48 protein-coding genes (2 of these 48 cut by a window edge) are annotated in these 57,671 nt (G+C 45.5%); 34 read left to right on the top strand and 14 right to left on the bottom strand.

What is annotated here, in order from left to right:
• From tssF to AACT18_RS15805, 18 genes are all read left to right on the top strand, one after another.
• On the top strand, window positions 1–1,263 hold the 3' portion of the coding sequence (gene tssF / locus AACT18_RS15890; protein ID WP_094125345.1) for a type VI secretion system baseplate subunit TssF. 507 nt of this gene lie to the left of the window's left edge; only the last 1,263 of its 1,770 coding nucleotides appear in the window; its start codon lies beyond the left edge, outside the window; its stop codon occupies window positions 1,261–1,263.
• A complete protein-coding gene (gene tssG / locus AACT18_RS15885; protein ID WP_026028436.1) occupies window positions 1,227–2,249 on the top strand; it encodes a type VI secretion system baseplate subunit TssG in 1,023 nt (340 codons plus the stop codon). The genes tssF and tssG overlap by 37 nt, the downstream gene beginning before the upstream one ends.
• A 4-nt stretch (window positions 2,250–2,253) precedes the next feature.
• Window positions 2,254–3,726, top strand: coding sequence for a type VI secretion system-associated FHA domain protein TagH (gene tagH / locus AACT18_RS15880; RefSeq protein ID WP_094125344.1), 1,473 nt, complete (start codon window positions 2,254–2,256; stop codon window positions 3,724–3,726).
• A gap of 2 nt (window positions 3,727–3,728) precedes the next feature.
• The gene (tssJ, locus tag AACT18_RS15875; RefSeq protein ID WP_013868298.1) at window positions 3,729–4,208 is read left to right on the top strand and encodes a type VI secretion system lipoprotein TssJ; all 480 of its coding nucleotides are present in this window, start codon (window positions 3,729–3,731) and stop codon (window positions 4,206–4,208) included.
• 4 nt (window positions 4,209–4,212) lie between these two features.
• Entirely contained in the window at window positions 4,213–5,547 is a 1,335-nt protein-coding gene (tssK, locus tag AACT18_RS15870) for a type VI secretion system baseplate subunit TssK (protein WP_017044997.1), read from the top strand.
• A 2-nt stretch (window positions 5,548–5,549) separates the two neighbouring features.
• The gene (icmH, locus tag AACT18_RS15865; RefSeq protein WP_026027751.1) at window positions 5,550–6,323 is read left to right on the top strand and encodes a type IVB secretion system protein IcmH/DotU; all 774 of its coding nucleotides are present in this window, start codon (window positions 5,550–5,552) and stop codon (window positions 6,321–6,323) included.
• A 23-nt stretch (window positions 6,324–6,346) separates the two neighbouring features.
• Window positions 6,347–8,965, top strand: coding sequence for a type VI secretion system ATPase TssH (tssH, locus tag AACT18_RS15860; RefSeq protein WP_094125343.1), 2,619 nt, complete (start codon window positions 6,347–6,349; stop codon window positions 8,963–8,965).
• A gap of 2 nt (window positions 8,966–8,967) precedes the next feature.
• Window positions 8,968–10,530 carry a sigma-54 interaction domain-containing protein gene (locus AACT18_RS15855; protein WP_174223856.1) on the top strand — a complete coding sequence of 521 codons (1,563 nt, stop codon included), beginning with the start codon at window positions 8,968–8,970 and terminating at the stop codon, window positions 10,528–10,530.
• The gene (vasI, locus tag AACT18_RS15850; RefSeq protein ID WP_094125341.1) at window positions 10,527–11,186 is read left to right on the top strand and encodes a type VI secretion system-associated protein VasI; all 660 of its coding nucleotides are present in this window, start codon (window positions 10,527–10,529) and stop codon (window positions 11,184–11,186) included. Before AACT18_RS15855 ends, vasI begins: the two co-directional genes overlap by 4 nt.
• Window positions 11,187–11,195: 9 nt before the next feature.
• Window positions 11,196–12,593, top strand: coding sequence for a type VI secretion system protein TssA (gene tssA, locus AACT18_RS15845; protein WP_094125340.1), 1,398 nt, complete (start codon window positions 11,196–11,198; stop codon window positions 12,591–12,593).
• 17 nt (window positions 12,594–12,610) lie between these two features.
• Window positions 12,611–16,156, top strand: coding sequence for a type VI secretion system membrane subunit TssM (tssM, locus tag AACT18_RS15840; RefSeq protein ID WP_094125339.1), 3,546 nt, complete (start codon window positions 12,611–12,613; stop codon window positions 16,154–16,156).
• A gap of 57 nt (window positions 16,157–16,213) precedes the next feature.
• On the top strand, window positions 16,214–17,509 hold the full coding sequence (locus AACT18_RS15835; RefSeq protein ID WP_094125338.1) for a type VI secretion system ImpA family N-terminal domain-containing protein: 1,296 nt from the start codon (window positions 16,214–16,216) through the stop codon (window positions 17,507–17,509).
• 168 nt (window positions 17,510–17,677) lie between these two features.
• Entirely contained in the window at window positions 17,678–19,726 is a 2,049-nt protein-coding gene (locus tag AACT18_RS15830) for a type VI secretion system Vgr family protein (protein WP_094143350.1), read from the top strand.
• Window positions 19,702–20,520, top strand: a complete 819-nt coding sequence (locus AACT18_RS15825; protein ID WP_017048113.1) for a DUF4123 domain-containing protein — start codon at window positions 19,702–19,704, stop codon at window positions 20,518–20,520. Before AACT18_RS15830 ends, AACT18_RS15825 begins: the two co-directional genes overlap by 25 nt.
• Window positions 20,520–22,661, top strand: a complete 2,142-nt coding sequence (locus tag AACT18_RS15820; RefSeq protein ID WP_094143352.1) for a phospholipase effector Tle1 domain-containing protein — start codon at window positions 20,520–20,522, stop codon at window positions 22,659–22,661. Before AACT18_RS15825 ends, AACT18_RS15820 begins: the two co-directional genes overlap by 1 nt.
• A gap of 1 nt (window position 22,662) precedes the next feature.
• Entirely contained in the window at window positions 22,663–23,397 is a 735-nt protein-coding gene (locus tag AACT18_RS15815) for a DUF2931 family protein (protein WP_094125169.1), read from the top strand.
• 22 nt (window positions 23,398–23,419) lie between these two features.
• Entirely contained in the window at window positions 23,420–24,163 is a 744-nt protein-coding gene (locus AACT18_RS15810; protein ID WP_094125170.1) for a DUF2931 family protein, read from the top strand.
• Between the two features lie 81 nt (window positions 24,164–24,244).
• The gene (locus tag AACT18_RS15805) at window positions 24,245–24,640 is read left to right on the top strand and encodes an MAPEG family protein (protein WP_017049285.1); all 396 of its coding nucleotides are present in this window, start codon (window positions 24,245–24,247) and stop codon (window positions 24,638–24,640) included.
• A gap of 5 nt (window positions 24,641–24,645) precedes the next feature.
• Here AACT18_RS15805 and AACT18_RS15800 read toward each other — a convergent pair whose 3' ends face one another.
• Window positions 24,646–25,275 carry an START domain-containing protein gene (locus tag AACT18_RS15800; RefSeq protein WP_026028159.1) on the bottom strand — a complete coding sequence of 210 codons (630 nt, stop codon included), beginning with the start codon at window positions 25,273–25,275 and terminating at the stop codon, window positions 24,646–24,648.
• Between the two features lie 175 nt (window positions 25,276–25,450).
• Between AACT18_RS15800 and AACT18_RS15795 the strand changes: the two genes are divergently transcribed.
• Window positions 25,451–26,200 (top strand): substrate-binding periplasmic protein, encoded by a 750-nt coding sequence (locus tag AACT18_RS15795; protein ID WP_094125433.1) that lies wholly within the window; start codon window positions 25,451–25,453, stop codon window positions 26,198–26,200.
• A 57-nt stretch (window positions 26,201–26,257) separates the two neighbouring features.
• Here the strand turns inward: AACT18_RS15795 and AACT18_RS15790 are convergent, their stop codons facing one another.
• Window positions 26,258–27,214: an AEC family transporter gene (locus AACT18_RS15790; RefSeq protein ID WP_013868314.1), complete on the bottom strand. Its 957-nt coding sequence runs from the start codon at window positions 27,212–27,214 to the stop codon at window positions 26,258–26,260.
• 126 nt (window positions 27,215–27,340) lie between these two features.
• Between AACT18_RS15790 and AACT18_RS15785 the strand changes: the two genes are divergently transcribed.
• The 3 genes from AACT18_RS15785 to AACT18_RS15775 all read left to right on the top strand — a co-directional run bounded on the left by AACT18_RS15785 (window position 27,341) and on the right by AACT18_RS15775 (window position 30,535).
• On the top strand, window positions 27,341–27,949 hold the full coding sequence (locus AACT18_RS15785) for a TetR/AcrR family transcriptional regulator (protein WP_094125432.1): 609 nt from the start codon (window positions 27,341–27,343) through the stop codon (window positions 27,947–27,949).
• A 147-nt stretch (window positions 27,950–28,096) separates the two neighbouring features.
• Window positions 28,097–28,954, top strand: a complete 858-nt coding sequence (locus AACT18_RS15780; RefSeq protein WP_013868316.1) for an alpha/beta fold hydrolase — start codon at window positions 28,097–28,099, stop codon at window positions 28,952–28,954.
• Between the two features lie 195 nt (window positions 28,955–29,149).
• Window positions 29,150–30,535: an SLC13 family permease gene (locus tag AACT18_RS15775; protein ID WP_017048120.1), complete on the top strand. Its 1,386-nt coding sequence runs from the start codon at window positions 29,150–29,152 to the stop codon at window positions 30,533–30,535.
• 64 nt (window positions 30,536–30,599) lie between these two features.
• On the opposite strand, the gene AACT18_RS15770 is transcribed toward AACT18_RS15775, so the two are convergent.
• Window positions 30,600–31,223, bottom strand: coding sequence for a DUF2057 family protein (locus tag AACT18_RS15770; protein ID WP_026027524.1), 624 nt, complete (start codon window positions 31,221–31,223; stop codon window positions 30,600–30,602).
• Window positions 31,224–31,697: 474 nt separating this feature from the next.
• Here AACT18_RS15770 and AACT18_RS15765 point away from each other — a divergent pair, with 474 nt between their 5' ends.
• The 9 genes from AACT18_RS15765 (at window position 31,698) to AACT18_RS15725 (ending at window position 43,535) form a co-directional block, all read left to right on the top strand.
• Window positions 31,698–34,247, top strand: a complete 2,550-nt coding sequence (locus AACT18_RS15765; protein WP_094124968.1) for a glycosyl hydrolase family 18 protein — start codon at window positions 31,698–31,700, stop codon at window positions 34,245–34,247.
• A gap of 194 nt (window positions 34,248–34,441) precedes the next feature.
• A complete protein-coding gene (locus AACT18_RS15760; RefSeq protein ID WP_026028428.1) occupies window positions 34,442–34,813 on the top strand; it encodes a GntR family transcriptional regulator in 372 nt (123 codons plus the stop codon).
• Entirely contained in the window at window positions 34,810–35,673 is an 864-nt protein-coding gene (locus AACT18_RS15755; protein ID WP_094124966.1) for an ABC transporter ATP-binding protein, read from the top strand. Before AACT18_RS15760 ends, AACT18_RS15755 begins: the two co-directional genes overlap by 4 nt.
• Window positions 35,673–36,530: a hypothetical protein gene (locus AACT18_RS15750; protein ID WP_017045015.1), complete on the top strand. Its 858-nt coding sequence runs from the start codon at window positions 35,673–35,675 to the stop codon at window positions 36,528–36,530. Before AACT18_RS15755 ends, AACT18_RS15750 begins: the two co-directional genes overlap by 1 nt.
• Before the next feature lie 326 nt (window positions 36,531–36,856).
• Window positions 36,857–38,743, top strand: a complete 1,887-nt coding sequence (locus AACT18_RS15745; RefSeq protein WP_094124805.1) for a methyl-accepting chemotaxis protein — start codon at window positions 36,857–36,859, stop codon at window positions 38,741–38,743.
• 161 nt (window positions 38,744–38,904) lie between these two features.
• On the top strand, window positions 38,905–39,639 hold the full coding sequence (locus AACT18_RS15740) for an IclR family transcriptional regulator (RefSeq protein WP_010316838.1): 735 nt from the start codon (window positions 38,905–38,907) through the stop codon (window positions 39,637–39,639).
• 6 nt (window positions 39,640–39,645) lie between these two features.
• Entirely contained in the window at window positions 39,646–40,482 is an 837-nt protein-coding gene (locus AACT18_RS15735; protein WP_094124887.1) for an arginase family protein, read from the top strand.
• A 106-nt stretch (window positions 40,483–40,588) separates the two neighbouring features.
• A complete protein-coding gene (locus AACT18_RS15730; RefSeq protein WP_013868327.1) occupies window positions 40,589–42,466 on the top strand; it encodes a PhoX family protein in 1,878 nt (625 codons plus the stop codon).
• Between the two features lie 313 nt (window positions 42,467–42,779).
• Window positions 42,780–43,535: a phosphatase PAP2 family protein gene (locus AACT18_RS15725; RefSeq protein ID WP_094124888.1), complete on the top strand. Its 756-nt coding sequence runs from the start codon at window positions 42,780–42,782 to the stop codon at window positions 43,533–43,535.
• A gap of 88 nt (window positions 43,536–43,623) precedes the next feature.
• On the opposite strand, the gene AACT18_RS15720 is transcribed toward AACT18_RS15725, so the two are convergent.
• Window positions 43,624–44,328: a DUF445 domain-containing protein gene (locus AACT18_RS15720; RefSeq protein ID WP_094124889.1), complete on the bottom strand. Its 705-nt coding sequence runs from the start codon at window positions 44,326–44,328 to the stop codon at window positions 43,624–43,626.
• 97 nt (window positions 44,329–44,425) lie between these two features.
• Entirely contained in the window at window positions 44,426–46,270 is a 1,845-nt protein-coding gene (locus AACT18_RS15715) for an ABC transporter ATP-binding protein (protein WP_094124890.1), read from the bottom strand.
• Window positions 46,271–46,781: 511 nt separating this feature from the next.
• On the opposite strand from AACT18_RS15715, the gene AACT18_RS15710 reads away from it, so the two are divergent.
• Window positions 46,782–47,753: an arginine deiminase-related protein gene (locus AACT18_RS15710; protein WP_017045022.1), complete on the top strand. Its 972-nt coding sequence runs from the start codon at window positions 46,782–46,784 to the stop codon at window positions 47,751–47,753.
• Here the strand turns inward: AACT18_RS15710 and AACT18_RS15705 are convergent.
• The 8 genes from AACT18_RS15705 to AACT18_RS15670 form a co-directional block, all read right to left on the bottom strand.
• Window positions 47,743–48,699: a diguanylate cyclase domain-containing protein gene (locus tag AACT18_RS15705; RefSeq protein WP_026028163.1), complete on the bottom strand. Its 957-nt coding sequence runs from the start codon at window positions 48,697–48,699 to the stop codon at window positions 47,743–47,745. The genes AACT18_RS15710 and AACT18_RS15705 overlap by 11 nt on opposite strands.
• A gap of 119 nt (window positions 48,700–48,818) precedes the next feature.
• Window positions 48,819–49,241, bottom strand: a complete 423-nt coding sequence (locus tag AACT18_RS15700; protein WP_010316849.1) for a hypothetical protein — start codon at window positions 49,239–49,241, stop codon at window positions 48,819–48,821.
• Window positions 49,242–49,429: 188 nt separating this feature from the next.
• Window positions 49,430–50,311, bottom strand: a complete 882-nt coding sequence (locus AACT18_RS15695) for an L-ribulose-5-phosphate 3-epimerase (protein ID WP_026027146.1) — start codon at window positions 50,309–50,311, stop codon at window positions 49,430–49,432.
• An 8-nt stretch (window positions 50,312–50,319) separates the two neighbouring features.
• Window positions 50,320–50,967, bottom strand: a complete 648-nt coding sequence (locus AACT18_RS15690; RefSeq protein ID WP_010316854.1) for a 3-keto-L-gulonate-6-phosphate decarboxylase UlaD — start codon at window positions 50,965–50,967, stop codon at window positions 50,320–50,322.
• A 5-nt stretch (window positions 50,968–50,972) separates the two neighbouring features.
• Window positions 50,973–51,794, bottom strand: a complete 822-nt coding sequence (locus AACT18_RS15685; protein ID WP_094125794.1) for a pyridoxal phosphatase — start codon at window positions 51,792–51,794, stop codon at window positions 50,973–50,975.
• 5 nt (window positions 51,795–51,799) lie between these two features.
• Window positions 51,800–52,492, bottom strand: a complete 693-nt coding sequence (locus AACT18_RS15680; RefSeq protein WP_013868339.1) for an L-ribulose-5-phosphate 4-epimerase — start codon at window positions 52,490–52,492, stop codon at window positions 51,800–51,802.
• 7 nt (window positions 52,493–52,499) lie between these two features.
• Entirely contained in the window at window positions 52,500–52,982 is a 483-nt protein-coding gene (locus AACT18_RS15675; RefSeq protein WP_019282359.1) for a PTS sugar transporter subunit IIA, read from the bottom strand.
• A gap of 77 nt (window positions 52,983–53,059) precedes the next feature.
• Window positions 53,060–54,820, bottom strand: coding sequence for a PTS ascorbate-specific subunit IIBC (locus AACT18_RS15670; RefSeq protein WP_094124631.1), 1,761 nt, complete (start codon window positions 54,818–54,820; stop codon window positions 53,060–53,062).
• 390 nt (window positions 54,821–55,210) lie between these two features.
• Here AACT18_RS15670 and ulaR point away from each other — a divergent pair, with 390 nt between their 5' ends.
• Both ulaR and ulaG read left to right on the top strand, forming a co-directional pair.
• Window positions 55,211–55,966, top strand: a complete 756-nt coding sequence (ulaR, locus tag AACT18_RS15665; protein ID WP_094124630.1) for an HTH-type transcriptional regulator UlaR — start codon at window positions 55,211–55,213, stop codon at window positions 55,964–55,966.
• Window positions 55,967–56,089: 123 nt separating this feature from the next.
• On the top strand, window positions 56,090–57,157 hold the full coding sequence (ulaG, locus tag AACT18_RS15660) for an L-ascorbate 6-phosphate lactonase (RefSeq protein ID WP_013868344.1): 1,068 nt from the start codon (window positions 56,090–56,092) through the stop codon (window positions 57,155–57,157).
• Window positions 57,158–57,264: 107 nt separating this feature from the next.
• Here ulaG and glgX read toward each other — a convergent pair whose 3' ends face one another.
• A protein-coding gene (gene glgX / locus AACT18_RS15655) for a glycogen debranching protein GlgX (RefSeq protein WP_094124629.1) crosses the window boundary here: on the bottom strand, window positions 57,265–57,671 show its 3' end. It continues 1,591 nt past the right edge of the window; 407 of the gene's 1,998 nt are visible here — the last part of the coding sequence; its start codon lies off the right edge, out of view; the stop codon is at window positions 57,265–57,267.

Raw genomic sequence — 57,671 nt, 5'->3', positions numbered from 1 at the left:
TACTTAGGTGGTGATAAATACAGCTCACAAATGCTCTATTTATGGCTCAACCACTACCTCGATAAGATTTCTGTTGAAGTCGCGGGGGTAGAATTTACGCTGCCGCGCAATAGCTTCCAAACGGTCGGATTTGATAGCGAGCAATCGCTTTTGCCCTATCCTTCCAATGTGTATGAAGGTTATCGCGTTTTGCAGGAATACTTGTCGTTTCCTGAAGCATTTCATTTTGTTGACATTACCCGTCTGGCTAGCGTAGTGCCGAAATCAGTGCATGGTGCGTTCAAACTGAAAATCAGTTTTTCGAAAACCCTGCCAGCGGACGTTCGAGTGCGTCAGGATAATTTCCAGTTGTACTGCACCCCTGTCATTAATTTGTTTGAACATGATGCCGATCCTATCGATTTAACGGGCAAGCGTTCAGAGTATCGCATTATTCCCTCTAGTCGTTACCCTTCTCACTATGAAGTGTTCAGCGTTGACGGCGTGTTCGGTTGGCAAGACAAAACTCAAGCCAGCCAACGAATTCGGGGTGAAAAACGTGTCTATTCAGCATTTGAAAGTTTTCAGCATGAAGTGGAGCGGGTTCGAAATCGTGAAGCGCTCTACTACCGCACACGAGTGAGAGACAGTATCCGTGGCGATGGATTTGATAATTTCATCTCTTTCATTCGCGGAGATGAAACGCAATCCATGCATGTCGATGAAGCCATCTCGCTCAAACTCACCTGCACCAATCGCTTATTAACGCTCGAACTCGGTGTCGGTGACATTTGTGAGCCGACAGACAGCTCGCCCCCCTTTGCCACTTTCAGCAATATTACCGTGCCTTCACAATCTCTGCGCCCAGTACTGGATGGCAGTCTATTGTGGGTATTGATTTCTAACTTATCGCTGAATTATTTATCGCTGCTGTCCAAAGATGCCTTAAGCAGTGTGTTGCGAGCTTACGATTTCAGAGCCTTGGTGGATCGCCAAGCGGAACGTGTTGCGCGTTTGCGTCTTGAAGGGATCCAAAAAATTGAGTCGCAACCCGTGGATAAAATATTGCGCGGTTTGCCAGTGCGAGGGCTGCAATCGACGATTCATATTGATCAAAACTGTTTTGGTTCAGAAGGGGAGCTTTACCTCTTTGGCACCGTGCTTAGCCACTTTTTTGCCCTATATGCCAGCATCAATTCGTTTCATGAGCTGATCGTTATTAACGCGTCCAATCAAGAGAAGTACACATGGGGAACACAGACAGGAATGCAGCCATTGATCTAGAGATGGCTGCGGCGGCTGTGCCGGAGCCTCTACTGGGTTTACCAAGCGATGTACGAACGTACAACTTCTACCAGTTGGTGGAACTGCTGCAAAAACTTAATGCGTTTAATCCTGAATCAGAAGATTGGGAGCGGACATGCCAGTTGGTATTCAGTGCCAACCCCAGTTTAGGCTTTGCACCAGCAGACGTAACGGATTTACGTGAGTTCGCAGATGAGCGCCTGATCTTACAAACCAATTTTTTTGGATTAACTGGGGCACAGTCACCGTTGCCTGGTTTTATTTTGCAGCAATTGGTCGAAGAAGATCCCGGTGGTTTCAAGCGGCCCTTTTTAGATTTTTTCAATAACCGGTTGATTAACCTTGTGTATCGCGTATGGCGAAAGTATCGCTATTACGTCCGTTTTCAAGCGGGTGCGCAGGATCAATTTTCATCACAGCTGTTCGCTTTAGTCGGTTTGGGTGATGCGGACTTGCGCGGCGAAACACCGATAAATTGGTGCAAGATGCTGGCTTATGCGGGCACTTTGGCTGGCCGAAGTCGTTCACCGCAAGTGGTGTCTGGCATCATCGCGCACTGCTTTGATCTACAAGAAGTCAGTATTCGCCAGTGGGTTCGACGTAAAGTCCGGATAGAGCCTTATCAGCAGTTTTGCTTAGGTAAGCAGAATGGTGAGCTTGGGATCAACAGCATGTTGGGTGAGTCAGTTATGGACTGTAACGGTAAGTTTGTTATCTGTATCAAAAACTTAACTCGAGAACGATTTGCCGATTTTTTGCCATCAGGCAAAGAACATCAACCGCTGTGTAAGTTGGTGGAGTTTATTTTACGAGAGCAGATGGCTTACGACCTTGAGCTGACCATGCACGAGAGCGAGGCTCCGGTGATGAGTTTATGCCATGACAGTGGTGTAGCTTTGGGTTGGTCATCATTTTTAGGGCGCGATTTGGCGGACAAAAGCGTGCTTATACAAGTAAGGCAATAGCGATATGCAGAAGAAGCAAACGCTTTCAATGGTAGTGACGAATGTGCAACTACTGGAATCAGGATTATCCGCACAAGCGATGTTTAATGTGCAAGGCGGTGTGATTGGCTCTGCAAGTGATGCGCATTGGCAGCTTCGTGACGGTAAAGGGAAAATTCAAAATCATCACTGTGCAATCCGTGTGATTGATGGTGCGTTTTGCATTCAAGATCTGGTTGGTAATACCTATGTTAATGGTTCCCATAAGCCGTTAGGGCAAGGTGCTTCGGCTAAGTTGGAGCATAAAGATGAGGTGGCCATTGGACCTTACCAAATTCGTGTCATTTTTGGTCAAGTGGGTGAAGATGATTCTCTGATTAATGGCTCTTTGGATCAGCTGTTTGCTAAAGAGGGGCTCGATCTACTCAAAGATGGTCCATTGGATGATATCAGCCGCGACGAGGATGAACCAGAGCCGAGTTCAATGGACCCTATCGCCGCTTTAGATGATTTATTGCAAGGCATTAAACAAGAAGAGTCGTTGCTTGAAGAGACGGAAAAACCACTCGCACAAGCACAACATTCATTAGTGCCAGAATACGATAGCCAGCAGTCGCAACTGCAGTTTACGCCTCAAGCTGACAGCGAGTATGAGATGACGTCATCGATTCGATTAAAGAAAATTCTCGGTTTTGGCAAAACCTCCACCGATTTACCACCTATTCCGGCTGTTGAGCACCATGAGACTGCGCAACCACCGACTCATTTGAACATTAATAACAGTATTTACAACGTACCTGAGGGCTTAGCGATGGACGATAAAGTATTAGATCTACTTGAGGAAGAAGTGGCGAGAAGCTATCACCCTCACTCCGAGCAACACAACAGCTCGTCAAACAATGCATCACACTTATTGACCGGCCCCATGCTCACCGGGCTAGGTGTTGACGTTGGCAATAGCCACGATATGGCGAAAATGCACATGCTTTCAGAAGAGCTTGGGCAATCGTTGCAAGCGTGTGTGCAAGGTTTGCTTGAGCTTCACCAGCAAGTGAGTGAAGGGCGTTTTGGTATGATGAATCGTAACTTGCAACCGATTGAAGATAACCCACTTCGCTTGGGGCTATCATACGAAGAAACCATTCGTACTCTGTATGATGCTGATAAAAGTGTGGTGCACTTGTCTGCCCCAGCGGCGATTGCCGAAAGCCTAAAAAATGTGCGCGATCATAACGAAGCAATGCAGCACGCCACTAGCGAAGCCCTAAATCAGATTCTTAATGCCTTTTCTCCTCAAGTGCTACTGCGCCGTTTCCAACATTACAAGCGCAATAGTGATGCACAGAACCACTCTTCAGATGCTTGGGCGTGGGAGATGTATTGCCACTACTACCAAGAGCTCACTTCTAATCGCCAAAAAGGATTTGAGAAACTGTTTTGGGAAATTTTCGAGCAGTCTTACGACAAGAAAATTCGTGAAAAACAGCTGGAGCTATAACGGTGAACAAGCGGTCTTTTGTCCTGCTGATGCTACTGACGGTATTAACCGCCTGTAGCTCATCAGAAAAGTATGAGCCAGCCACACAGCCGACCAAGGTAACGTTCAGTCTCGTTAGTGATGAAGGTACTAACCCTAATATTTGGGGTGAAGCGTCGCCGATAGAGGTTCAAGTGTTTGAGCTCAAAGATGATTCGATGTTTATGTCTGCCGATTATGACCAAGTAAAAGCAGACTACAAAAAAGCGTTACGCAGCAATTTTATCGCCAATTACGATTATGTAATGACACCAGGCCAGTTTAAGTTTGTGAACGCGTTCGAGATTGATGAAGGCACGAACTACATTGGGGTCATGGCGCATTTTGCTGAACCTGAGCTGAGTGAATGGAAAAAGGCCGTCAAAGTGCTTAACAAAGGTAGGGAATATCATCTTTTGATGTATTTCAAAGACTACGATGTAAAACTGGAAAGGGTGGAATAACAAGATGTTTGCGCGTAATCGTGTCATTTGGAATGAAGGTCTATTCATTAAACCGCAGCATTTCCAGCAGCAGCAACGCTATTTTGAATATCATATTGATGAACGCATCTCATCAGTCAGTGGCTACCTTTACGGAGTATCAGAGTTATCACTTAACCCTGAATATCTCTCTTTTGGTCGTATCGCGATCGAACGTGCGGTCGGCATTATGCCTGATGGAACCGTTTTCCGTATTCCTCAGGAAGATGTGTTGCCAGATGCGCTCGAGATTGCCGATGCTTCGCTTGCAAACCAGTTGGTCTATTTAGCGGTGCCACTTCGCAGTGAATCGTTAATGGAGATTAACTGGCCTGAAGAGCGTGGAACCGGGCGTTATTTAAGCAATCGTCTAGAAGTGCGTGATGTGCATACCGTGCGCGGTGACACCACGACGCTAGATGTCTCACCTGTTCGTGTGCAGTTGATGCTTGAAAAAGAAGACAGAAGCTCTTATGCCTCAATTGCGATCGCTCGTATTTTAGAAAAACGTCCTGATGGCAGTGTCGTGCTCGATCCGGATTTTATTCCGTGCCATCTTAATGTTGCGAGCAATGCGGCTTTGCACCGTTTTATTAACGAAATCTCTGGGTTAATGCGCGAACGTGCCAAAAACATTGCTCAACGTATCAGCTCTCCCTCTCAAGGCGGGGTCGCGGATGTGTCTGATTTTATGCTGTTGCAAGCCCTGAATCGCTTACAACCCCAGATGCAACACTTGGCAGAGCTACGCAGTTTGCACCCGGAACGTTTATTTGAGTGCCTGTCATGCGTATGTGGAGAATTGGCTACATTTACCGATGAAAGTCGTTTGCCACCGAGCATTCCGAGCTACAACCATGAAATGCCGACCCACTCTTTTGGGCCGCTGATCCGCAACTTAAGACAGAGCCTAAGTATCGTGCTTGAGCCTAGAGCGGTCTCGATTCAGTTGGATAAACGTAAGTACGGCCTGATGGTTGCCCCAATCCACGACCCTCAACTGGTTGAAAGCGCAGAATTCATCATCGCGGTGAAAGCACGCATGCCATTAGATGAACTGCGTCGTCTCTTTACTCAGCAGACCAAAGTATCGTCAGTGGAGAAAATCCGCGAGCTCATTTCACTGCAATTACCGGGCATTCCAATTACACCGTTACCAGTGGCACCAAGGCAGTTGCCTTACCACGCCGGTTATACCTATTACCAATTGGATAAAACCAGCTCAGCATGGTCGATGTTAGGTCGCTCAAGTGGTTTTGCTTTCCATGTCGCGGGTGCGTTTGAAGATCTTGACCTGCAATTCTGGGCGATTAGGAGCTGATGATGGCCATTGATAAAAAAAACACCCAATACAGCGGTCTGCTTTTTGACAGCGTCGAGCAGATCAACCACGACCAAGATTACTGGTTTCAACTGCGTGGTGATAACCCTAATGTTTTGATTGATGCTGCTACCCCTCTGTTTGGTTTGTCGCTGCGGGTACGCAGCTTGTCAGAGTGCGACAACATTGAGCAGATCTACAAACAGACGGTAGAAGAGATTAAAGCGATTGAAATCGAGCTTGCCGAGCAAGGGTTTGAGCATGCGATTTTGATGGCTTATCGCTACATTCTGTGTGCGTTTTTGGATGAAGCCGTCATGGGAACTGAGTGGGGTGCATCCAGTGTGTGGGCTGAACATTCTATGCTGTCTCGTTTCCACAGTGAGACTTGGGGCGGCGAAAAAGTGTTTACCATCTTAAGTCGCTTGGAAGGTGAACCTAAACGTTATCGCGCGTTGCTAGAGTTTATCTATCAATGCCTAGTGTTAGGTTTTGAAGGTAAATACCGTGTGATGGAAAGCGGCCACAACGAGCGTGAAAAGGTGATCAGTCGTTTACATGACACCGTCAGTTCGTTGGATGAAAACGAGCCGAAGGAACTGACCTCCGCCACGGACCATGTGGTGAAATCAAAATATAAGTTAAGCAGGCAGTTACCGGTTTGGTCAGTACTGCTTGGTTTTGTCATTATTTGGGTCGGTGTGTTTTTAGGCTATTCCTATTTACTGCACAGCCAATCGGCAGACGTATTAAACCAATTGAACCAAATACTCTAATTATAAAAGGCTAGGTGATTGTAGTGATCCGTATTGAATTACCCACATTAATTTCAAAACTCAATGAACAGAGTAAGCTAGCCCTAGAGCAAGCCGCTTCATTATGTATTGAACGTCAGCACCCAGAAGTGACCTATGAGCATTTCCTGCATGTGCTGTTAGAGAACCCACTTTCGGATGTGCGTGTGATAGCTAAGCACGCTAACTTAGATGTGGAAACCGTAAAACAAGCCATCAGTGCAAGTTACGCTCGTGAGCAAGTGTTAGATACCTATCCAGCATTCTCGCCACTGTTGGTTGAGCTATTGCAGGAAGCTTGGTTGCTTTCTACCACTGAGCTGAATCAGAATCAGCTTCGTTCAGGTGTGGTGTTTTTAGCCGCGTTGATGCGCGCTGATCGTTACCTACCACTTAAACTAATCCGTCTTTTTGAACACATCAACAAAGAGAGCCTAAACAAAGGGTTTGATACGCTGTTGCAAGACTCTTCCGAGTCGGCGGTTGAAAAAAGCAAAGCGGGTTCTCAAGCTCCTGCCGCGCTGGATGCAGCGTCATCTTCGCCACTGCATAAATACTGCACCAATGTCACGGCGCAAGCGCGTAACGGCGAACTGGACCCAGTATTGTGTCGTGAAAACGAACTCAATTTGATGATCGACATCTTGTGTCGTCGTCGTAAAAACAACCCCATCGTTGTGGGAGACGCTGGTGTCGGTAAAAGCGCCATGATTGAAGGGCTTGCATTGCGCGTCGTTGCGGGCAATGTGCCGACACAGCTGCAAAATGTAGAGTTGTGCTCACTCGATCTCGGCTTGTTGCAAGCGGGTGCTTCAGTCAAAGGTGAATTTGAAAAACGTCTTAAAGGCGTGATTGACGCGATCAAAACCTCGCCTAAACCGATCATTTTGTTTATCGATGAAGCGCACACTTTAATTGGTTCTGGCAACCAAGAGGGTGGTAGTGATGCGGCCAACTTGCTCAAGCCGGCTCTTGCGCGAGGCGAGCTCAGTACTGTCGCAGCCACCACATGGAAAGAGTACAAAAAGTATTTTGAAAAAGATCCTGCGCTGACTCGTCGTTTCCAGTTAGTGAAATTAGAAGAGCCGAGCATCAGCCAAGCAGTAGATATTCTACGTGGCTTGAATCGTGTTTACGAAAAAGCCCATAACGTATTGATTACTGATGATGCATTGAAAGCCGCCGCCGAGCTTTCAGCGCGTTACATTTCAGGTAGACAACTGCCGGATAAAGCGATTGATGTGTTGGATACTGCTTGCGCGCGTATTGCAATTAATATCACCACACCGCCGAAGCGCTTAGCGCAACTAGAGACCGCTTGCCATCAACGTCAACTTGAAATTGATATGCTTGAGCGTGCTCAATATTTAGGTCAAGTGGTTGATTCGCATCGCTTGGATGAGCTATGTAGCCAAGAAGTGGCCGATGAAGCTGAAAAAGCGGCCTTGACTCAAAGCTGGCAAGAGCAAAAAGCGATTATTGAGCGCATTATTACCCTACGCGATCAGCTCTTAGATGGCGCTGAGGATCATGGTGAGCAGACCCAAGTTGAGCGCGATGAGTTACTTGTTCAATTGCAGGAGCAATATCGAGCTTTAGAAGAGATCCCTCATAATGATCGCCTCATGCATCCACAAGTCGATGCTCAGCAAATCGCGGAAGTGATTGCGGACTGGACGGGTGTGCCCGTTGACCAAATGAACAGCGATGAGCTGCATAAAATCACCCACCTAACGGCTATTTTAGGTGAGGCAATCAAAGGGCAAGATACTGCGATTGAGCGTGTTCACCGTAACTTATTAACGGCGCGCGCGGATTTGCGCCGTCCGGGGCGTCCAAAAGGTTCCTTCCTACTCGTGGGTCCAAGTGGCGTTGGTAAAACCGAAACGGTAGTCCAACTGGCGCAACAACTTTATGGTGGTAAACAATTTTTAACCACTATCAACATGTCGGAATATCAAGAAAAGCATACTGTTTCACGCCTGATTGGTTCGCCTCCGGGTTATGTTGGTTATGGTGAGGGTGGCATTCTTACCGAAGCGATTCGTAAAATGCCGTACTCTGTGGTGCTGTTAGATGAAGTTGAAAAAGCGCACCCAGAAGTGCTCAATATTTTCTACCAAGCCTTTGATAAAGGTGAGCTGGCCGATGGTGAAGGTCGAGTGATCGACTGCCAAAACATCGTTTTCTTCCTCACCTCGAATTTAGGTTACCAAACCATAGTCGATTACGCGCAGCAGCCTCAGTTGCTTGATGAGCAGCTTTACCCAGAACTTGCGGCTTTCTTCAAACCCGCCTTACTGGCTCGTATGGAGATTATTCCGTATCTACCGCTCAGCAAAGAAGTGCTAGAGCAGATTGTGCGTGGCAAGTTAACCCGCCTTGAGCAGCTCTTTAAACAGCGTTATGCCGCTGACGTGGTGATTGAAGATAGCTTGATCGAAGAGATCTTAAGCCGTGCCACGCGCTCTGAAAATGGGGCTCGTATGCTGGAAGCGATCATCGAAGGTCAATTACTACCACCGATTTCATTAGCTTTGTTAAATAAATTGGCTGATAAACAACCAGTGCAACGCATCTATTTAGCGGCGGAAGAGGGTGAGTTTATTGGAGAGGTTGAGTGATCATGAGTCACTGGTTAGCTTACGCAACCGAGCTTGTTGTCGCGAGAAAGCCTAGCCAATTGGCCGCATTGTTTGTAGAAACGCTGCGCCGAGAGCTAAGGCTCGATACTTGCTTGTTACTGGTTCCCAGTTCAGACGGCCGTACCTTAGTGCCACAGGATAACCCGCTGAATTTAAGCTGGTCGGTCACCGATTTTGATTGTCCGTTTGCCCATGTATTGCAATCGGCCAAATCGATGCACTTAACCGCTGATGAATTGGTTTTTTGGCAATCTAATCGCCTGTTTAGTCAACTCACTAGCCGGGTCGGCATGCTAGATAGCGTGGTTGTACACCCGTTACCTAATGGGGATACACAAGTTCAGTCTATTTTGCTGTTGATTGGTGAAACCCATACCTTGGAAGGCCTATTTGAGCAGCCAGATTTTATCAAGTATGTGGATGTGTTTTGCCATCAGTGGTCGTTGCTTAATGAGATGCAACGGGAAGAACAAAATCGACAAAACTTATCGGAATCCTTGTCTGACGTCCAGCGAGACAACGCTCGTCGCTCATTAATTGCGAGCCTCTCTGAAACCTTAATCGGTAACAGTTTGGCGATGAAAAAATTAAGAGAGCAGATCATCAACGCCGCGCCATCACAGCTTTCAGTGATGGTGCAAGGTGAAACAGGGACAGGTAAAGAGTTGGTCGCGCAAGCGGTGCACCAACTCTCGCCCCGTAAACAAGCGCCATTTGTTGCTATTAACTGCGCGGCTATCCCTGAAAACTTATTGGAAAGTGAACTGTTCGGCTACTGCAAAGGGGCGTTTTCCGGCGCGGATAGCGATAAACAAGGGTTGATTGCGCAAGCCGATGGCGGAACCCTGTTTTTGGATGAAATCGGTGATATGCCCTTGAGCCTGCAAGCCAAATTACTGCGGGTGTTGGAATCTCGATCTTTTCGGCCGATTGGCGGTAAAAACGAACAATCTTCTGATTTTCGTTTGGTTTCAGCAACGCATGTCAATCTCCTCGAACAAGTGCGTAATAAATCGTTTCGTCAGGATCTTTATTACCGCTTATTTCAGTACCCGATCACTTTGCCACGCCTTGCGGCAAGGATGGATGACATTGAACGGCTTAGCCAACATTTTGTACGCAGCTTTAATCAGCAGCATGCAACCAACATTCGGGGTGTGCACTATAAAGCGATCGATTGCCTAAAACGTTATGACTTTCCCGGTAATGTGCGTGAACTCAAGCACCTTATTGAATTTGGTTGTGCGCAAACACTGGATGGCACACAGGTGGAGGAGTCCTGCTTTACACAACGTTTAGCATACACTAAAGCCGATCAGCAGCCAGAGACTGAACGACATGGGCATAAGGTCGCTAAAGCTGAGTCAGGTGTCAGTCGAGTGGTGGATGATTTAAAACAAGCGGTGAATGAATTTGAGTCTCGTATTATCCGTGAGCGCCTCCAATATTTTGCTGGTGACAGGGCCAAAGCGGCCCAAAGCCTCGGTATTCCCAAGCGGACCTTGGCCTATAAATGCCAAAAATTGGAGATTAAAACACCATGAATAAACGGTTGTTTAGGCTCACAGTTTGCCTCTCTATGACGTTGTATTTCCCCATGGCAAATGCGGAAAATGACGCTGTAGCACAAGCAGAGCAATGCACTACGATCACATCTCGGTTAGAGCGATTGAGCTGTTTTGACCACCTGTTTAAAACGCCTTCTGACGTGGTGATACCTCAAGCGGCAACGCCCAATGCGCCGCTATCTTGGCAACGCGCCTTTGATAGCATCAGCCAGTATCAAGACGGGGAAGCAAGTCACTTAACCGTTGAGGGCGACGATGATAAAGGGAATGCGTGGATTACTTTGGTTGCGTTAAATCAAAATACAAAGTTTGACGATAACGCTAAACCTGTGCTGCTGATGAGCTGTATCGACAATTTGAGTCGAGTGGAATTGGCGTTTCCTAGCGCGATTGATGACCCTCGCATCCAAGTGTCGATTGCTAATATGCAGGCACAATCTTGGCGTAGTGACGATTTAGGTTTGCTCTTTTCCTCAGGCAGAGGCATGCCAGCGATTGAGATGATGAAAGCGATGGCGCGAGAAAATCGCCTTGTGCTGCGTTCAAACTCTCCTTTTGTTGATGGATTGCAGTTTGATGCGAGCGAGCTTTCGCAATCATTAACGGTACTAAAAACACGCTGTGGTTGGTAAGGAGTTCCAATGGAGTTAACCGATTATCGCCGCTGTATTACTCAGCCTATTCAAGCCGATAACCCTGTGGGTGAGCGCCTGATTGATGATCCACTGTTTGATTTTGTTGAAGATCAAATGATGAAAGTGGGGTCACTCTCCCACGCTAGTGTGCAATGGGATGAAGTCGAACACAGTACGCTCAAACTGCTCAGCGAAAAAAGTAAAGATCTCAAATTATTGATCTACTTGTTGCAGTGTTTGCATAACCAAGTCACACCGCTACGTTTCACCACGTCGCTGCAGCTGCTGAGCGATTTCATGTCCCTTTACTGGGAAGATTGCTTCCCTGCGCCAGGCAAAAGAGGCAGTTTGCCACGTCGCAAATTCTTCAGCCAGATTCTGCAGCGGTTAGCCTTAGTTATCGACAAGTTAGATTTCGCACAATTTGATGGACCAGATCGTGATGAGTTAAACACCGCGATCGACGCGCTACAGCAAGCGACTACTCAAGCCGGACTGATGTCTGAAAGCGTTGAAAGTCTAGTGGCTAAAGTTCAAGCCCAACTGCGCCGTGCAACAGAACGTGAGCAAGCGACTCAACATGTGCAAGAGACTCCGGCGGTTGAACGTAAAACCACCACCCAGAGCGCCATCTCCGTCGACAGTTCAAGTGACAAAGCCACTAAGCAGACCTTACTAAAGGTAGCTGAGTTTTTGTCTGAACAAGAGTTCGGCATTGCCTTGGCAATACGAGTTAGGCGTTTTGCCGTGTGGTCAAGTATTACCTCATTACCTGAGCACGACGTCAGCGGTGAAACACTGTTACGGGCGATGGCGCAAGAACGAATCAAAGAGTATCACGACCAAATGCGTAGCCCAGATTTAGCCTTATGGCGCAAGGTAGAGCAGAGTTTGACCATGGCACCTTACTGGTTTGAAGGGCAAATGATGAGCTATCAAATCGCGCAAAGTTTAGGCCAAAAGGCGTGGAGTGAAGCCATTTTGAGTGAAAGCCAGCAGTTTGTGGCACGTCTACCTGCGCTGCTCGAGTTGAAATTCAAAGGAGGCGAGCCTTTTGTCAATGCGAGCGTAAAAGAGTGGCTACTCAGCCAGCAGCAAAGTAGCGCCCAAGGCCAAGTAGCAGGTGATTGGCAAGACAAACGCAAAGAGGCGTTTAGCTTAGCGAAAGAGGGAGGCATTGCGGTGGCGCTCTCTATGCTCAACGATGGTCTGGTCAGCGCCAGTGAGCCAAGGGATAAATTCTATTGGCGGTTATTATCGGCTGATTTGTTAAATAGCAATAATTTAGATGCGATGGCGAAAGAACAGTACCAAACGTTACATGCTCAGGTTAGCACCATGAGCGTTACCGATTGGGAACCCTCATTAGTTGAGCAATTAGAACAATACACAACGTCAGAGTAAACGAAGGACACAAACCCATGTGGAAATTTATTGTTGGGATCGCAAGAAAGTTAACACCGGGCATTGCCGCGGCGATGCCTATTTTGCTATTTAGCACATTCATTCTATTGAATGTTGCGATTTGGTGGGCAGGCCCTTGGCTAGAGATCGCGGGGAATAAACCACTTGAATCGATAACCGCTCGCGCAGTGGCAAGTAGCTTGTTCACTTTAGGTGCCTTGGCCGTTTGGGGCGTGTGGCAGTGGCGAAAATTGCAAGGTTTTAAAGCCGAGCAAAAGCGTGAAGATCAGCTTCGCCAAGATCCAATTAAAGCCTATGAAGAGCGCCAAGAGGTTGAGCTGAACCAAGTGATGGTCAGCATGAAAGAGAACCTCAATAAACGTAATTATCTCTATGCGTTGCCATGGTATTTAGTGCTCGGTTTGGAAAATGCCGGTAAAACCAGCCTCATCAACCGCTCTGGGCAAAACTTTGTTTTTTCTTCGGTAATGCGAGCCTCGGGTCAAAAAAGTGAAAACCCGTATTCGTTTGATTGGTGGATTGGCGATGAATCGGTATTGATCGATCCAGATGGAGAGCTACTGACACAAGGTAACCACAGCAATGATAACGATGGTGCGATGGAGCGCCGTTTGTGGCTTCATTTTGTTAATTGGTTGGAGAGAACGCGTAGCCGTCGTCCACTCAACGGTATTGTTTTAGCGTTAGACGTTTCTCATTTAGCAACCGCAACTGCAACCGAGCGTAAAGCTTACGCCAATTTATTGCGTGCTCGTTTACGTGAATTGATGGAGACGTTATCCACGCGTCTACCTGTCTATATTGCATTGACGAAATTGGATTTATTACACGGTTTTGAACCTTTCTTTAAACATTACTCGCGCAGTCAGCGTGAAGATGTGCTGGGCTTTACCTTTTCGCTCGACTCTATTGATGACTTGGATAACTGGCTCAACGAGTTTTCAAAAGACTACAGTCAGTTTGTTGAGCGCATTAATGATGTACTGCCGCACGCCGTTTCTGTGCCGATGGATTTGGAAGAGCGCAATGCTATTTATAGCTTCACGCGTCAAATTTCTGGTTTAAAAGAGATCTTATTACAATTTTTCAACGATGCATTGGCCAGTGATCAGTTCTCTACGTCGGCTTTGGTGCGTGGTGCGTATTTCACTTCTGTGTATCAACAGGGCGTACCCACAAACGCATTTGATGATGCCGCTTCACGTCGTTACGGGCTAGATCATGCGATCAACAAAGCGCAGCAAGCCAAAAACTCAACGGTTTATTTCACACAAAAACTGTTTAATAACATTATCTATCCTGAAGCTGGACTTGCCTCGGATAATTTTCGTGTTGCGAAGCAAAAACGGCGCTTGATTGGTTTGTCAGTAGTGGCCGGTTCTATTGCAACTGTGTTATTAGTCGGCACTTGGCATCGTTATTACCTTAGTAACGTGAAGCACTCTGATGCGGTGTTAGCGAAAGTAAACGAGTACAAAAACGAGTTCCCCTCTAATCTTTATTTAGCCTCTCAGCAAGATGTTCTCGTGCCGCTCAATAAAATTCGTGAAGCGACATTGGAGTTTGGCTTCTTCCGTGATAAACCACAGTACATTTCCGATTTTGGTTTGTACCAAGGCCACACGATTGGTCCAATGGTTGAAGCGACCTATTTGAATCTATTGGAAAACCGCTTTTTACCTCTGCTAATGGCTGATGTCGTTGTGCAGCTTAACCAAGCCAAAACAGATGAAGAGAAACTGGCCGTGCTGCGTGTTTATCGCATGATGGTAGATAAAAGCGGCCGCTATAAGGATTATGTACTCGATTATTTCTCCAAATACTGGCAGCAAGAGTTCGCTGGGCAACGCGTGATCCAAGAAGAACTACTGGGGCATTTAGACTACGCCATGTTACACACGGATTTAGCGGGTGATCGCGCGCGCGGTGATCGCAATGCAGAGTCGGTGATGAAGCCTTATGATCAGGTGGTGGCGAAAGTGCAGTCTGATCTTGGTTCTATGCCTAACGATCAACGTGTTTACCGTAATTTGAAGTTGAATGCACAAACGGTTCTTGGCCCCTCGATCAATTTACGCAACTTGATTGGCCCCGTCTTTGATGTGGTTTTTGAAGAGCGAGTGGTCAACAGCAGCTCGCTGTATATTCCGCAAATGCTCACCAAAAAAGGGTTTGAAGATTACTTCATGCCGCAATCAGAATCCGTTTCTGAGCTGGCCTTGATCGACAGTTGGGTACTGGGGCAATCCAAATCGGCTCAATTTAGCGAAGCGGATAAGCATGACCTTCGTAACAAAATCCGCAGCTTGTATGTGGCGGACTACACCAATACCTGGCGTGCGGCTCTTAATGAAATCAGCGTTAAGTATTTTAGCGACATCAATGACGCGGTGTCAGTATTAGAAAACTTTACTGGCAACATTGAACCGATGCAGCGTTTGCTTCGCACTTTAGAAAGCAATACTCAAATGTATGCCAGTGTGCCTAAAGATGAAGCCGCGCAAAAAGAGCTGTTAAAAAATCCAAAATACAAAGTTGCTTCGCAGATTGATGCGCCCTTTGCTGAACTAAACGCTATGCTCAAGCCAGTCGGTGATAAGCCAGCGTACATCAATGAAGTATTAGTGGCGGTGGAAGAGTTACAAAATTACCTCAAATCTATTCAAGAAGCGCCAGATGTTGGTATGGCTGCGCTGGATGCCACCAAAGCACGCGTAAAATTAGTGAACGCTGATCCAATTTACACGGTGAAACGTATTGCATCAGGTTTGCCTAAACCGCTCGATACAATGGTGTCTAAACTGGCGGATGAGAGTTGGTATGTTGTCAAACAAGAAGCGATTAAGCACCTTGAAGTTCGTTGGCATGATGATGTTTACAAAACCTTTGAAGAGAAATTGGCTGGGCGCTATCCATTTAATGAGTCTTCCAACAAAGACAGTTCTCTTTCTGATTTTGAATCATTTTTTGCGCCCAACGGCACATTAGACAACTTCTACAACAACCAGCTAAGAATGTTTGTGGAAGAAAATATTGCGGTCAATGATGACGATAACGCGCAGTCGATTATTCGCAAAGACGTTCTAGAACAGCTCAAGCAGGCGAAGAAAATTCAGCAAGCTTTCTTTAACCGCAAAGGGGTCTTAGACGTTAGTTTCTCGGTTGAACCGTTACGCTTGAGCAACAACAAACGCCGCAGTGTGCTGAATGTTGACGGTCAATATCTCGCTTATAGTCACGGCCCAAGAGACAGTGTCGAGTTGATTTGGCCAAATACGCTGCGTGATTCTGCGATCTCTAAAGTAACGTTAGTGCCGACTAAAAATAATATGTCGCCACGAAGTATTAATATCCAAGGCCCGTGGGCATTTTTCCGCTTGCTTGAACAAGGTGATGTGGTGGGTGCTAGTTCCACGTCGGTTGACTTTAAGTTTGCAGTTGACGGTGGTGAGATGATTTATCGACTCAATTCAGAGGCAGATATTAACCCATTCACCGAGCGGTTATTTAAGTCATTCAAACTCTCGAAAACCCTTTACTAAAATAATAGTGAGGAGCGATTGGTCATCGCTCCTCAACTCACTTAGGACGCTGTAGTCATGTCCAATATTGTATTTATCGACCACGCTCGTTTTCATTTGATAGATGATGCTGCCGCTGTTCGTCACATTGATGCCTACCAAAAGGTGAGAGATGAGATCAATCGTCGTAACAACCCATTATCAGGTGGTCCAGACTGGGCTGTGGTGAAAGTTTCTTGTGAAACATTAGCAAAAGGCCCGGGGATTGACCTTTTGCTGTGCGGTTATTACACCGTAGCCTGTTTAAAAATGCAGGGCTTAGCAGGATACGCCAATGGTGTTGAACTGCTGTGCTGCTGCTTAAGTAATTTGCCAAAACCGGACGTAAAATCGGCGAAAATGCGCAAGGAAGTGCTCGATTGGGTTAATGCTCGTGTCGTGCGGGAGTTAAAAGATCTGCGTCCGAATCATGAAGCGCTGCGTGATCTATACCGCTGTGAGCGCTTTTGTGAGCGTATGCATGCCATTTTAGAGCTGCAACAGCCGGACTATGTGGTCGATTTCGAAGGGGTAGGTTTTGCTATTTTTGAACATATTGATCGTTTAGAAACGCAATATCATTCGCTGCTAAAGCGCCATACCCAAACGGAACAGGTTGAGCAGGTGCGTAATCAAAAGCGCTCACGTGTTACGCATGTGGCCGCTTTTATATCCGGTGTTCTTGGTGTTGTGATGGTGTATGGGGCCGTCACTTATTTGCCGTTTTTCAACTCAATATCTTATGCAACCAACCTAAGGTTACCTGCTTTACATACGCCAGAGCAGGTCAATGCGTTTCAACAGGCTAACTCGCCAGCCAAGCTTGAACAGTTGTCAAATGAGATTGTGCCATTGTACCGAGAGGCGATTGAGCAAAAAATGGCGCGCTCTTTTGAATCGGCTCGTGTTGAAGCCCAGCAAGTGTTGGATGCGTTATTGCAACTTTATCCCCAAACCGAATCGGTGCGGGAGGTTGATCAAGCGTTTGCCGATGCTAAGCGTGAAGCTCTGCAACAAACTGAGCGCTTTATGGAGCGTTTTAGTGAAACGAGAACCAAGATGGCCAACATCGCGCTGCTCGCGCAAAAAGGAAAATTAACCGAACTGCAAAGACAAACCAAATCGTTGGAGGAGTTCGCTATTAGTTTGTCACCTATTTACGGGAGAGCTGCATATGTCGAAGAGTTGCTCAAAAAAGGTGATGTTGTACAGGCTGAACAGGAGTTTATGATTCTGAAGCAGCGGCTTAATAATTTGAGCTGGAAAATGGCCGAGCTCGACAAGCAGTTTGAGCATTTGACTGTGACACATAATCAGGAAACTCAGACTCAATAAGCTGAGCAACAATTGGTTATTGAAGGGCAACTTTTTGCTCATATCAGGCAGTTTGTTGCCTTTGTCAATCGAGCTGTTTATAAGCTCATGAATATCAAAGAAAAATATCTGGCACTGCACTTGCTGTACTAGTGTCATTTTGCGATAAAAGAGTGGAAGGGAAAAAAGATGGCAAGGTTAAGTTTTAGGCTCACCGTGGAGGGTTTGGCAGACGACACGTTAGTGGTACGTGAATACCAAGGCGTGGAATCGCTGTCTGATAGCGCGCAAGCGGGCCTGCATTGCTACGGTTTTCGCTATGAGATAAAACTGGCCAGTCGCCAATCTGGCTTAACGGCGCTGGAGCTGGTGGACAAAACCGCTCAGCTTGAGATGCTGCGTGATGGCCTTGTCGTGCAGCGCGTGCACGGCATTGTGCGCCAGTTCAGTAAAGGCGATATTGGCCATCATCACACCTTTTACTCACTTACCTTAGTCCCGGCATTAGAGCGGCTATCACTGCGCCAAAACAGCCGTATTTTCCAGCTCAAAACCGTTCCCGAAATCCTCTCCATCGTACTGCAAGAAATGGGCATTAACGACTACGCCTTCTCGCTGAAACGTGAGTGTGCGCAGCGTGAATTTTGCGTGCAGTACCGTGAGACGGATATCGACTTCTTGCACCGCTTAGCCGCCGAAGAAGGCTTGGTGTATCACTTCATTCATGAAGAAGGGAAACACACCCTCTTTTTCAGTGATGACAGCCAAAGCCTGATAAAGCGAGAAACGCCTATCCCTTACAATGCCCTCGCAGGTGGCGTGATGGAAAGCCCTTATGTGTCGCAGTTAACGCAACACAGCCAAACTGAAGTGAGCCACAGCGCGCTGCAAGATTACAGCTTTAAAAAGCCGAGCTACTCGTTTGCTCAGCAAGCGCAAGGGCGCGAGATGGATTACCAGCAAGCGACCTACGAGCACTTTGATGCACCGGGTCGCTTTAAAGACGACATCAGCGGCAAAGCCTTTAATCAAATTCGCTTAGAGTACTTACGACGAGAAGCGCGTACCGCGAGCGGAAAAAGTAACCATCCTGGCCTACAAGCGGGCACAAAGTTTGACTTACAAGAGCACCTTGACGACAGCGCGAACCGCGACTGGGTTGTAGTGCAAGTGCACCATCAAGGGCGTCAGCCACAAGCATTGGAAGAAGAGAGCGGCAGTGGCGCGACCACGTACAGCAACCAATTCACGCTCATTCCTGCCGATGTCACGTGGCGTGCGACACCGCAAGCCAAACCTCAAGTGGATGGCCCTTGTATGGCGTTAGTCGTGGGTCCTGATGGCGAAGAAATCTTCTGCGACGAACATGGCCGCGTCAAACTGCATTTCCCGTGGGACAGATATTCCAACGGCGATGAACACAGCTCATGCTGGGTGCGCGTCTCACAAGGTTGGGCTGGCAGTCAATATGGCATGATAGCCATTCCGCGCATTGGTCATGAAGTCATCGTCTCGTTTCTCAACGGCGACCCAGACCAACCGATAGTGACAGGCCGTACCTACCATGCCACCAACAAAGCGCCGTACACACTGCCGGATAACAAAACCAAAACCGTGCTGCGCAGTGAAACGCACCAAGGAGAAGGGTTTAACGAGCTGAGCTTTGAAGACCAAGCGGCGCAAGAGAAAATCTACCTACACGCGCAAAAAGACTTAGACGCCTTGGTGCTCAATGATGCCACGGCGCACATCAAGCACGACCAGCACCTCACGGTGGATAACGACCAGTTTACGCACATTAAACATAACCACCATCTCACGGTGGAGGGCGAAAGCCGCGAATCGGTTAAGGGTAGCTGTATATTAATGGTCGATGGTTCCTTGCACGTAAAATCAGGGCAAGTTTGGACTAATGAAAGTGGAGATGAAATCCACATCAAAGCTGGACAAAAAGTGGTGATCGAAGCAGGGTCAGAAATTACCGTGACAGCCGGTGGCAGTTTTGTCAAAGTCGATCCTGCTGGTGTCCATCTTTCTGGGGCGTGCGTTAATTTAAACTCAGGCGGAAGTGCGGGCAGTGGTAGTGGTTTTAGTGGCGATTTACCGTTATTACCTGGTGAGCTTGAACTGCAAAAATCCCCCGCGCCACCTCAAACCATTCTTTACCAAGCGCTATTGCAAGCTGAAGAAGCACGAGTGCCAGCCGTAAAAGTATGCCCATTAGTCGGGGATGCCTAATGTTGAAATCGTGGTTTGAAGCACAGTCAGAGCATCAATATTGGTTGGTTGATCATAAACTTCACAAGCTTGCTTTAGCGCAAAATGGTGGTTTTGGATTTGAGGAAGCCGTGCCTTTATTTTATGGCTCCATGTTTGACTCAGTTATGCCGCTATCACCGTGGCTAATTCCTGTCACTGATATTGTCTTGGAGTTGCCAGAATCGCTCCTTGCTCAGGGACTAGCGTTGTCAAGCCCGGTAAGCACACAAGAAGTTTTGGGTCATCTGCGGAGCTTATTAGTTGCCGCATTAGATGGCGAAGAAGTGATGTTTCGCTTTTATGATCGTGATGTGATTATTCCCATACTACGAGCGATGGATGAAACTGAGGTGAATCACTTTTTAGGCAACATCAACCAATTGGTGGCGATTGATCACCATGAAGAAGACGCTCTCATTACCTTCAGTAATACCTCATGCAGTGAATTTGTGCTTCGCCACGGGACTTGGTGGAAGATGTTACCTCACCACCTAGCGCCTTTGTACAACATAAATGTTCATGCCAATTCCTTAGAAAGACGTTGGTGGGAGCTATTGCCGCATCTTTTACAACGCCTAGAATCACCGCAGCAGACGATACTATCAGCCTTGCAATCAGCATTAGAAAAGCAAAATAGCTACGAGGTCGCAGAGCAGCATGCGTTAGTTGCACTCGTCACTGCAACCGATACCGCGCTTGATGATTTATCCCATCCTTTACATTTAACATCGGATGAACTGAAAGAGTTAAAAGCCATTAAGGAGAGCTGGTAATGAGAAGTACAACAGGAGTTAGCCCTTTTTGTGCGCCGTGTGAAAATCGAACGCATTGGATTGAAATTATCATCCGTGATGAGTTCAATAAGCCATTTGAAGGCATCACTGGTACTATCACTGACTCTGCAAAGCATGAATTTCCCGTCGTATTAGGTGAAGCGCCTATCTTGCTTAAAACACTTGCCCCCGGCCCGGTGACGCTCACTCTCGATGCTGAACAATGGTTAAGAGAGTCTCAGGGTAAGCTGAGAACACCCAATAATGAAGCCGACCCTACTTTGGATTTTGCCAAGCAATACCAAGACCATTTAGGTAATAGTGCTAGTTTTCTAAACGTAACCAGTGGCGATCTAACCGAATTAACGCCAGAACAAGCTCTACCCGTAAGGCACCAAAAAGGTCAAGCGGATGCTTGCAACTTACTGACAGATAAAAGTTATGTTCTTAAAGTGAGAGGATTTAACTTTATTACCTTACGTGTAGGTATGTTTTTTGATGGTACGGCCAATAATAGCTACAGTGCGCAGTGGGGGAAAACTCAACTAGAGAATTACTATCAAACATGGAAAATGAAATACAAGGTTGATTGCGACATTATTTCCAGAAAAACAGGGCGGCTTAAAAACGACATTCCTGCTACTCACTTATCGAGCGAGTGTTTTGATTATCCTAAAAAAGACAATTTTTTTATCTCTTTATTTAAAAATGATGAAGGCGAAGTAGAGACAGTGGCAGGCAGCGCCACTAATGAGCTAACCAATGTACAGAAGTTGTTTGATCGTTATATTCTAAGCGATGATATCCGAGAAGGAGGAATATACACTGATGCTGTGTATATAACTGGTATAGGTACTGGAAATGATACCAATATTGCACCAGCAGATGAATCTGAAATTTTTGGGCAAGGTGCAGGGATAGGTCAATATGGTGTGACGGCAAAAGTGATCTCAAGTATAGATCAGCTTACTGGCAATCTTGATGCCTTGAAGGCTAAGTTTGCTAGTGCTCAGCCAAATACAGTCGATGGTCTTGACAAGCTGCAGTTCGATGTGTTCGGTTTTAGCCGTGGAGCCGCCGCTGCAAGGCATTTTATTAATGTGGTACTAGATGGCGAGCAGGGCGAGTTTGCTCAAGCGTTTAGTAAGGCGTGCCAAAAGAGCGGCATTTCCTTGGCGTATGGGTTTGATTGGAGTGAAGCAGATGAGGCTAAAGCCAGCTGTGAGATTACTTTCGCTGGCCTGTTTGATACCGTTGCTTCTGTGGTTGACCTACTCTCTTTTGATTTTTCAACTCATCATGACAACGGTGATGTAAGGTTATGGCTTGATCCTCAGCGCGTTCGGTGTGCTGTTCACTTAACCGCCGATCCTACCATTGAGTGCCGCTATAACTTCAGCCTTAACCATCTTAACTCTGTTGATTCGGTAGATCATTTTCATGAATTTGTCCTTCCAGGAGCCCATTCCGATATTGGTGGCGGTTACCATTCACGCCTAAGCTACAACAACAGTGATTATCTCTTGCCGATCCTAGAGAAGAAGTTGGTGAAGCGTGCGAGCCGCTCTTTCTCTGACCGCTGGGATAAGGATCGCGCCGAGCAATACGTGAGAAAAAAACTGGCTGAGTATAAGCAACGTGATTTAGCCACTGGCTGGCAGGACAGTGACTATGTAGAGCCAGAAGTTGAGTTTATTAATCATGGTAAAAAAGAGGGCGGAAGAGTGGTTGGTCGCCTTTATATACAGCGTAGGGTGGAAGGAGAGCTCTCCCGTGTATACCTCAGATTGATGTATGGTTTAGCCGAGTTTCATGGTGTTCCTCTTGAGGATTATGATGGCAAGATTTGGCATGTTCCTGATCCTTATGCGGTTTATTACACAGTAAGAGATTTTCCAGAGCGAACCATAAATGGTTTAGCCGCCAGCTTTAAGGCTTTCAATCAAAAAGTACTGGATATGGCAAAGCAAGGACAGTATACCAAGTTAGAGGGTGAGTTTGATGAAAAACGTAAACAAGAGTTGATGCAGTTAAACGTATTTCACCACTCGTCAGATGATAGTTTTGCACTTAAACCGCTTTGGGATGAAAGTCAAGGTTGCTATAAGCGCGCCAGCTACCCATGCGAAAAAGGAAAGTAGAATGTATTTGAAAAGTATATCTTTTTTGCTAATTACGGCATTGTTGAATGCTTGCTCATCGTATGCTGGGTCGATACCGGAGACGCCATGGAGTGTCAGTATCTCTATGCCCACTTTTTATCCTGTCAGTGTTACTCAAGCCTATGGGGTGAACGATGCGCAAGATTGGACATCCCCTTTACATACTTTTTCTCAGTTTATGAGGATTAGTGCATTCGAGAATATCAACAAACGATTTCATGAATACGATGGCTTCGGATTACCAATCCAAGATTATGCAATGAACCAGAAAAAGCAGGTAGTACAAATTAAGCTACCACCCGATACTCTTTACTTGTATTGGGTTTCACTTATTAACACCCAGTTTTATGTCACCAAATATACTGTATCTGAAGACGTTAAAAGTTTGATGGCAAGAAAAAGTCTTTACCAAAATCGAGATGGTTCATTGGGTAATGTTTGCTATCGCACCGAATTCGTGTTCGGTTTACTGCCCAATGGGCAAGCCAAGGTTTGGCTAAGAGGCTGTGGTGAAATCATCTATTTAGCTGAGCTGGGACCGGATAGAGTATTGGATCGTGATAGTAATGGGTTTGATGAAGAAAGATATAAACAGGGTTCTTTACTAAATGATATCCAACAACGCGCAAAAGACGCAGGTGTATCAATTGACCCGATTCCTTGGGATAAAGTAAATAAGGTGTATTCAATGGAAGAGATCAAATCTCTTAATTAACAATCTTTGATCAGAACGTAAAATGTATCTAAAAAGTGTATCTGTTTTGTTGATCTCGGCATTGTTAAATGCTTGCGCATCGTATGCTGGGTCGATACCGGAAACGGCATGGAGCGTTAGCGTTTCAATGCCCTCTTTTTACCCTGTCAGAGTGACTCAAGCCTATGGGGTGAACGATACGCAAGATTGGACATCCCCTTTACATACTTTTTCTCAGTTTATGAGGATCAGTGCATTTGATAATATCAAAAAAGAGCTTCCTAGCTATGATGGTTTTGGATTACCAATACATCCCTTTGCGATGAATCGACGAGGTGATCAGGTCATGCGAATTAAGCTGCCACCCGATACTCTTTATTTGTATTGGGTTTCACTTATTAACACCCAGTTTTATGTCACCAAATATACTGTATCTGAAGATGTGAAAAGTTTGATGGCACAAAAAAGTCTTTACCAAAATAGAGATGGTTCATTGGGTAATGTTTGTTATCGCACCGAATTCGTGTTTGGTTTACTGCCCAATGGGCAAGCCAAAGTTTGGTTAAGAGGTTGTGGTACGACCATCTATTTAGCTGAATTGGCACCAGATAAAGTCATGGATCGCGATAGCAATGGTTTTGGTGTGGAAACGTATAAGCAGTTTGGTTCTTCATTAGAGCGTATTCACCAACGCGCAAAAGACGCAGGTGTATCAATTGACCCGATTCCTTGGGATAAAGTGGATAAGGTGTACTCGGCTCAGGAGATTAAGCCACTCCAGCACTAGAGATTGCTTTGAATCAGAGTAGTGATCTGAACGTGCTTGATGCACTACTATAGAGTAGAGGCACTACTGACTTGAAAAGGAATGACCATGGTTACTGCTCTATATGCATCGATACTTTCAGCATTATTTTTGTGGCTAGCGATTAACGTTATTAAACAGCGTCGGGCTAACCAAGTGAGATATGCCGATGGTGGAGTACCAGCACTGCAATTAGCTCGCAGCGCGCAAGGAAATGCCGCAGAATACATTCCTATTACTTTAATCCTAATGGGGTTATTGGAGTTTAATGGTGCTAGCGTATGGTGGATCCACGGGGTAGGCATTACGTTTATCGTTGGCCGAATTTTACATGCCAGAGCGATTTTAAGTGACCAACTGAAAGGGCGGATTCGTGGTATGAAGCTAACGTTCAGTGCGCTGGTTATCTTGATCGTGCTGAATATTGTTTACCTGCCTTTTGGCCAAGTATTGGGTTAAGAATGCTATTCATTCACGGCAGGGTGAAGTTTATCTTGATAGGTGGCCAATTCTCGGCGCAAGCCTTTAAATGTGGTAAAGGCACTGTCAGTGGACAGTTTGTTCACTAACCAGTTAGGTAGTGCACCTCCTGGATTAGCGAAGGCAATATAATCGATGTGAGTCATACCATTAGTCAGTTTTTGCAGCGTCCAATGTGCGTTGACTTGAGTGATACGGATGTATCCCGGTTGTTCAGGCAAGTAATTTAGGGCATCCACTATGTCTAGACTTAAGCCATTAGGTAGCATCTCAAATTTTGAATAAGTCACCATATCTCTGTTTTTAGCTGGCCATGGTGCCGAGAATTGGGTGTAAACAATATTCTCGGTATCTGAAATTTTTTGCAGCACACGGCTGTTACTCACGTTATCTATCCAGTTTGGTACATGTTCACTGTCATCTAATAGCCGCATAAAAGCGAAATAGCTGGTGGGTACGAACATTTGCGCCCGTATTTGGACTAAGCCATCGCTATGGTGTCGCGAGTAGATCGTAATGCCGTCTTCTGATTTTACCTGTAACCAATCGACCGAAGTCGCTGCCAAACTAGCAACATTGCTAAATAGTAGGCTTAAACCAACTATCCATTTCATCATGGTTCTTTCCTCATTGATGTTGTAGCACGTGGCCTTATTTTTGTCGTGTTGGTTACAAAAAGTGGGTTTAAGAACTGCACTAGCATAAAAACATAAATATATTATGTATACGTTTTGTTTTATTAGTTTTTGTTATGTTTCTTAAAAGTTTGCTCAATGTTCAGGTACGGCAATGAAATCTTTAAGATGGTATGAGGTTTGGCTCTGTCTCATCCTATCATGGATTTCTATTCCCGCATGGGCAGCGCCATCCTCAATACACAATAGTCATATTATTCGTATTAGTGCTGGTGAATGGCCGCCGTTTATTGGTCAACACCTTGAAAATAATGGTTTTGTTGCTGAGATCATCCGTAAAGTATTTAAGGATGCTGGCTACGAAGTTGAGTTTCATTTTTTCCCATGGGCGAGAGCATACGCCGAAGCCAAAGCTGGACGTTATGATGCAACTGCTATTTGGATGTTTAACCAAGAGCGAACGGTAGATTTTTATTATAGTGAAGCGGTGAGCGATGAACGCTTCGTGTTTTTTCACCATAAAGAAACCGACTTTCACTGGGAAAGTCTCTATGATCTTAAGGGGTTACATTTAGGAGGTGGCATTGCCTACAGCTATGGTGCCGAGTTAGACAGATTGTTAGAGACGCAGCAAATAAAAATGTCTCGAGTCAATGATCCAAAACAGAACTTCGAACGGCTGGTGAAAAAGAGGATTGATCTCATGCCAGAAGAAATTCATATCGGTTATTACACTCTGGATAAATACTTACCGCAATGGCGAGAAATGATCACGCACCATCCCAAACCTTTTCTCATCAATAATAACTATCTATTGTTCCCTAAAATGGGTGAACGAAGTGAGCAACTGTTGACGCTATTTAATCATGGACTGAAAGAAAGTGATGTCTCCATGATGGAATGATTCGCTTTTTTTGAATGGCCCTTCCTTCTTACCCTTCCGCAGTGAATTAAAAGGCGGTTAAATTAAGTTCAGAGACGCGAGCAGGAAGATGCCTAGTGTACAAGTAAACAGTGAAAATACGGTCGTCAATGCAATGATGTTGGCCGCTAAGGTTGCATTTCCTCCCATCGCTCTTGCCATAACATAACTGGCCGCAGCGGTAGGGGATGCACTCATCAAAAAGACTAGCCCGAGATCTAACCCGCGAAAGCCAAAAAGTAACGCACCCGATGTGATCAATATCGGGGCGAGAATCAGCTTATGGGCAGTGGCAAACCAAGCCGGTGCTTTGTCGCTTCTGAGTGAACCTATATTGAGTGAGCCGCCAGTACACAGTAGTGCTAATGGTAGTGTCATATTGGCAAAATATTGGCCAGCATCAGTAACCATTTTCGGGATTGGAAGGGATAAGGAATAGCATAAAACACCGAGCAGAATACCAATAATCAGTGGGTTTTTGGTGAGTGTTTTGGCAATCACTCCAGCGGCTTTGAGCCCTGAACTCTCCCCTTTTGGCGTGAGTGTTATCACCGCTTGAATATTATAAAGGATAGTGGTTGCGGCAACGTACATCGCCGCTAATGCTAACCCAGGTTCGCCATAAGTATTTGCGACATAAGCCAAAGCGATAATAGCGGTATTCGCACGAAACCCGCCTTGGATGATCACGCCGTGATCCAGATGTTGTGGGAACGCTTTTTTGGTGAAAAAAGTCGTGAAAAGAAAAAATAGGAAATTAGCGAGTAGTCCATAGCCAATCAGTGCTGCACTGGAAGAAAAATCGTGCTGTGATTTGACGATGCTAAGAAATAGCATGGCTGGTAAGGTGACTTGGAATACGATGCGTGACGCGACATCGATGAAATTATCGTTGATAACCCCCGTTCGCTTTAGTACAACGCCCAGTACTAACATCAAACAGATAGGCCCTGTAATTGAGGCCGAAAACAAAAGTTGTTCGATAATCGTTGTCATATCAATCCATTGAAGTTGCTCATAGCGTTGCTATTCTTCCACAGTTCCTCATTTTGCAAAATCAAATTTGCAAAAAAGAACGAACGTGCTAAAAATAGCATGGTATGAATTGAGAGTCGGCATAATATGAGAAAAGGTAGAATTACAAGAGAAAATGTGCTGAACAAAGCGTTCGAATTAGCCAGTGAAAACGGTTTGGAAAGTCTCACTATCGGTGAGTTGGCAAAACAGTGCGGTTTATCAAAAAGTGGTTTGTTTGCGCATTTTAATGCTAAAGAAAATTTGCAAATTGCAGTATTAGAGCATGCCCATTCTGTGTTTACTGAGCGTGTGATTACGCCGGCTCGCCTGATTGGCGACGAGAATATCGAAGCTAAATTGCGAGTGCTGTTAGAGCACTGGTTAGGTTGGAATCATTCATTCCAAGGCAGTTGTATGTTTTTAGATGCGTGGAAAGATGCCGCAACTTGTGATTGTGCAATTCAAAAAGTACTTAAAAAAACCATCGCGACTTGGATTCATTACTTGCAAATTCAAATTCAAAAAGGGGTTGACAGCGCACAGTTTCATCCGAAATTGGATGTAAAGCAGGCTGCTTATGAATTGTATGGACTCTATTTAAGTGCTCATCTGTTCTACTCGATCTACGGCCAAATGGAAAGTTATCAACATTTTTGGAAAGGCGTGGACGATTTAATGTCTCGATGGCGAAATATAGTGAAGCAGCAATGTTAGCTAATTCTCGCTTTTCACAGCGAGAAGAACGAGCCTGCAACAGAGCAGATGCACTTTTATTTAACAAAATCAAATACTTAACAAAATAAAATTTTTTAATTAGAAATAGTACGAACGTTCTATTTTATCGAGAGGAAGGGCAACTCAGTGAGTGAAAAAATCTATTTCAGCACCTCAAACACATTCAGTGTGAAACGTACATTGGTCAATATGAGCACTCGTCTTCATCACACGCTCGCACCGTCACACGCCAAAAAAGTTGCACGAAATGTATTGTTGACTCCGGCAAGAAGTAAGCCTCAAAACCTGCCGCCAATTGGCCTGAAAACTGGCCGTGTAATGTGCGTTGAAGGGGCTCTGACTACTTATCAACTCGGAAGTGGTCCCATTTGGTTATTGACTCATGGTTGGTCTGGCACGGCAAGTCAGTTTTATCCACTGATGGAGCATATTGCGGCACGTGGTTATACGGCATTAGCTTATGATCACCCAGCACATGGTCAAAGCGAGGGCGTGTATGGTCACATTCCTGCGTTTGTTGGAGGGTTGGAAGCGATACTCGATAGTATTGACAATGTTGCTGGTATCGTTGGACACAGTATGGGGACGGCCGCCGCATTAGAGTGCCGACATCATAAAATTGAGCATTGTCCCATGCTATTGGTTGCGCCCGTGCTGGATTATTTGGATAACTTATTCAGCAGTGTGGCAAGGTCTGGCTATTCGATGCGCTTATTTGAGGCCGTTGTTGCGGAAGTTGCCGATCAATATCGTTATCCCATTCAATCTATCGATCCTTACCATAAGCTTGCTCAGCGTCAATCTCGCAGCGTCATTGTTCACGATGAGAATGACAAGTTCACCAAATATTCTGTTTCAAAGCGAGCGGCAGAAGAAATTGAGAAAGTGTCACTTATTACCACCCAAAACCAAGGACATGGACGTGTGATGAAAGGTGAACAAGTTAAGTACGGATTTGATTTGTTGGCAGGAATACCATGCTAAGGTGTTCGTTTTAAGCTTATTTGAAGCCGTAATTGGATGGGTGTAATTTAACCAATAGTTTTTCATTTATTTCAAAGTGTTAAATTGTTAACCATAGTCTTGATAAGGTTAACAATTTCGCAATAATTATTATCTCCTTGTTTGAATATGTGTGATCATATTGTTGCCAGTAGGCCCTCATAAGGAAAAATAATAATGAATAGAAACGATAGTGTCCCTTTACCCTCCAACACCCGAGAATGGTTTTTTAACCGCAACAGCCTTATCATCCTAGCCGATATTGTCCTGTTTTTTATCTTGTACAATGCCTTACCTGTTGATTCTAATGTCGCTTTGGGCATTAGTATGCTGGCATTTATTGCTGTGCTGTGGTTAACGGAAGCTTTACATGTCACGGTCACTGCCATTCTTGTGCCTATCATGGCCATCGTTTTTGGTGTTTTCAACACCCAAACGGCGCTCAATAACTTTGCTAACTCGATTATCTTCCTATTTTTAGGTGGATTCGCATTGGCTGCTGCTATGCATCGGCAGGGGCTGGATAAAGTTATTGCCGATAAAGTTCTTATCATGGCGCGCGGGAAAATGAGCGTTGCGGTATTCATGTTGTTTGGTGTGACTGCCGCGCTTTCAATGTGGATCAGTAACACCGCCACCGCTGCGATGATGCTACCGCTTGTGCTTGGAGTGCTCAGCAAAGTGGATAAAGACCGTGGTCATTCGACCTATGTTTTTGTGCTGTTAGGTATTGCTTACAGCGCCAGCATTGGTGGTATCGCAACCATCGTAGGAAGCCCTCCTAACGCGATTGCCGCGGCTGAGGTTGGTCTTTCATTTACAGATTGGATGAAATTTGGTGCTCCAACGGCGGCGATTATGCTGCCCATTGCGATTACTATTTTATATTTCGCATTAAAACCGGATCTTAATGGAGAGTTCGAGCTCAATTATGAACCTGTTACTTGGGATAAAGGTAAAGTCGTCACGCTTGGTATTTTCGCATTAACGGTTTTTTGTTGGATATTTAGCAAACCAGTCAATGCCATGCTGGGTGGTTTTGCGAGCTTTGATACTCTGGTTGCGCTGGGTGCGATTGTTTTGGTCAATTTTGCCCGAGTGGTGCACTGGAAAGATGTAGAAAAAACGGCAGATTGGGGGGTATTACTGCTGTTTGGTGGCGGCATTTGCTTGAGCAACGTACTTAAGCAAACGGGAACCAGCGTTTTCCTAGCCAATGAACTAAGTGCCCTGATCTCTCATTTAGGTCTGTTCTTTATTGTATTCGTGATTGCTGTGTTCGTGGTGTTCCTAACGGAATTCGCGAGTAATACAGCCAGTGCAGCGCTGCTTATTCCGGTGTTTGCCAGTGTTGCTGAAGCCTTTGGTATCTCACCCGTGATTCTATCTGTATTGATTGCTATTGCGGCTTCTTGTGCATTTATGTTGCCCGTTGCAACGCCACCCAATGCGATAGTGTTTGCCTCTGGACACATTAAGCAAAGTGAGATGATGCGAGTGGGTATGATGTTAAATATTGCTTGTATTGGCTTGTTGACCATGATTGCGATGCTGTTCTGGTAAGCTAAGCACAAACTACTTCAATACTAATGAGCTCTCAATTCAGAGAGCTCATATTGAGATGTTATTACTGTTGGTTAACGAATTCTTTAAAGCGTGCTTTCGTTTTCTCATCAGCCTTGTTGTACCAAAAATGCAGCATTTCTTCGGCGGCGTTTTGTACATTTCCTGACTGAGCTAGTTCATTTTGCAGCATAGCAACATCTGTCATTCCAATAGCCGCAATACCCCCTGCGCGATTATAGTCATTTGCTTCACGGATATAGTCACGGCCTACTTGATATCCTTCTTTAAGAAGGCGATCTTGCTTTATCTCTAGTGTTTGGCCTGCTTGGTCAATCAGTGACCATTGCATTGTTTTAATCTCTTTCTCTGCTCGATGTGCATCACGGTATTCAGGCATGGCAAAATTCAGTTTTGCATCCTTTGCGGTGAATGTGGCAATGACTGCATCGCTTTCGATAATCACGCGGTCATTCCCTTGCGTAAAATAAGGCGCGTATTTGAAGACGATTTGTTGTTCACCATCGGCCAGCTCAAGGCTTTTCGCTGAGGAAAATAGGCTGCCAGAAGTTTCGGGCTTCTGACCATTCACCGCTAATAAGTTAATGGTGTCTGGAATTTCAAGAGTGATATTAGCCAATACAGAGGCACTAAAGATCATGGTTAATGTACATAAAGCCGGTTTAATTAGGTTCATTATTTTATCCTTGCAAGCAATAGAGTAGAGGTTGCCGATAGTTGGTTGTAAAAGCAAGTTCTCAACGGCATAAGTGACTAATTTTCATTGAAATGTAACATCTTTAGTGCGAGGCATGCGTCATGCATTCGTCAATATTATCAGATCGTTAGTCACGTGATAATGTCATTCTCTTAATTTTAAATTATGCCATTCAGTCTTCTTCAAAGGCCTTAATTAGCGTAAAAAATTAAACTTACCTGCTTTGCTTTGTCAAAATTCTGAATTCCTGACTCAGAATTGCTTTTAAGATGTAACACGGTGAATCCCCATAACAAAATTTTAACGATGACTCGAAAAGCGTTTTTATTTTTTTGCTAAAAAAAATAAGTCTTGTAAATACTGAAATGGATGTTCTTCAATGCCTTATCAGAAGAGCAGCTTGCTTAAATGTAAGTGAAACATTCAGAAATGAGAGATATAGGTATGAATCGTATTACTTTGTGCGCCGCAAGTATTGCAATGGCTCTTTCGGGCACGGCAATGGCAGCACCAGCAACCCCTAGCGTCGATGTCTATGGGTCGAATAATCTACAGTTTTCTAAAGTTGAATTAGCCATGGAAAGCACGGCTGGTTATAACCAAATGGTCAAATATTATGATCAAGCGCCGATTGCCGTTAAGTTTAACCAATGGAGTGGTACAACAGGCAACACGTATAAAATCTATTTTGATGGCGCACAGGTCGCGACAGGCCCAATCACTGGCAGCCAAACCACCGCAAACTTCAGTTATGCACAAGGTGGTGTTTACCAAATGACAATCGAAGCTTGCGACGCGACAGGTTGCAGCAAAAGTGCACCCGTTGAGATAACAATTGCCGATACCGATGGCTCACATCTCAAACCTTTGGTGATGAATATTGATCCCAATAACAAGACTTACACGACCGATAAAGATACGGTGGTTGGAACCTACTTTGTTGAGTGGGGCATCTATGACCGAAAATATACGGTAGATAACATCCCGGCTGATAATCTGACGCATATTCTATACGGCTTCATTCCAATTTGTGGCCCTAACGAATCATTGAAATCCGTTGGTGGAAACAGCTACAACGCGTTGATGACTGCATGTAATGGGGTGAATGATTACGAAGTGGTGATCCATGACCCTTGGGCGGCGTATCAAAAGAGTTTTCCGCAAGCGGGTCACCAATACAGCTCTCCGATCAAGGGCAACTATGCCATGTTGATGGCGCTCAAACAGCGCAATCCAGATCTGAAAATTATCCCTTCTATCGGTGGTTGGACACTCTCTGACCCATTTTTTGATTTTACCACCAAAGCCAACCGCGATACTTTTGTCGCCTCGGTGAAAAAATTCCTAACCACGTGGAAATTCTACGACGGCGTGGATATCGACTGGGAATTTCCTGGAGGAGGTGGTCAAGCAGCGGATCGCGGTGACCCAGTCAATGATGGCCCTGCGTACATTGCGTTAATGCGTGAACTGCGTGCCATGCTTGATGAATTGCAATCGGAAACTGGTCGTACTTATGAGCTCACGTCAGCAATTGGTGTTGGTCATGACAAGATTGAAGATGTTAATTATGGCGAAGCCATTCAATATATGGATTACATCTTTGCCATGACTTATGACTTTTATGGCGGTTGGAATAACGTATTAGGCCACCAAACCGCGCTTTACTGCGGATCATTCATGCGCCCTGGTCAGTGTGATGGGAAAGGAGTAGATGAAAATGGCGAACCTTATAAAGGCCCAGCTTATACGGCGGATAACGGTATCCAGTTACTGCTAGCACAGGGTGTCCCTGCTAATAAGTTAGTCTTAGGTGCGGCTATGTATGGCCGTGGTTGGGAAGGGGTGATGCCGGCTTCATTAAGTGATCCAACCGACCCGATGACAGGGGTAGGTAACGGAAAATTGAAAGGCACTTCCGCGCAAGGCGTGTGGGAAGCGGGTGTGATTGACTATAAAGGCATTAAATCATTCATGTTAGGGGCTAATAATACCGGTATTAATGGCTTTGAATATGGATACGATGCACAAGCTGAAGCACCTTGGGTTTGGAATCGTACAACGGGCCAACTGGTTACTTTTGACGATAACCGTTCAATCAAAGCCAAAGGCGCCTATGCTCGAAACCTTGGTTTGGCCGGGTTGTTCTCTTGGGAGATTGACGCTGATAATGGTGACATCCTAAATGCGATGCATGAAAGCTTAGCAGGAGGAGGTACTACACCCCCCGCGAACCGCGTGCCCACTGCAAATGCAGGTGTTGATCAATCGGTGGTTGGTCCGGTGAGTGTTGTTCTTGATGGCGGTGCATCAAAAGACAGTGATGGCACTATTGTCAGTTACGTGTGGCAGCAAACGGCGGGCACAGCAGTGAGCTTAGTAAACGCTAATTCTGCACGAGCCAGTTTTGACGCGGCCGAAGTGGTACAAGTACAAACGCTGACGTTCAAGTTGACGGTCACAGATAACAAAGGCGCAACGGCTTCTGATGTTGTGACTGTAACGGTCAAACCTAAAGTAACTGAGCCTGTGAACACGCCACCAGTGGCGGTGATTACTGCGCCAAGCAATGCCAGTGCTGGTGAGGTTGTGGTGGTGGACGCTTCCGCTTCAAGTGACGTCGATCAAGACACCTTAACTTTCGTATGGGATGTACCTGCAGGCCTAAATGCAACCATTCAAGGTGCGAGTGTTTCGTTTGTTGCTCCTGAGTATACCCAAGACACCACGCTAAGCTTCACTGTCACTGTCAGTGATGGTAAAGCGGCGGCCTCTGCAAGTGCATCGGTTATCGTGGCGAAGAAAGATTCTGGTGGTGGTGACACTTGCAGTAACTTGTGGGATAAATCAGCGGTTTATACTGGCGGTCAACAAGTTTCTTGGGCTGGTAAAGTATGGGAAGCCAAGTGGTGGACAACTGGCGAAAACCCATCGACTACTGGTGTGTGGGGAGTATGGAAAGAGATTGGTCCTGCGAGTTGCCCAACAAGCTGATTGCTTTAATAAACCAGCTACCTCAATAAGCTAACGGGTTTTAATAAACTTTTTATTGCAAACAATGACTTCAAGCCTCGTTCTAACACGAGGCTTTTTTGTGCGTTTTTCTATGTTTTTTCATTCATGACTTGCAATTCAATATTTTTGCTTTAGTGTTATATATGTGTATAACACTATATCGGTATGAAATTGTGACAGATTGGCAAGATAACCAACCCATATTCCGTCAGCTAGCCGACAAAATTACCGAGCAGATCCTACAAGGTATTTGGCTAGAAGATAGTGCGTTGCCTTCGGTAAGAACCGTTTCGGCAGATATGAAAATCAATCACTTAACTGTCATGAAAGGCTATCAACTGCTTGTTGACGAAGGCATTGTTGAAAAAAGACGAGGTCAAGGTATGTATGTCGCGAAAGGAGCGCTAGCGCAATTACAGGCGAAACAAAAGCAGCACTTTTTAGAGCAACAGATCCCAGAAATTGCACAAACACTCAAGCTATTGGCGATGCCGCTTGAGGATTTTATCAACCAGCTACAACAGCATATTGAAGGTGACCAATGAATCCTTTAGTCGAAGTCAACGGTGTATCTAAACAGTACGCAAAGCATGCCGAGTCGGAAGCTCTGCAGAATGTGAGCTTTAGGCTCTACGCAGGACAGGTGCTCGGTTTGCTCGGACATAATGGTGCGGGCAAGTCGACTTTAATTAAGTCGTTGCTCGGTGCTCACCATTATCAAGGTGACATTTTGATCCAAGGCTTAAATCCGATCACGGAACATGCGCAAGTGATGGCGCATCTTTCCTACATTTCAGACGTCAATGTGTTGCCAGATTGGATGACGGTTAAACAAATTTTGCGTTATACGTCAGGCGTGCATCCCAGTTTCTCGTTAGACAAGGCCACGCAAGTCCTTGCACAAACCAACATTCGTTTATCAAGTAAAATTCGTACCTTATCAAAAGGGATGAAAGTACAACTGCATTTAGCCATTGTGATTGCCACCGATACTAAAGTGCTGATTTTGGATGAGCCAACTCTTGGTTTGGACCTAATCTACCGTGATACCTTCTATCGTCACTTACTCGAATGGTTTCATGATGGTGAGCGTGCCTTGATTATTGCTAGTCATGAAGTATCGGAAATTGAACATTTGCTAACGGATGTGCTGATCTTGAAGCAAGGTAAGGTCGTGCTGCAAGACTCAATGGAGGCGATTACACAAGGGTATTTTGTTCTAGAGGCCAGTAACGCACATCAAGACGTTATCCAAACCTATCGTCCTTTGGCATCTCAGCCAAGCTTGGGAACAACAAAGTGGTTGTTGACTTCAGAACACCGTCAAGCCGTTGAAGGGCTTGGTTCTATTTACAGTGTAAAACTTGCTGAACTATTTCTTGCCTTGCAGAAGGAGAACGCATAATGCACCCCAGTATTTATATGCTTGAAAAAGAGCTGATTGAAAACAAAAATGTTACGCGTATTCCTTTGTTTCTATTGGTATGCGGAACCCTATTGTTCATCAGTTTGTTAATGAACAATACACTGCAACACAACCTGTTTTTTGAGATGGAATTTGGTGGCGACATCAGTGATGTCCATATCGAATTTGTGGATGATTTCAACACCTTTATCATCATGCTTGTTGGTTTTATTTCGCTAATGCTCAGTTCACTCTATTTCCCCAGAACATTCCGCAAGGAGCGTAAAGAGGGAAGCTCTATGTTCTGGCGCAGCATGCCAGTGACGAACAATATGACCCACATAGTGAAACTGGGGTTTGGCTTATTTGTAATCCCTGTGGTCTGTTCCGTGTTAGTCATTTGTGCGGACGTTCTGCTGTGGGGGCTTAACTTAGCGACAGAAAACCGTTTAGCCCTACTATTTGAACAACGTTCTCTAGGATATGCCGTTCAACACTGGTTGAATTACCTCAGTATCATGTGGGTGATTGCTGTGACGATGCTGCCATTAGCCTGCTTTACTTTAGTTATTTCACAGATATTTAATTCGCCGATCCTTGTGATGTTCGTGGGCGGTTTCGCGCTTAAATGGATCTCGATTGTTATGCTGAATTCTGACATTGTAGGGGAGTTTTACCACGCGATTTTTAACTTGCCGTTGCAGTTAATGACTTCTTCAAACATGTTCACGGCTTTTGAAGGTGCTGGTTGGGGTAATTTATTTGTGTATATCATGATTGGTATCGCCAGTTACTGGATTAGCCACAAGCTCTATAGTACTGATGAACTTTCATTGAAGTCACTGTTGACCCGATAAGTTTCTGGTTAATTGTGGTCAAAAAGAGAGCGTTTGTTCTCTTTTTTTTCGCCTATTTCCTGCGGTTACTATGGTGAGGCTAGAAAAGGTTAGACCAGAAAAATTCACTCAAAATTAGAAGTTAGTTCCAAAGTGATGAGTAATCAACTCTCTGACTAACATGATATAAATGTGTTAAATGCACTATGCTATTTTGTAGTCCTTTGTGAGCAATGACAAAGACGTGGACCGCTTCAAGTTTTATTTTGAGGCTTGAAATTATAATGTCCAATTGATCGAGAATTCTATCGGTTTGAGTTAAATTACTATTACAAATAGGTCTACCTATGTTTAAAAAAATGTCGTTAAAAAACAAACTGGCGATTTCAGCCAGCGCTGCCATTATTCTTGGGGGATTACTCGTTGAAGCATTGTCGTATCGAGCTGCACTGGAGCGATTAGATATTGATGTTGAACAACGATTACAAAGTACCACCGCTTCTTATAATCAGTATGTGACGGACTGGTTACTGTCGAAAGAGCGTGCTTTAACCTCGCTGTCGCAAGATGCCGAGAAACAAGCCATCGTGACACATTTAAAACAAGTTCGAGATTCTGCAGCGTTTGACAACGTATTTCTTGCTTACCCCGACGGTTCGCAAAACAACGCTAATGGTGTCATCTTGCCGCCGGGGAACGATGATCCGCGCAAATGGGGCTGGTATACAAACGCTAAAGCAAACCCATCAAAAGTGTTTATGGATAACCCAACCGTTGCTGCGGCAACGGGCGCTAATGTGGTTTCATTAGGTAAGGCACTGAATTTAAATGGCCAACAAGTCGTTTTAGGCGCCGACGTAGAAATTACTGACATCCTCAACAGCATGAAGCAAGTTATTTTGCCGGGTGAGGGATATATGTTTATTGCTAACGATAAAGGCAATATTTTTACCCATAGTGATACTAAGCTGCTCAATAAAAGTGTTTCTGATCTGGGTTTAAATTTCGCTGATATCCGCCAAGCGATTGCGAAAAGCAGCGATTTATTGGTGGATATTCGAGGTGAGGAGTATGTTCTCTACGCCCGAAGCATCAACGGAACGAATCTCAGTACTGTTGTGGTCATCAATCACGATTCGCTCATCGCACCTTTATCTGAAGCTACCTTCAGCCAGCTCATTGTTACTGCCGTTGTCGTCATACTCTGTACTCTGCTGTTCAACTTATTGTGTAATATTTTGTTCCGTCCTTTGAATAATGTTTCTCAAGCGTTGGCACAAATTGCAAACGGTAGTGGTGACTTAACCCAACGTATTGAAGTAGAGAACAGCGATGAAGTAGGTGAATTGGCCAGAAACTTCAATACCTTTGTGGAAAGCTTACAACAACTTATTGGCCATATTCGTCACCAGTCTCATCAATTGGAAGCGCAATCAGAACATGGCGCGCATCGCGCTAATCAATCGGCATCAGAGCTTAGTCACCAGCAGCAAGAAATTGTGATGGTCGCTACTGCGGTCACTGAAATGGCGTCGGCAACGCAAGAGATAGCCTCTCACGCAGAGCAAACGGCAAAAGCGGCGCAAGACTCGGCAACCAGCACCAACAATGGACATGCTTTGGTGATTCATACCAAAGGCTCGATCAATAACTTGGCAAAATCAGTGAGTGAGGCCAGTGGCGTGATTGCCGCACTAAACCAACACGCGCAAGAGATTTCGACCGTACTGGCAACCATTCAAGGCATTGCAGAGCAAACCAACTTACTTGCGCTGAATGCGGCTATTGAAGCTGCGCGAGCGGGTGAGCAAGGCCGAGGTTTCGCCGTGGTAGCAGACGAAGTTCGTGTGCTTTCTCAGCGCACCCATACTTCTACCGAAGAGATAAAATCAACCATTGATACCCTGCAAGAAACGACTAAACGTGCTGTATCGTTGATGCAAAGCAGCTCAACGCTCGCTGAGAACTCAGTGGAAGATGCCGATAAAGCATCTGGTGCGCTTGAAGAAATTAAAGCAGCGGTTGCCTTGATCAGTGATATGGCGACACAAATTGCGACGGCAGCCGAAGAGCAAACGCATGTGACTAGTGAAATTACACAAAATGTTACTTCTATCAAGGATGTGACGGAGCAACTGGTCATTGGTGCAGAAGATAGCTTGAGCCAATCCAACGAACTCAAGCAGCAAGCGGAAGAGCTGAGTGCAAAAGTGGCGACATTTAAATTAGCGTAACGGTTGTTTCTTTCTTATTCAAAAGGCTCTGCGGAGCCTTTTTTTGATCAGCTTGTTATGTTTTCTCACTTGGTGAGAAAGCAAGTCTGTTATTAATCTTAAATTCTCGATATATAAGAATCATAGTTGAGGCGTGGAATAAATGAGGCTAAAAAGAAAACATGAACGAAACGAAATTATCGGCCAGCCAAGTTAATGAAAAGTCACTGCAATTATTGATGCAAGTGGCGGTGAATGAAGAGCCAGTATCAGCGAAAACCTTGAGCGAACAATTGCAAGTTCCGCTGAGTAGTTTGTACCGACATCTGAAGATTTTGAAAGAGTGGAACTTGATCGAAGAGAGCCCACACGACAAAACGTTGATCATCGGTTCGGCGGCTCTACTTTTAATGCGCAGTTATGAAACGAGTCAACACAATTTAGATGCAGTCGATGCGGTGTTAAGTCGATTACAGAAACAGACAGGCGAAATGGCGGCATACATGGTTCCGGTGGGATACCGAGCCTTGTGCGTTAGCCAAAAAGAAAGTATGCAGGCACTTCGATGCAGCTTCGTCCAGGGTCAAAGTCAACCCCTGCTTCGAGGTGCCTCATCTAAAGTGATGTTGGCGTATTTACCCGCCCCGCGCTGTGAAAAAATTCTTCGTTATTTTGGTGAAGACCACCAAATGGAAAAATGGCAGACAGAGTTGGAAAAAATACGTCGTAATGGGTACGCCGTGAGCACGTCAGAAATTGATCCTGGCGTTTCCGGAATTAGTGCCCCCGTAATGAAAGGGAGTAAGTTGATCGGCGCAATTTCAGTGATGGCTCCAGCCCATCGTGTTGAAACCAACAAGCAGCGGATCATTTTACATGTATTACAGGCAGCAAGAGCGTTGCCACCAGAAAGGTAATTCATAATGCTAAGTTTATTCAAACGCTACCGTATGAGTCGTACACAGAGCCAACCCGCTTATCCATTCACGTTCATGACACTCTGTGAACAGATAAAGCCAATGTCTCAAGTAGAGTTTGAATTTGCTCAGCAGAGCCTTGAATTTGCATCAGATTGGCTCTATCAGCGTCAATCCACGCCTTGTTACTCTGATGCGGGACATATAGTCGTCAAAGATAAAAATGCCACCCGTTTTCAAGACACCTTGAGTCATCAATTAGCACTGAGCTCAGTTCCCGTCGTACTAGCGAATTGTCACGAAATGCTGCTCAATGCATTACCAGTGATGGCTTTTGAGAATGACGAAGTTGGTATTGTGAGTATCGGACATCATTTTGAGCTGAAACAAACGCTGGACCTACAAGTTGGCTCTGCATTTCATTTTGCACTCTCTCGCTATAACAATACGCGCCTATTTTGTATTGGAATTGATGAAATGCATCAATCCAACCAAGTGTGGGAGTATGCAGAAGATTTAGGCTGTGATTGGTTAACGCTGAATGAGTGTGGTTTTCGTCATCGTAATCAACTAAAAAGCCAATTAGGTCACTACATAGAGCATTGTGATCAACTGATCGTGACGATTGATTTAGCCTCTTTAGTTCCGGGAGTAGGGGTTGATGAGAATCATGCGTTAGATAACCAGATGGTATTAAGAAGCCTAAGACAATGTGTGTTATCAGGTAAGATAAAACTCATCCAATTGATCGGTGCGAAAGAGAAGTTGATTTATTCTAAGCAGACCAAAGAAATTTTAGATGAGCTATGTGCTTTGTCACCGGATGTGATCCACGCTGCTTAGTTTTAGTGTCACCGTTAAGCAATCTAAATTTAACATATTTGTCACGATAGACCGCTATGCTGCTTGCAAAATCCAATAACAAGACAAGTAAAGTCAAGGAGCAAACATGTGGAAGCGTGAAGAGCAAGAGTCTCAATTTAGTGAAATGATCGAAGCGAGGCTCTCTCGTCGTCGTTTTATGGCGGGTAGTGCGGCAGTCAGTGCAGGCGCGTTTTTATCTTTAAATCCAGTTGCTAAGGCTGTGGCGGCAAAGTCGAGCTCTTCACTGCTCAATTTTGAAGCCATTCCTGTCTCAACGGCAGATGCCATCGTTGTTCCTAAAGGGTATAAAGCGACTCCGTTGATTTCATGGGGTGACCCCATTTCTGTTGATGCTCCTGAGTTTGACCAAAGTGGTAAACAAGATTCACGAGCACAAGAGCTTCAATTTGGTGATAACACTGATGGCATGAGCTTTTTCCCCATTTCGGATGATCGCGGTGTACTTGCGATTAATAATGAATACACCAACTACGAATACTTGTTTGATCACAAAGGTAAATCGATGACAGCAGATGATGTGCGTAAAGCGCAAGCTGCGGTCGGCGTTACTGTCGTTGAAGTGATGAACAAAAATGGCCAGTGGACGGTTGACCGCGCAGGGAAGCGTAACCGTCGTATCACGGCAAACACACCAATGTTGCTCACAGGGCCAGCTGCAGGCCATACGCTAATGAAAACCGCCACTGATCCTAAGGGCTTAAATCCACTGGGAACTTTTAACAATTGTGCGAATGGTCAAACGCCGTGGGGGACATACTTAACGTGTGAGGAGAACTTTGATGATTTCTTTGGTAGTAACCAAGATGGCGTGAAGTTAACGGCTGATCATAAGCGTTATGGTATTGAAGCCAAACCCAGTGATTATCAGTGGCACCAACATGATGAGCGTTTTGACGTTGCGAAAAACCCCAATGAGCCAAACCGCTTTGGTTGGGTGGTGGAAATTGATCCGAACGATCCAACATCGACGCCACTTAAACGCACGGCGTTAGGCCGTTTCAAACATGAAAATGCGGCGCTTACTCTCAACAAAGATGGCCATGCTGTGGTCTATCTGGGGGATGATGAACGCGGTGAACATCTATACAAATTCGTTTCAAAAAATCGCTACCAAGCTGGTAACGATGCGGCGAATCGCAATTTATTAGAAGAAGGAACCCTCTTTGTCGCTAAGTTTGATATGAATGAGAAAGAACTGAAAGGCTCGGGAAAATGGCTTGAACTGACCTTTGGTAAAAATGGTTTAACGCCAGAAAATGGCTTTAAGGACCAAGCAGAAGTGATGATTTTTGCTCGCCGCGCAGCGACTCAAGTGGGTGCTACGACAATGGATCGTCCTGAATGGGTTGCGATTCACCCTGATAATAAGCACGTGTTCTGTACACTGACCAACAATAAAAACCGAGGTAAAGAGGGGCAGCCTGTTGGTGGTCCTAACCCTCGCGCTAAGAATAACTATGGCCAGATTCTGCGCTGGATGCCAGCCAATGAGGATCACACTAGCACTGTGTTTGCATGGGATCTGTACTTGATTGCGGGCAACCCAACGGTACATAAAGGCGATCTCTATGCGGGCAGCGACAATATCTCAGCAGACAACATGTTCAACAGCCCAGATGGTATCGGCTTTGACAAAGCGGGTCGCTTGTGGATTCAAACCGATGGCAACTATTCCAACAAAGGGGATTTTGCCGGGCAAGGCAACAACCAAATGTTGTGCGGGGATCCAATTACTGGTGAAGTGAAACGTTTCCTAACTGGGCCGATTGCTTGTGAAATAACAGGGTTAACTTTTTCACCGGATCAAAAAACCATGTTTGTTGGCGTTCAACACCCTGGGGAAGATGAAGCGCCATCGCATTTCCCATACGGTGGAACCACCAAGCCACGTTCGACCATTATGATGATCACTCGTGAAGACGGCGGGGTGATTGGCGCATAAGCCCTGATCATTTTCCTCTGAAGGGAGCTGCGGCTCCCTTTTTAACATTCCTGCTGTTGGTCAACGCTGTTGCCATCATCCATTCATGGTCTTGGCGCCTCCTATCTTGCACGAAAGAAGACGTTGTTTCGGTTAGGCAGAACATGGTCTGGTTTGCCTTTCCTACACATTATGTATGAATTCTTTGTGTCAGGAAAATAAGTAAAAAGGGTGAGGTCTGGGCGATTATTTTCCCTCAAATTGACAATTGCTTGATACGTTCTTTGCGTGTCGTCCGTTATTATGTTGATCTTCAATAATCCAGCGGTGTCTATTGAGCGTGAAAAAGCAAATCCAAATCAAAAAATCGGGCTTAGTACTCTTAGCCTTGTTCTCGTTGCTGTTAGTTCCCATCTCATTGGTTGGGTCTTCGATTGATTTGACCACACCAGTGAGCGAGGGCGTCGGTGCATTTTTTACCTATTTAACCGACACGGCTGGTTGGCAAGGTTTTGGCTTTACCTTTGCTTTGTTGGCTTTTTTGGCAACACGGACAGCGACTTCCCGCATTGAACTGCTTAACTGCATTACTCAAATTGGCTTGTTATTGGTGATTGGTATGGCTGCCAAAACGGGTTTAAAACATCTGACAGAGAGCCCGCGCCCGTACACTGAATTGATGACGCATCAACTGCTTATTCCAAACCCTGCGCATTTTTATAAATTGAGTGAATTACAAAAAGAAAGTGTGATGACCGACATCGCAACCCAAGTCAGTGACTGGCGCTTACGTCATTGGCAGGGTGAAAAGGACTATTCATTTCCTTCTGGCCATACGATCTTCGCTGCTATTTGTCTGGCTTTCTTTGGTGGCTTGTTTATTGAACAAAAGCGCTATATTTTTGCGGCGGGTCTACTGCTTTGGGCCTGTGGGGTCGCCTTTAGCCGCTTATGGTTAGGGATGCATCGTCCGGTTGATTTATACGGCTCCTTGCTGTTTGTCAGCATGATTTACCTTGTGATACCCAAAGTGTACCCCTTAGATCACCCTAAATTAAAACCACTATTAACGCGTCTTCATCTCTGTTAACGGGTCACGAGTCATCATAAAAAAGCCAGCACATTAAACGTGCTGGCTTTTTTGTAATCACATTTTACTATCACATAAGTAACGGCAATCAGGCAAAGAAAGAGGAAGCCACACCAATCAAACCACCGAATACTCCACCCCAAACAACCAACCAGCCAAGGTGCTGTTTAATCATCTTCTGTACCATCTCTTTCACCAATTTAGGCGTGAGTTCATTGAGACGTTGATCGATGATGTTTTCGATGTTAGCGGTGATCTCTTCAATCATCTCAGGAGCTTCTAACTGCTCTTTGAGCGCTTGTTTAACGCTATCGCTTTGGCTGATATCAATCATAGATTGCTGCATTTTTTCGACAAACGGTTGCTTGAGTGGTTGTAGCGCGTCGGTTCCACCAAACATCGCCAGCATGCCGCCAAATGGAGAGTTTGCAATCACTTCGACCAAAGAATCAAAGGTTGGGTTGAAGTCAACTTTGGCAATCACAGGCTCAAGATCCAACGTTTTACTGCCCGTCATCTCTTTACTGAGGAAGCGGTCAATATTGGACTGGGTGAAAAATTGCTCCATCATCAGGCTCTTGATTGCGGTTTTGAACTCTTCAAAGCGAGCAGGTATCACACCCGAGCCATATAGTCCTGGCACTTTTTCAAACAGCATGTGAATCGCAAGCCAGTTGGTGATTGCGCCAGAAAAGGCAAATAAGCCCGCATACAGCGCAATAGTGTTATCCAGTTGATAGCCCGCAGAAAGGAGCGCTAGCGCAATGATATTAGTGAGTAAGCTCTTGTTCATAATCCAAATCTAGTTAAATAAAGGGAATGGGCGAATTCTAAGGAAAAAGAGTCAATTGTGGAAGCATCAACGGAGCGCAAACTCCGTTGATAAACCATTAAGCAATCTCAATGTCGTCGCAACCGATAAAGCCACCCGTTTGGTGCGCCCATAGGTGTGCATAAATGCCGTTTTGAGCGATCAACTCTTGGTGTGTGCCTTGTTCAACGACGTTACCTTTATCGAGTACGATCAACCTGTCCATTGCGGCAATGGTTGATAAACGGTGAGCAATGGCAATCACGGTTTTGCCTTGCATCAGCTCATTTAAGCTCTCTTGAATTGCCGCTTCCACTTCGGAGTCGAGTGCGGATGTGGCTTCGTCGAGTACTAATAGTGGCGCATCTTTTAACAGCACGCGGGAAATCGCAATTCGCTGGCGCTGGCCGCCAGACAGTTTTACGCCGCGCTCGCCCACTTGCGCATCATAACCTAGGTTACCAAATGGGTCGGTGAGTGTTTCGATAAACTCATGCGCGTGTGCCTGTCGGGTGGCTTGCAGCAGTTGTTCTTCGCTCGCATCAGGGTTGCCATACAAAATGTTATCGCGGATCGAGCGATGCAGCAGTGAAGTATCTTGCGTCACCATACCAATTTTGCTGCGTAATGAATCTTGGGTGACGTCATTGATCGCTTGCCCATCGATGCGAATTTGACCACCTTCAACATCATGAAAACGAAGCAGTAAATTAACTAAAGTCGATTTGCCAGCGCCAGAACGCCCTACTAAACCCACTTTTTCACCCGGTTTAATGGTCAGGTTTAAATGGTTAATAACGCCTTTATTCTCGCCATAGTGGAAACTCACGTCATCGAATTCGATGCCACCTTGTGCAACCTGCAACGGTTTTGCGTTGGGTTTATCTTCAATGGTGATCGGTTTCGAGAGGGTTTTCATGCCATCCACGACTGTGCCCATGTTTTCAAAGAGTGCACCGACTTCCCACATGATCCATTTCGACATGCCATTAATGCGCAATGAAAGGCTGATCGCAATCGCGATTGCACCAATACTGATGGCACTCTGCATCCATAGATAAATCGAAGTCGCCGCAATCACGAACACCAAAATATAGTTGGCGAGTTCAACGCACAGGTTAAAACCAGTCACTAAACGCATTTGGCGGTGAACCGTGTCTAAAAAGCTCTCCATGCCTTGTTCGGCATAGTCGGTTTCTCGGCGGGTGTGTGAGAACAACTTGACCGTGGCAATATTGGTGTAGCTATCGACAATGCGCCCCGTCATGGTTGAGCGAGCATCGGCTTGTTCTGATGCCACTTTTTTAAGCTGTGGTACAAAGTGAAGTTGAATGCAAATGTAGGCCGCGAGCCAGACTAGCATCGGCACCATTAAACGCCAGTCTGCTTGCGCCAACATCACCACAATCGCAGTGAAATAGACTGACACATAGACAAACACATCCAAGGTCTTCATCACGGTTTCGCGGATGGATAACGCCGTTTGCATTACTTTAGTGGCAATTCTTCCCGCAAAGTCATCTTGGTAAAAAGAGAGGCTTTGTTTGAGCAGATAACGGTGCGCTAACCAACGGATCGACATGGGATAATTGCCGAGCATAGTTTGGTGGATCAACAGTGAATAGATGCCAATCAAAAGTGGCATGATCACGAGTACTAAAACAGATAAACCGATCAAGGTGTCTCGGTTCTCAGTTAGGAAAGTCTCTGGGTTACTGGATGAGAGCCAATCCACCAGCTGGCCCATAAAACCGAACAGTGATACTTCAACAACGGCAATTAACGTGCTGATTAACGCCATTAAAATGAGTGGTTTTTCAAAGCCGCGCGTGTAGTAACGACAAAATGCCCATAAGGTCGCAGGAGGCTGTTTGGGTTCCTCTTTGGGAAAGGCTTGGGTAAAGCTTTCAAATTTTTTATACATCGAAAATCCTTATGCCAATTCTCGCTAAAGTATGAGAGACCAAAAGCCTAGAACGCGAGAATCTAACGTTGAACTCCTATAAGGGGAGCAAATGATGGAGTAAGCCGAACAGAAGTATAACGAAATCACAACATAAGTGGCGGATTACTTTTCGCGCTTGGCTCTAGAAAACGGCGCCTGATTAATACGGTGGTTAATGCAGCAAGCATCGGCTCGAATGGTCAGTAACGTCCATCGGGTGAAAAAGTGAAGCGAGTTAAATATCGTTATCGACGATAAGAGAACCATAAACGAGTTGCGTTACTTTTAAGTGAGTTTTTACTGTGAATATTTTTTGAATAAGGGTGAATATTTTTAGATGTGATGATGATTTTGCCGTAATTTTTAATGTTAAAAATAGTTTTCTCAGTAATTAATAGGAGTTATTCGATGAAATAACCCAAAATTCAGTCAATGTTGTTTTAACATTATGCTTACAATTGGCCTAAAGTGAGTAGAAGGGAAAGTTTCTATGATGTTGCAGGAACAAGTGATCACACAGCCAGCCGTGAATACGGTACAAAATGCCAATTGTGTCGTAATGGTGCCGCCAAAAGAGTTCAAATTTAACGCTCAAACGGCACAAGATAATGAATTTCAACACCAAGTTGCATTGAGTACCGAACAAGTTCGCATCCAAGCCATGGCCGAATATCAAAGCATGGTTGAGACGCTGCGTCTCGAAGGCGTACAAGTAGTGGAGTTTGATTACCCATTATCTGAAGTGGAAACGCCAGATGCCGTCTTTCCCAATAACTGGTTTAGCACTACGCCAGAGGGAACCTTGTTTACCTTTCCGATGGCTTGTAAAAATCGACAGCAAGAAGTGCGCCCACAAGCGTTGGTTGAAGCCCTTACTTTGTCAGGCCGCAAGGTATTGGCGCAAGATTCGTTGCTCGCGTATCAAGACCAGCAGGCTTATCTTGAAAGCACCGGTGTGATGGTGATGGATCACCTTAATCGAACCATCTATTCGGCGTTGTCACAGCGCTGCGACCGTGAAGTGCTAGAGGAGTACGCCAAACGTATCGGTTATGATCGCGTGGTCTCTTTTCAAACGGCGTTGCCTTCAGGCCAACCGGTTTATCACACCAATGTGATGATGGCGGTTGGTGAAGCATTCTGCGTGATTTGCGATGAAGTGATCCCGGAGTTTGAACGCCGTTTTGTGGTTAAATCACTGGCCAAAGATAAACAGATCATCTCAATTTCACTTGAGCAGATGAACTGTTTCTGCGGCAACATTTTACAATTAGAAACGGCGGCAGGGGATAAAGTGATCGCTATGTCACAATCGGCGTTTGATGCCTTTTCGCCGGCGCAGCGTGCGCAGCTGGCCAGTCACGGTAAGTTACTGCCGTGTAATGTGAAGACCATTGAGGATATTGGCGGTGGTTCGGTGAGATGTATGTTAGGGGAAGTGTTTTTGCCTTCTATTGGCTAAGATTGATGTACTCAACGCCATTTTTGCCATTTTTCTTCACCTGATACATTGCTTGGTCGGCCAATTCATATAAGGTTTCAAAAGTATGCGTTGAGGTTGTGAATTGGCAAACACCAATACTAAAGCCAATTTGCACTTCTCCATGGCTTAATTTTAGTGGTGAATAGGCTTTGGTGAGCAAACTGTCGATAAACTGCTTTAACGTTTCTGTGCTTTGGTTGATGCACAATAGGACAAACTCATCGCCGCCCAAACGAGCAATCGATGATGGTTGAGGCGCATTTTCTTGAAGCCATTGAGAAACTTGGAGTAGCACGAAATCCCCAGCTTGGTGCCCAAGATGATCATTGACGGTTTTAAAGTCATCCAAATCGATAAAAATTAGTGCCGCAGGGTGTTCGACAAGATCATTCATCTCGTCAAACTTAGTTTCTAGCGCTTTTCGATTTAATAGGTTGGTTAATGGATCTTGCGCGGCGAGTTTGGAGAGTTCTAATTCATAATGTTTTTCATTGGTAATATCCGTGTGGGTGCCCATCATGCGCAGCGGCTTTCCATTCTCATCATATTCAACGATTCGGCCGCGATCCGACACCCAGCTTTGACCTCCATCTTTGCGGATCATCCTGTGTATGACCTGATAGGTGTCAGCCTTGCCATTCAAATGGTCCTCAAAAGCGCCCACGGCTAAGTCATAATCATCGGGGTGGAGCTTGCTTTTCCAAATGTCGACGGTGGCGTCTAGCTCGTGTGATTGATAGCCAAGCATATCACCCCATTCTCTATTGAATATTTTAAGGGTTCCGCTAGGAATGTGTTGTTCCCAAAGACAAAGACCAGTGCCTTCTAGCGTTGCATTCAGTTTTTCTTCAAGAGAGCTGTTTTCTTTTTTGAGATGCTCAACTTGCTCTTCAAGCTGCTTGATTCGTTTTAAGTACTCTTCCATAAACCGTGATGAACCGAGTCTGCATTTATGTCGAGTGTGCCACAGTTTGCCGATGGATTCACAAGGTTGTTGATATCTTGTTCAACATACATCTCATTTTTTCCCGTGGGTCACAAAGCTTATTTGGTTTGAATAAATTTGCTGTAGGTACTGACTCGGCCGTTGATGTACTCAATACCGCAGTGAATACTGTGTTCGTTATTGCCAACAATCTGATATTCGACAATAAATTCACCGCTGATCACTTTGATAAATAAGAAACCGTCGATGACTTTCCATAATCCTTGCAGTGTTTTTTCACCAAACAGATCTCGCTCGACTAACGTGCCATTAGGCTTTAAATGCAAAGCGGAAGAAAAACCGTCTACATTCACTTTTACCCAAGTATGCTGGTGAGCCTCAAAGCTTAATATTTTGCGTCGACACTTAACCCATTCTGCCAGCGCTTGCTCTTGGGTTGGGGTGAGCGTAGGGAGCGCTTCCATTTCTAAAAGGGTGTGATGCTTTTCATACCAGAAGAGTTGTAAGTGAAGTAATTTCATTGGTTCTCAGAGTGTTATGCATCGGGGCGTTATCAAAAAGCAACTCTGCGCGATTGTGTTGGTGATGTCAATATTTGCCAAGAAAAGCTACCGCGCTCACGGGGGAGAGGGCGCGGCATTATCCAATATGAGGATGAAGGATGCATAAAAGATGCACCCGAGCACAATTTATAGGTTGAATAAATGAGCTATAGGTTGAATAAACGAGGCGAATCAGCGGCATCGCAGGCTTGATTTAGCCGATGTTGCGCAACACGAATATTGTGTTTCCAATGTTCATCTTGCGCCCACATTTCGATCACCATAGGTACAACACAGTTTGCCTCTTTCAGCGTTTGGGAAATAGCATCGAAATTGACTTCTCCTTCACCAATCACCAAGTCTCGAAATTGGCCCGTGGAACTAGAGGTGACGCAATGAGTATCTTTAAGGTGGATCTGAGTAATGTGTGGCATACCAAGTGCCAATTCAGTACACACATCGTAGTTCCAACCTGAAATGTTGCCTACATCTGGATACGCCATAAAATAGGGGGAGGGTACTTGCCGCTTTAGAATTTCGAACTTACTGAGTGAATTAAGATAGCTGGTATCCATGATCTCCACTGCCAGCATTACGCCAGCACGCTCGGCCAATTTGGCGGCAAGCTGCATGCCTTCAATGAAACGTTGATGAGTTTCTTTATTAGCGGGTTCGTAATAGACATCATAGCCTGCGAGTTGGATGGTGCGAATGCCCAGTTTGTAAGCTAAGGTAATCGCTTTCTCCATGTGCAGAATGGCTTGCTCTCTAATGGCGGGGTCTGACGAGCCAAAAGGAAACTTGCGGTGTGCACTTAGGCACATCGATTGTAGCGGGATTTGGTATTGCTCACACCATCTTCGTAGCTGATAGATGGTTGCATCATCCCAGTCTAAGCGTTGACGACGTTCATCCGACTCATCGACGGATATCTCTAAAAAATCAAACCCCAGCTCTTTCGTTGTGGCGAGCTTTTCTTCCCAACTGAAATGATTGGGGAGCGCTTTTTCATACAACCCGATACGTTGGCGTGGCAAATGTTGATACATACGGCCTCCTAGCACCAAAAACGATCGATTTGACTGCGCAGTGCTTCGGCAGTGACGCGACCTTTTTCACCGACCAATGCACGCCCCGCAATGAAGGTTTTGGCCTTAATGCCTTCAAATAAATAGAGATCTTCTGGCACGATGCCACCTGTGATGGAAAGTTCAAGCCCCATATCGGATAGAGTTCGCATCTTCTCAACATCTTCGCTTGTCCAACCAATACCGGCCAGTTCGGCATCTCTTGAACGGTGATAAATGGCTTGAGTGATACCAAGGTCAATCCACGCTTGTGCATCAGCAAAGGTCCAGTTACCGTAAATTTCGATTTGGATTTCGCCATCCAGTTCATCGGCGACTTTCTTACACGCACTGATGGTGGCGATATGCGCTGCGGCAGAAACGGTGATCCAATCCGCGCCAGCTTCAAATGCCATTCGCGCTAAAATAGCGCCGCCATCGGTGGTTTTCATATCGCACACTAGAATATGGTCAGGGTGATTATGGCGTAACGTTTTGACGGCCTTCATGCCTTCAGCAAAGGCGAGGATGGTGCCGACTTCGATGACATCCACAAAGCTTGCTACGTTTTTTGCCACTTCGATGGCAGAAATAAGGTCAGTTTGGTCGAGAGCGATTTGGATCATTGGTTTAGTCATGAGAGTTATCCTTGAATTTTGTCACGGATCAAACGGGCGAGCCCGTCGTGATTGTTATCGGTTGTACAAATCAGTTTGGCGTGGGATTTCACCGTATCGTCGGCATTGAGCATCGCCACACCGAGCCCAGCGTAGTCGAGCATTGAAATGTCGTTATGGTTATCGCCGACAGCCAACACGTGATTAGCGTGGTAGCCAAGTGATTGCACATATTCAGCCAAGCGCTGACCTTTACTGTTGCCTTTGGCAGCAAAGTCGATGCGATTCGACCATGAACGCTCACCGTTGAATGTTTCTTGTACCCAAGCTTGTTGGGCAAGACGTTCAACGGAACTCGGTAGCCCTTCAACCACAAATTTCCAAATAAACGTTTCTTGCTCGACGCGGTGACGAAACGAGTCAATTTGCTCGATTTTGGGCTGTGCTGTTGGTGGGTACTGGTTAGCCCATTTTTCCAACGCTTGCATGTAGGCGATTGGGCTACGCTTGGAATAGGTCATCGCGTCGGTCACATACATCACCAGTTTCATTTGAAACTCTTTAGCCAAAGCGAGAAAGGTCAATGCATCTTGCTTGGTGATGGCATTGTGCTTGAGCACTTTTTCATTTTGGTAGTCATACACATAAGTGCCGTTACAGCAGATGATGGGGGTTGTAAGCCCCAATTCTTGATAATAGGGTTTAGCCGCCGTGTGGTGACGGCCTGTCACGATCACCACGTGGCAGTGTTGCTGCGCCTGTTGAATCGCTCGCTTTAGCTGAGGATGAATGGTGTGTTCATCAGTCAACACCGTGCCATCAAGGTCGAGCGCGAGAACTTTATACATAGCCGCTACCTTTGGCCGTAGTAAGCGTTATCACCATGCTTACGTTGATAGTGTTTATCGGATAATTCCGGTTGAATTTTGATGCCACTGTTGAGTGAACGAGTCGCCAGCGCCATGGCGGAAATCTCTTCCAAGACGACAGCGTTATGAACGGCATCGTTAGCATCTTTGCCCCAAGAGAAAGGAGCGTGCCCGGCGACAATCACACTTGGCACCGCCATCGGATCAATGCGACGATGTTTGAACTCTTCGATGATCACAAGGCCGGTATTTTTCTCATACTGGCCAGCGATTTCATCGCAAGAAAGTTTGCGTGTGCAGGGGATGTCACCGTAAAAATAATCGGCGTGAGTGGTTCCTAAAGCAGGAATGTCAATGCCCGCTTGCGCCCAAATAGTGGCACTGCGCGAATGGGTGTGTACCACTCCGCCAATCTCTGGATAAGCTTTATAGAGTTCGAGGTGAGTGGCGGTATCACTGGATGGATTAAGTGTGCCTTCCACAATCGCGCCGTTAAGATCAACGATCACCATGTCATCGACTTTCATCACATCGTATTCTACGCCTGAAGGTTTGATGGCGATGACGCCCTTCTCGCGGTCTATTTCTGATACATTGCCCCAAGTGAAAGTGACTAAACCGTATTGGGGAAGCTTAAGATTTGCCGCAAATACTCGCTGTTTTAGTTCGCTATACATGACATCCTCACTCGACCAATTGCGCCGCTAACGCTTCATCAATCACTTGGTAAACATCCTGCGCGGTATGACAACGGCGCAGTTTATCGAGATCAACGCCAGTCTCGCTCTCTTCATCATCCAGCACTTGGGTTACTTCCATTAATCCTTCCATATGCTGATCAGACGAGCTGCCCGCTAAGGTGATCAGCACATCGACCGGTTCATCTTCGCCGTCAAAATAGACAGGCGTTTGCAGCGTCACTAAAGCAAAGGCGGTTCTGATCACGCCATTTTCAGGACGAGCATGAGGCAGGGCAAGATTAGGCGCGATGACGATATACGGGCCTAATTGTTCAACGCTGCTGATGATGGCATCGTGATAGCAGGGGTGGATGGCTCCTGATTTGATCAGCCTATCCGTACCGATTTTGATCGCCTCTTGCCAAGTGCTCGCCTGTGCATTTAATTGAATGGAGTCATTGTCGATCAGTGATTGTTTCAGTCCCATGGTTCTATCTCCAGAGTGGGTGCCAGTGCGTCTGGCACCTATTGTTGTTTTTGTACTTATCGTTTTGTAGTAAATAGCTATTTCAAAGTGACAAAGTTTTTATCGATGATATCGAGCAGCTCATCACCAAAAGAGTTCGGATTCAGCATGTTTTGTACGCCGAGCACAAATTTGCCTTCTCCGGGCTCCATCTCACCAGAGAGATGTTTTGATGAGACGATGATGTCGGTGGTGGCGAGCTTAGATTTATAATCAGACACTGCACAGGAATCCATCACGTGTGGAATGCCTTTCTTCTCTAGATACTTACCGATTTTCATCTTCATCATCATTGAGGAGCCTTGCCCATTACCACACACGGCTAAAATGCTGACCGGGCGCACGCCATCACTGACTTTCAGTGCTTGTTCGACGGCGGCGATGACGTCTGGCTCGTCACTGATGTTCACCAAACCTTGTGCATCTTCCTCTTCACGCAGTTTTTTAGAGGCAAAGAACATGTACACACCAGCCAATGCAATCAGTACAAAGAAGAACAGTTTTGAGACGGATAAGCCTTGCATGATTGGCGGGAAGACTAACGCCCAGTCGGCCATGCCCATCCAGCCACTGAATTCGGTGCCGTATTGGTTGAAGATGTGAATGGCCCATGCTGAGCCAACGACTTCGATGATACCCATCACAAAACAGATCTTCATGACCGCGCGCCAGCCGCCAAAGTGGTTGGCAAAAACACCAATGGTTGCGTTGGAGAAGAACATCGGGATAAAGCCGGGAATGATCATGATCGGTGCATCAAAAGCGAGCATGGCCAGCACCGCGGTAAATTGACCAATCGCGCCCCACATAAAACCAAACACCATGGCGTTAGGTGAGAACGCGTAGATAGCGGCGCAGTCAATGGCTAAAACCGCGTTAGGAATGACGCGCTCTGAGATACCTTTAAAGGCTTCAGACAGTTCGGCAACGAACATACGCACACCCGCTACGATAACTTGAATCGCTACCGCAAATTTAAGGCCAGTTTCCAGAATGTAGATAGACCAATGGGTTTTTCCCGCCATTGCTTGCAGGTTGTCTAAACCAAATGAGAGCAAAATAATGCCGAAAAATAGCGTCATCACAATCGCGGTTGCGGCAATACTGTCGTGGAAAATGTGCAACCATTTAGGCAGCTCAAGGTGGTCGACACTCTCGTTTTTGTCGCCCAATTTGGGGGCAATCTTAACTGCAATCCAAGACGCGACTTGTTGCTGGTGGCCGATGGAGAAACCGGCTCCACCCGTGACGGCTTCGGTGGGTTTGAACATAATGTTGGAGGAGATAGACCAGTAGAGCGCCATCAAAACAGCCGAATAAAGGATGGTTTCCCACATGCTTGCGCCCAGCACAAGGTAGAACACCGCAATTAACCCTGCCTGTTGGAACATAATATGCCCCGTTAGCATGATGGTGCGAATGCCTGTGTAGCGGCGCAGCAAAACGAGCAAGATGTTGATCGCCAGTGCCAGTAGTACGGTATAACCAACCCAAGAATAATCATCCCCCATGATTTCCATGGTGGCCATCATTGAGGTGTACGGGTCGATAACCGAGCCAGTTAAACCATGATATTCCGATAATTTCTCAATCACAGGCTTAAAGCCTGCCACTAAGGTCCCTGCACCCACCTGTACCAACATAAAGCCGACGATGGTTTTGATCGACCCTTTAATGATGGTGGTGGTATCTCTTCTTAATAACCAGTAACCGATAAGGGTGACTAAGCCCAGCAGCAAAGGTGCTTTAGTCATTACTTGGCTATAAAAAATGTAGAAGATATCGTAGATGAACTGCATATCTTTACCCCTTGATTCTCTATTTATCGTTATGTGTATTCCCGTCTTACTCGAAGCTGGGTGTAGGTCAGAGTGAATCAGCAAGGTGATGCCGATTTCAATCCTGTTTTGCTCACGAAATAGACTTTACCAATCAAAAGTAATCATTCAATGCTCATTTGTGATTATTTTGATTTTTATCAATTTCTTCGCCAAATGGAGACATTATTTGATACTCAAGTCACAGTTAAAATTTTATTTCAAATAAAATCAATTGGTTAGGTTTTATTGTGAGCGAGAGGGAAGTTTTGTTCGTCCAGTGTTTGACATTGTGATGGATGAGAAATAGAATCAAAACAAATCATAAATAATCACCAAGTAATCACTTGATGAAAAGATAAGGTGATAACCATGAACGAAGTACAAAGACATAACGAGATACTGTCTTTGCTAGACAATATGCACACCATCAACGTCACGCATATTATTGAGAAATTTAACGTGTCACCAGCAACGGCACGCCGCGATATTTCTAAGTTAGATGAGCTAGGTAAGCTAAAGAAAGTTCGCAATGGTGCTGAACGTTTAGAGATTAGAAAGCGAGCGTGGACGCCGTTAAATATCGACAGTACGGATCATTTCCATGAAAAATCACAGATTGCCATGGCTGCGGCTAAGCTCTGCAATCCAGGTGACAGTGTGGTAATTAACTGTGGTTCGACCGCCTTCTTGCTCGGTAAAGAGTTGTGTGGTCAAGATGTTCAAATCGTGACTAACTATTTCCCACTGGCCAGTTATCTTATCAATGAAGATCACGACGATGTGATCATCATTGGTGGGCAGTACAACAAAGCACAAAACATTTTCCTCAACCCCGCCCCTGATTCGTTAGGTGGTTATGCCGGACATTGGATGTTCACCAGTGGCAAAGGGCTGACGGAAAATGGCCTATACAAAACCGATATGCTCACCGCCGTTGCCGAGCAACAGATGCTAGAGCAAATCGGTAAGTTAGTGGTGGTAGTGGATAGTTCTAAAGTTGGGCAGCGTACGGGCATGCTATTTTGCCCCGCCAGCAAGGTTGATATTGTTATCACTGGCAAAGCCGCCGATCCGCAAGTTATCCAAGCGCTACAACAGCAGGGGACAGAAGTGATTCTGGTATAGAAAGCACTTCGCTCTACACATTCTAATAATAAACACAGGCTCAGTGTCTTCACCTTTGGTTAAGACGCTTGGCTCCCTACATCCAAAATTTGTCTAACTGATCGTGAAATAAAAGGTGTTGCTATGAGTAAAATTGATGAAATCACACGCGATTCATGGGTTCTCAGTACGTTTCCTGAGTGGGGAACTTGGCTGAATGAAGAGATAGAAAAGACCGAAGTGGAAGCTAACACCTTTGCTATGTGGTGGCTTGGTTGTACAGGCATTTGGCTAAAAAGTGCCGGTAATACCAATCTTTCGATCGATTTTTGGTGTGGGACGGGTAAGAAAACACAAAAAAATGCCTTGATGAATCAACAGCATCAGATGATGCGTATGGGGGGCGTTCGTGAACTGCAACCCAACTTAAGAACGTCTCCTTTTGTGTTGGACCCATTTGGCATCAAAGAGATAGATGCCGTGCTGGCGACGCATGATCACGCTGATCATATCGATATTAATGTCGCAGCGGCTGTGCTGCAAAACTGTGGTGAGCATGTGAAATTTATTGGGCCACAAGCTTGCGTTGACCTGTGGCAAGGCTGGGGAGTACCGAGTGAGCGCTGCATTGTGGCGAAAGTGGGTGATTGCATTGAAGTCGGCGATATCAGCATCCGAGTGCTGGACTCTTTTGATCGCACTGCGTTGATTACGCTGCCTAAAGGTGTTTCATCTTATGATAAGGGGATTCTTGATGGTATGGATGATCGCGCGGTCAACTACTTATTGGAAACCTCCGGTGGCTCAATCTACCATTCAGGTGATTCGCATTATTCGAACTACTATGCCAAGCATGGTAATGACTACAAGATTGATGTAGCGCTGCTCTCATACGGTGAAAACCCACGAGGCATCACAGATAAGCTGACTGCATCTGATATTTTGCGCGCAGGCGAGGCGTTAGATTGTGAAGTGGTGATCCCATTCCATCACGATATTTGGGCTAACTTCCAAAATGACCCGCGTGAAATTGAAGTATTGTGGCAAATGAAAAAAGATCGTCTGCAATACGGTTTTGCGCCATTCTTTTGGCAAGTGGGTGGAAAATACACCTACCCAACCGACAAAGGACGTATGCATTACCAGCATTTCAGAGGCTTTAAAGACATTTTTGTCGATGAACCAGAGCTGCCTTTCAAAGCATTCTTGTAATGTTTTGAAAGCAAAAATTAGAGAAAGAGAAGAGAAAGAGGCCAATTGGGCCTCTTTGTTTATTGGTAATCTCTTTGCTTATCGGTAGTGATGTACAGCACTTAATTTTATACTTCAGGTTGGTAGTGCAAAATTGTCATTGATATGGGCGACTGTAACAACTCCCCTTCTGCATGGCCGGGTTGTACGTTACGTAAATTGGTATCGCATATCACTTCCCAGTTTTGGTTACGATCTTTAGGTAGAGTAAAACGAGCGGGTGCGTTGGTTTGGTTGATCAAATAGAGCATTTCAGCCCCATCCGATCCAATGCCCATCTGCAATGCCACAGAACTTAAGCGGTTCCAATCATCATGTTCCATCAGTGTGCCATCCACGCGTCGCCAGAATACGCGGTTGGCATTACGTTCCTCACCACTAAAAGCACGAATAAAGGGCACCATATAAAGGTGTCTTGCCGCCACCATTTGACTCAACCAATGTTTGAAGTAGCTTTTGCGTTCGGTCATGTTCC

This window comes from Vibrio sp. V04_P4A5T148 (assembly GCF_963875605.1).
GTDB classification, from domain to species: domain Bacteria; phylum Pseudomonadota; class Gammaproteobacteria; order Enterobacterales; family Vibrionaceae; genus Vibrio; species Vibrio anguillarum.
The sequence above is the reverse complement of the archived record's forward strand: the minus strand, read 5'-3'. Positions and strand labels throughout refer to the sequence as shown.

What these genes read in the sequence shown, in the direction of transcription:
- tssG (WP_026028436.1), top strand. Translation starts at nt 1,227, where the DNA reads ATGGGGAACACAGACAGGAATGCAGCCATTGATCTAGAGATGGCTGCG.
- tagH (WP_094125344.1), top strand. Translation starts at nt 2,254, where the DNA reads ATGCAGAAGAAGCAAACGCTTTCAATGGTAGTGACGAATGTGCAACTA.
- tssK (WP_017044997.1), top strand. Translation starts at nt 4,213, where the DNA reads ATGTTTGCGCGTAATCGTGTCATTTGGAATGAAGGTCTATTCATTAAA.
- icmH (WP_026027751.1), top strand. Translation starts at nt 5,550, where the DNA reads ATGGCCATTGATAAAAAAAACACCCAATACAGCGGTCTGCTTTTTGAC.
- AACT18_RS15855 (WP_174223856.1), top strand. Translation starts at nt 8,968, where the DNA reads ATGAGTCACTGGTTAGCTTACGCAACCGAGCTTGTTGTCGCGAGAAAG.
- vasI (WP_094125341.1), top strand. Translation starts at nt 10,527, where the DNA reads ATGAATAAACGGTTGTTTAGGCTCACAGTTTGCCTCTCTATGACGTTG.
- tssA (WP_094125340.1), top strand. Translation starts at nt 11,196, where the DNA reads ATGGAGTTAACCGATTATCGCCGCTGTATTACTCAGCCTATTCAAGCC.
- tssM (WP_094125339.1), top strand. Translation starts at nt 12,611, where the DNA reads ATGTGGAAATTTATTGTTGGGATCGCAAGAAAGTTAACACCGGGCATT.
- AACT18_RS15835 (WP_094125338.1), top strand. Translation starts at nt 16,214, where the DNA reads ATGTCCAATATTGTATTTATCGACCACGCTCGTTTTCATTTGATAGAT.
- AACT18_RS15830 (WP_094143350.1), top strand. Translation starts at nt 17,678, where the DNA reads ATGGCAAGGTTAAGTTTTAGGCTCACCGTGGAGGGTTTGGCAGACGAC.
- AACT18_RS15825 (WP_017048113.1), top strand. Translation starts at nt 19,702, where the DNA reads ATGCCCATTAGTCGGGGATGCCTAATGTTGAAATCGTGGTTTGAAGCA.
- AACT18_RS15820 (WP_094143352.1), top strand. Translation starts at nt 20,520, where the DNA reads ATGAGAAGTACAACAGGAGTTAGCCCTTTTTGTGCGCCGTGTGAAAAT.
- AACT18_RS15815 (WP_094125169.1), top strand. Translation starts at nt 22,663, where the DNA reads ATGTATTTGAAAAGTATATCTTTTTTGCTAATTACGGCATTGTTGAAT.
- AACT18_RS15810 (WP_094125170.1), top strand. Translation starts at nt 23,420, where the DNA reads ATGTATCTAAAAAGTGTATCTGTTTTGTTGATCTCGGCATTGTTAAAT.
- AACT18_RS15805 (WP_017049285.1), top strand. Translation starts at nt 24,245, where the DNA reads ATGACCATGGTTACTGCTCTATATGCATCGATACTTTCAGCATTATTT.
- AACT18_RS15800 (WP_026028159.1), bottom strand. Translation starts at nt 25,275, where the DNA reads ATGAAATGGATAGTTGGTTTAAGCCTACTATTTAGCAATGTTGCTAGT.
- AACT18_RS15795 (WP_094125433.1), top strand. Translation starts at nt 25,451, where the DNA reads ATGAAATCTTTAAGATGGTATGAGGTTTGGCTCTGTCTCATCCTATCA.
- AACT18_RS15790 (WP_013868314.1), bottom strand. Translation starts at nt 27,214, where the DNA reads ATGACAACGATTATCGAACAACTTTTGTTTTCGGCCTCAATTACAGGG.
- AACT18_RS15785 (WP_094125432.1), top strand. Translation starts at nt 27,341, where the DNA reads ATGAGAAAAGGTAGAATTACAAGAGAAAATGTGCTGAACAAAGCGTTC.
- AACT18_RS15775 (WP_017048120.1), top strand. Translation starts at nt 29,150, where the DNA reads ATGAATAGAAACGATAGTGTCCCTTTACCCTCCAACACCCGAGAATGG.
- AACT18_RS15765 (WP_094124968.1), top strand. Translation starts at nt 31,698, where the DNA reads ATGAATCGTATTACTTTGTGCGCCGCAAGTATTGCAATGGCTCTTTCG.
- AACT18_RS15755 (WP_094124966.1), top strand. Translation starts at nt 34,810, where the DNA reads ATGAATCCTTTAGTCGAAGTCAACGGTGTATCTAAACAGTACGCAAAG.
- AACT18_RS15750 (WP_017045015.1), top strand. Translation starts at nt 35,673, where the DNA reads ATGCACCCCAGTATTTATATGCTTGAAAAAGAGCTGATTGAAAACAAA.
- AACT18_RS15745 (WP_094124805.1), top strand. Translation starts at nt 36,857, where the DNA reads ATGTTTAAAAAAATGTCGTTAAAAAACAAACTGGCGATTTCAGCCAGC.
- AACT18_RS15740 (WP_010316838.1), top strand. Translation starts at nt 38,905, where the DNA reads ATGAACGAAACGAAATTATCGGCCAGCCAAGTTAATGAAAAGTCACTG.
- AACT18_RS15735 (WP_094124887.1), top strand. Translation starts at nt 39,646, where the DNA reads ATGCTAAGTTTATTCAAACGCTACCGTATGAGTCGTACACAGAGCCAA.
- AACT18_RS15730 (WP_013868327.1), top strand. Translation starts at nt 40,589, where the DNA reads ATGTGGAAGCGTGAAGAGCAAGAGTCTCAATTTAGTGAAATGATCGAA.
- AACT18_RS15720 (WP_094124889.1), bottom strand. Translation starts at nt 44,328, where the DNA reads ATGAACAAGAGCTTACTCACTAATATCATTGCGCTAGCGCTCCTTTCT.
- AACT18_RS15715 (WP_094124890.1), bottom strand. Translation starts at nt 46,270, where the DNA reads ATGTATAAAAAATTTGAAAGCTTTACCCAAGCCTTTCCCAAAGAGGAA.
- AACT18_RS15710 (WP_017045022.1), top strand. Translation starts at nt 46,782, where the DNA reads ATGATGTTGCAGGAACAAGTGATCACACAGCCAGCCGTGAATACGGTA.
- AACT18_RS15705 (WP_026028163.1), bottom strand. Translation starts at nt 48,699, where the DNA reads ATGGAAGAGTACTTAAAACGAATCAAGCAGCTTGAAGAGCAAGTTGAG.
- AACT18_RS15700 (WP_010316849.1), bottom strand. Translation starts at nt 49,241, where the DNA reads ATGAAATTACTTCACTTACAACTCTTCTGGTATGAAAAGCATCACACC.
- AACT18_RS15695 (WP_026027146.1), bottom strand. Translation starts at nt 50,311, where the DNA reads ATGTATCAACATTTGCCACGCCAACGTATCGGGTTGTATGAAAAAGCG.
- AACT18_RS15690 (WP_010316854.1), bottom strand. Translation starts at nt 50,967, where the DNA reads ATGACTAAACCAATGATCCAAATCGCTCTCGACCAAACTGACCTTATT.
- AACT18_RS15685 (WP_094125794.1), bottom strand. Translation starts at nt 51,794, where the DNA reads ATGTATAAAGTTCTCGCGCTCGACCTTGATGGCACGGTGTTGACTGAT.
- AACT18_RS15680 (WP_013868339.1), bottom strand. Translation starts at nt 52,492, where the DNA reads ATGTATAGCGAACTAAAACAGCGAGTATTTGCGGCAAATCTTAAGCTT.
- AACT18_RS15675 (WP_019282359.1), bottom strand. Translation starts at nt 52,982, where the DNA reads ATGGGACTGAAACAATCACTGATCGACAATGACTCCATTCAATTAAAT.
- AACT18_RS15670 (WP_094124631.1), bottom strand. Translation starts at nt 54,820, where the DNA reads ATGCAGTTCATCTACGATATCTTCTACATTTTTTATAGCCAAGTAATG.
- ulaR (WP_094124630.1), top strand. Translation starts at nt 55,211, where the DNA reads ATGAACGAAGTACAAAGACATAACGAGATACTGTCTTTGCTAGACAAT.
- ulaG (WP_013868344.1), top strand. Translation starts at nt 56,090, where the DNA reads ATGAGTAAAATTGATGAAATCACACGCGATTCATGGGTTCTCAGTACG.